The sequence below is a fragment of the Frigidibacter sp. MR17.24 genome, assembly GCF_037095655.1.
In the GTDB taxonomy this organism is placed as follows: domain Bacteria; phylum Pseudomonadota; class Alphaproteobacteria; order Rhodobacterales; family Rhodobacteraceae; genus Frigidibacter.
Genome location: NZ_JBAWKE010000007.1, coordinates 56,672 through 112,123, shown reverse-complemented (window position 1 = coordinate 112,123; position 55,452 = coordinate 56,672). Strand labels below are relative to the sequence as shown.

55 protein-coding genes and 1 tRNA gene (1 of these 56 running past the window's edge) are annotated in these 55,452 nt (G+C 69.9%); 27 read left to right on the top strand and 29 right to left on the bottom strand.

Going from position 1 to position 55,452, the window contains the following annotated elements; translation table 11 throughout:
- Positions 1–10 precede the first annotated feature (10 nt).
- Complete coding sequence (locus V8J39_RS18775) at positions 11–238, bottom strand: helix-turn-helix domain-containing protein (protein WP_336462492.1); 228 nt, start codon at positions 236–238, stop codon at positions 11–13.
- 100 nt (positions 239–338) lie between these two features.
- On the opposite strand from V8J39_RS18775, the gene V8J39_RS18770 reads away from it, so the two are divergent.
- The 8 genes from V8J39_RS18770 to V8J39_RS18735 all read left to right on the top strand — a co-directional run bounded on the left by V8J39_RS18770 (position 339) and on the right by V8J39_RS18735 (position 8,674).
- On the top strand, positions 339–656 hold the full coding sequence (locus V8J39_RS18770) for a hypothetical protein (RefSeq protein ID WP_336462491.1): 318 nt from the start codon (positions 339–341) through the stop codon (positions 654–656).
- Between the two features lie 36 nt (positions 657–692).
- Positions 693–914: a hypothetical protein gene (locus tag V8J39_RS18765; protein ID WP_336462490.1), complete on the top strand. Its 222-nt coding sequence runs from the start codon at positions 693–695 to the stop codon at positions 912–914.
- Complete coding sequence (locus tag V8J39_RS18760) at positions 911–1,318, top strand: hypothetical protein (RefSeq protein ID WP_336462489.1); 408 nt, start codon at positions 911–913, stop codon at positions 1,316–1,318. The genes V8J39_RS18765 and V8J39_RS18760 overlap by 4 nt, the downstream gene beginning before the upstream one ends.
- A gap of 74 nt (positions 1,319–1,392) precedes the next feature.
- Complete coding sequence (locus tag V8J39_RS18755; RefSeq protein WP_336462488.1) at positions 1,393–1,656, top strand: hypothetical protein; 264 nt, start codon at positions 1,393–1,395, stop codon at positions 1,654–1,656.
- 250 nt (positions 1,657–1,906) lie between these two features.
- Positions 1,907–2,812: a DUF7946 domain-containing protein gene (locus V8J39_RS18750; protein ID WP_336462487.1), complete on the top strand. Its 906-nt coding sequence runs from the start codon at positions 1,907–1,909 to the stop codon at positions 2,810–2,812.
- 899 nt (positions 2,813–3,711) lie between these two features.
- Positions 3,712–5,898 (top strand): AAA family ATPase, encoded by a 2,187-nt coding sequence (locus V8J39_RS18745; RefSeq protein ID WP_336462486.1) that lies wholly within the window; start codon positions 3,712–3,714, stop codon positions 5,896–5,898.
- 426 nt (positions 5,899–6,324) lie between these two features.
- A complete protein-coding gene (locus V8J39_RS18740) occupies positions 6,325–6,927 on the top strand; it encodes a terminase small subunit (protein ID WP_336462485.1) in 603 nt (200 codons plus the stop codon).
- A complete protein-coding gene (locus V8J39_RS18735; RefSeq protein ID WP_336462484.1) occupies positions 6,914–8,674 on the top strand; it encodes a phage terminase large subunit family protein in 1,761 nt (586 codons plus the stop codon). Before V8J39_RS18740 ends, V8J39_RS18735 begins: the two co-directional genes overlap by 14 nt.
- 191 nt (positions 8,675–8,865) lie before the next feature.
- On the opposite strand, the gene V8J39_RS18730 is transcribed toward V8J39_RS18735, so the two are convergent.
- On the bottom strand, positions 8,866–9,114 hold the full coding sequence (locus V8J39_RS18730) for a hypothetical protein (protein ID WP_336462483.1): 249 nt from the start codon (positions 9,112–9,114) through the stop codon (positions 8,866–8,868).
- A gap of 122 nt (positions 9,115–9,236) precedes the next feature.
- The gene (locus V8J39_RS18725; RefSeq protein ID WP_336462482.1) at positions 9,237–9,557 is read right to left on the bottom strand and encodes a hypothetical protein; all 321 of its coding nucleotides are present in this window, start codon (positions 9,555–9,557) and stop codon (positions 9,237–9,239) included.
- A gap of 208 nt (positions 9,558–9,765) precedes the next feature.
- Between V8J39_RS18725 and V8J39_RS18720 the strand changes: the two genes are divergently transcribed.
- Genes V8J39_RS18720 through V8J39_RS18690 form a run of 7 tightly spaced genes read left to right on the top strand, consistent with a single transcriptional unit; the run spans position 9,766 to position 15,386 of the window.
- Positions 9,766–10,338, top strand: a complete 573-nt coding sequence (locus V8J39_RS18720; protein ID WP_336462481.1) for a hypothetical protein — start codon at positions 9,766–9,768, stop codon at positions 10,336–10,338.
- 3 nt (positions 10,339–10,341) lie between these two features.
- Positions 10,342–11,703, top strand: coding sequence for a phage portal protein (locus tag V8J39_RS18715; protein WP_336462480.1), 1,362 nt, complete (start codon positions 10,342–10,344; stop codon positions 11,701–11,703).
- Complete coding sequence (locus V8J39_RS18710; RefSeq protein ID WP_336462479.1) at positions 11,700–13,490, top strand: phage major capsid protein; 1,791 nt, start codon at positions 11,700–11,702, stop codon at positions 13,488–13,490. The genes V8J39_RS18715 and V8J39_RS18710 overlap by 4 nt, the downstream gene beginning before the upstream one ends.
- 1 nt (position 13,491) lies before the next feature.
- Entirely contained in the window at positions 13,492–13,707 is a 216-nt protein-coding gene (locus V8J39_RS18705) for a phage head-tail joining protein (RefSeq protein ID WP_336462478.1), read from the top strand.
- Positions 13,708–13,709: 2 nt separating this feature from the next.
- Positions 13,710–14,036 (top strand): DUF2190 family protein, encoded by a 327-nt coding sequence (locus V8J39_RS18700; RefSeq protein ID WP_336462477.1) that lies wholly within the window; start codon positions 13,710–13,712, stop codon positions 14,034–14,036.
- Between the two features lie 13 nt (positions 14,037–14,049).
- Positions 14,050–14,301, top strand: a complete 252-nt coding sequence (locus tag V8J39_RS18695; RefSeq protein WP_336462476.1) for a helix-turn-helix transcriptional regulator — start codon at positions 14,050–14,052, stop codon at positions 14,299–14,301.
- Positions 14,301–15,386, top strand: a complete 1,086-nt coding sequence (locus V8J39_RS18690) for a tyrosine-type recombinase/integrase (RefSeq protein ID WP_336462475.1) — start codon at positions 14,301–14,303, stop codon at positions 15,384–15,386. The genes V8J39_RS18695 and V8J39_RS18690 overlap by 1 nt, the downstream gene beginning before the upstream one ends.
- Before the next feature lie 69 nt (positions 15,387–15,455).
- Here V8J39_RS18690 and V8J39_RS18685 read toward each other — a convergent pair.
- The 10 genes from V8J39_RS18685 to V8J39_RS18640 form a co-directional block, all read right to left on the bottom strand.
- A tRNA-Phe gene (locus tag V8J39_RS18685) sits at positions 15,456–15,531 on the bottom strand.
- Positions 15,532–15,660: 129 nt separating this feature from the next.
- Positions 15,661–15,834, bottom strand: coding sequence for a DNA gyrase inhibitor YacG (locus tag V8J39_RS18680; RefSeq protein WP_336462474.1), 174 nt, complete (start codon positions 15,832–15,834; stop codon positions 15,661–15,663).
- 4 nt (positions 15,835–15,838) lie between these two features.
- Positions 15,839–16,882: a ribonuclease E/G gene (locus tag V8J39_RS18675; protein ID WP_336462473.1), complete on the bottom strand. Its 1,044-nt coding sequence runs from the start codon at positions 16,880–16,882 to the stop codon at positions 15,839–15,841.
- Entirely contained in the window at positions 16,879–17,451 is a 573-nt protein-coding gene (locus V8J39_RS18670) for a Maf family protein (protein ID WP_336462546.1), read from the bottom strand. Before V8J39_RS18670 ends, V8J39_RS18675 begins: the two co-directional genes overlap by 4 nt.
- A 40-nt stretch (positions 17,452–17,491) precedes the next feature.
- Positions 17,492–17,710: a translation initiation factor IF-1 gene (gene infA / locus V8J39_RS18665; protein WP_336462472.1), complete on the bottom strand. Its 219-nt coding sequence runs from the start codon at positions 17,708–17,710 to the stop codon at positions 17,492–17,494.
- A 75-nt stretch (positions 17,711–17,785) separates the two neighbouring features.
- The gene (locus V8J39_RS18660) at positions 17,786–18,685 is read right to left on the bottom strand and encodes a carbon-nitrogen hydrolase family protein (RefSeq protein WP_336462471.1); all 900 of its coding nucleotides are present in this window, start codon (positions 18,683–18,685) and stop codon (positions 17,786–17,788) included.
- On the bottom strand, positions 18,682–19,275 hold the full coding sequence (locus V8J39_RS18655) for a GNAT family N-acetyltransferase (protein ID WP_336462470.1): 594 nt from the start codon (positions 19,273–19,275) through the stop codon (positions 18,682–18,684). Before V8J39_RS18655 ends, V8J39_RS18660 begins: the two co-directional genes overlap by 4 nt.
- The gene (locus tag V8J39_RS18650) at positions 19,272–19,688 is read right to left on the bottom strand and encodes a ketosteroid isomerase-related protein (RefSeq protein ID WP_442902614.1); all 417 of its coding nucleotides are present in this window, start codon (positions 19,686–19,688) and stop codon (positions 19,272–19,274) included. The genes V8J39_RS18655 and V8J39_RS18650 overlap by 4 nt, the downstream gene beginning before the upstream one ends.
- Complete coding sequence (locus V8J39_RS18645; RefSeq protein WP_336462469.1) at positions 19,685–20,206, bottom strand: arsenate-mycothiol transferase ArsC; 522 nt, start codon at positions 20,204–20,206, stop codon at positions 19,685–19,687. Before V8J39_RS18645 ends, V8J39_RS18650 begins: the two co-directional genes overlap by 4 nt.
- A 2-nt stretch (positions 20,207–20,208) precedes the next feature.
- A complete protein-coding gene (locus tag V8J39_RS18640) occupies positions 20,209–20,688 on the bottom strand; it encodes a UPF0262 family protein (protein ID WP_336462468.1) in 480 nt (159 codons plus the stop codon).
- 231 nt (positions 20,689–20,919) lie between these two features.
- Between V8J39_RS18640 and V8J39_RS18635 the strand changes: the two genes are divergently transcribed.
- The 5 genes from V8J39_RS18635 (at position 20,920) to V8J39_RS18615 (ending at position 26,849) form a co-directional block, all read left to right on the top strand.
- Complete coding sequence (locus tag V8J39_RS18635; RefSeq protein ID WP_336462467.1) at positions 20,920–21,903, top strand: D-2-hydroxyacid dehydrogenase; 984 nt, start codon at positions 20,920–20,922, stop codon at positions 21,901–21,903.
- 210 nt (positions 21,904–22,113) lie between these two features.
- Complete coding sequence (locus tag V8J39_RS18630; RefSeq protein ID WP_336462466.1) at positions 22,114–23,553, top strand: hypothetical protein; 1,440 nt, start codon at positions 22,114–22,116, stop codon at positions 23,551–23,553.
- 37 nt (positions 23,554–23,590) lie between these two features.
- Positions 23,591–25,249 carry a flavin monoamine oxidase family protein gene (locus V8J39_RS18625; protein ID WP_336462465.1) on the top strand — a complete coding sequence of 553 codons (1,659 nt, stop codon included), beginning with the start codon at positions 23,591–23,593 and terminating at the stop codon, positions 25,247–25,249.
- Entirely contained in the window at positions 25,246–26,196 is a 951-nt protein-coding gene (locus tag V8J39_RS18620) for a hypothetical protein (RefSeq protein ID WP_336462464.1), read from the top strand. Before V8J39_RS18625 ends, V8J39_RS18620 begins: the two co-directional genes overlap by 4 nt.
- Complete coding sequence (locus V8J39_RS18615) at positions 26,172–26,849, top strand: aspartate/glutamate racemase family protein (RefSeq protein ID WP_336462462.1); 678 nt, start codon at positions 26,172–26,174, stop codon at positions 26,847–26,849. The genes V8J39_RS18620 and V8J39_RS18615 overlap by 25 nt, the downstream gene beginning before the upstream one ends.
- Here V8J39_RS18615 and V8J39_RS18610 read toward each other — a convergent pair.
- Both V8J39_RS18610 and V8J39_RS18605 read right to left on the bottom strand, forming a co-directional pair.
- Positions 26,842–27,624 carry a nitrilase-related carbon-nitrogen hydrolase gene (locus V8J39_RS18610; protein WP_336462461.1) on the bottom strand — a complete coding sequence of 261 codons (783 nt, stop codon included), beginning with the start codon at positions 27,622–27,624 and terminating at the stop codon, positions 26,842–26,844. The genes V8J39_RS18615 and V8J39_RS18610 overlap by 8 nt on opposite strands.
- Positions 27,625–27,691: 67 nt before the next feature.
- Positions 27,692–28,399, bottom strand: a complete 708-nt coding sequence (locus tag V8J39_RS18605; RefSeq protein ID WP_336462460.1) for an SIMPL domain-containing protein — start codon at positions 28,397–28,399, stop codon at positions 27,692–27,694.
- A gap of 160 nt (positions 28,400–28,559) precedes the next feature.
- On the opposite strand from V8J39_RS18605, the gene V8J39_RS18600 reads away from it, so the two are divergent.
- Positions 28,560–32,600: a hypothetical protein gene (locus V8J39_RS18600; protein WP_336462459.1), complete on the top strand. Its 4,041-nt coding sequence runs from the start codon at positions 28,560–28,562 to the stop codon at positions 32,598–32,600.
- 179 nt (positions 32,601–32,779) lie between these two features.
- Positions 32,780–34,627 (top strand): monovalent cation:proton antiporter-2 (CPA2) family protein, encoded by a 1,848-nt coding sequence (locus V8J39_RS18595; RefSeq protein ID WP_336462458.1) that lies wholly within the window; start codon positions 32,780–32,782, stop codon positions 34,625–34,627.
- A 139-nt stretch (positions 34,628–34,766) separates the two neighbouring features.
- Here the strand turns inward: V8J39_RS18595 and V8J39_RS18590 are convergent, their stop codons facing one another.
- From V8J39_RS18590 to V8J39_RS18570, 5 genes are all read right to left on the bottom strand, one after another.
- A complete protein-coding gene (locus V8J39_RS18590) occupies positions 34,767–35,276 on the bottom strand; it encodes a CarD family transcriptional regulator (protein WP_336462457.1) in 510 nt (169 codons plus the stop codon).
- A 368-nt stretch (positions 35,277–35,644) separates the two neighbouring features.
- Positions 35,645–35,983, bottom strand: a complete 339-nt coding sequence (gene fdxA, locus V8J39_RS18585) for a ferredoxin FdxA (RefSeq protein ID WP_336462456.1) — start codon at positions 35,981–35,983, stop codon at positions 35,645–35,647.
- A 204-nt stretch (positions 35,984–36,187) separates the two neighbouring features.
- The gene (locus V8J39_RS18580) at positions 36,188–36,475 is read right to left on the bottom strand and encodes an RNA-binding S4 domain-containing protein (RefSeq protein ID WP_336462455.1); all 288 of its coding nucleotides are present in this window, start codon (positions 36,473–36,475) and stop codon (positions 36,188–36,190) included.
- 3 nt (positions 36,476–36,478) lie between these two features.
- Positions 36,479–39,406 (bottom strand): helicase-related protein, encoded by a 2,928-nt coding sequence (locus V8J39_RS18575; protein ID WP_336462454.1) that lies wholly within the window; start codon positions 39,404–39,406, stop codon positions 36,479–36,481.
- Positions 39,407–39,419: 13 nt separating this feature from the next.
- Positions 39,420–40,124, bottom strand: a complete 705-nt coding sequence (locus V8J39_RS18570; protein WP_336462453.1) for a tetratricopeptide repeat protein — start codon at positions 40,122–40,124, stop codon at positions 39,420–39,422.
- An 88-nt stretch (positions 40,125–40,212) separates the two neighbouring features.
- Here V8J39_RS18570 and V8J39_RS18565 point away from each other — a divergent pair, with 88 nt between their 5' ends.
- Positions 40,213–40,512: an SCP2 sterol-binding domain-containing protein gene (locus tag V8J39_RS18565; RefSeq protein ID WP_336462452.1), complete on the top strand. Its 300-nt coding sequence runs from the start codon at positions 40,213–40,215 to the stop codon at positions 40,510–40,512.
- Between the two features lie 5 nt (positions 40,513–40,517).
- Positions 40,518–41,465, top strand: a complete 948-nt coding sequence (locus tag V8J39_RS18560) for an alpha/beta hydrolase (protein WP_336462451.1) — start codon at positions 40,518–40,520, stop codon at positions 41,463–41,465.
- Between the two features lie 120 nt (positions 41,466–41,585).
- On the opposite strand, the gene V8J39_RS18555 is transcribed toward V8J39_RS18560, so the two are convergent.
- Genes V8J39_RS18555 through V8J39_RS18535 form a run of 5 tightly spaced genes read right to left on the bottom strand, consistent with a single transcriptional unit; the run spans position 41,586 to position 46,520 of the window.
- Positions 41,586–42,512, bottom strand: a complete 927-nt coding sequence (locus tag V8J39_RS18555) for an NAD(P)-dependent oxidoreductase (RefSeq protein WP_336462450.1) — start codon at positions 42,510–42,512, stop codon at positions 41,586–41,588.
- Positions 42,513–42,558: 46 nt separating this feature from the next.
- Positions 42,559–43,284 carry a peptidase gene (locus V8J39_RS18550; protein WP_336462449.1) on the bottom strand — a complete coding sequence of 242 codons (726 nt, stop codon included), beginning with the start codon at positions 43,282–43,284 and terminating at the stop codon, positions 42,559–42,561.
- Between the two features lie 51 nt (positions 43,285–43,335).
- The gene (locus V8J39_RS18545; protein WP_336462448.1) at positions 43,336–44,148 is read right to left on the bottom strand and encodes a transglutaminase family protein; all 813 of its coding nucleotides are present in this window, start codon (positions 44,146–44,148) and stop codon (positions 43,336–43,338) included.
- Positions 44,145–45,098 carry an alpha-E domain-containing protein gene (locus V8J39_RS18540; protein ID WP_336462447.1) on the bottom strand — a complete coding sequence of 318 codons (954 nt, stop codon included), beginning with the start codon at positions 45,096–45,098 and terminating at the stop codon, positions 44,145–44,147. Before V8J39_RS18540 ends, V8J39_RS18545 begins: the two co-directional genes overlap by 4 nt.
- Before the next feature lie 6 nt (positions 45,099–45,104).
- Positions 45,105–46,520, bottom strand: a complete 1,416-nt coding sequence (locus tag V8J39_RS18535; protein WP_336462544.1) for a circularly permuted type 2 ATP-grasp protein — start codon at positions 46,518–46,520, stop codon at positions 45,105–45,107.
- Positions 46,521–46,862: 342 nt separating this feature from the next.
- On the opposite strand from V8J39_RS18535, the gene V8J39_RS18530 reads away from it, so the two are divergent.
- The 3 genes from V8J39_RS18530 (at position 46,863) to V8J39_RS18520 (ending at position 51,603) form a co-directional block, all read left to right on the top strand.
- Positions 46,863–47,888: a ligase-associated DNA damage response exonuclease gene (locus V8J39_RS18530; protein ID WP_336462446.1), complete on the top strand. Its 1,026-nt coding sequence runs from the start codon at positions 46,863–46,865 to the stop codon at positions 47,886–47,888.
- Between the two features lie 166 nt (positions 47,889–48,054).
- Complete coding sequence (locus V8J39_RS18525; protein ID WP_336462445.1) at positions 48,055–49,650, top strand: ATP-dependent DNA ligase; 1,596 nt, start codon at positions 48,055–48,057, stop codon at positions 49,648–49,650.
- A 126-nt stretch (positions 49,651–49,776) separates the two neighbouring features.
- Positions 49,777–51,603, top strand: a complete 1,827-nt coding sequence (locus V8J39_RS18520) for a M3 family oligoendopeptidase (protein WP_336462444.1) — start codon at positions 49,777–49,779, stop codon at positions 51,601–51,603.
- Between the two features lie 67 nt (positions 51,604–51,670).
- Here the strand turns inward: V8J39_RS18520 and V8J39_RS18515 are convergent, their stop codons facing one another.
- The 4 genes from V8J39_RS18515 to V8J39_RS18500 all read right to left on the bottom strand — a co-directional run.
- On the bottom strand, positions 51,671–52,129 hold the full coding sequence (locus V8J39_RS18515; protein WP_336462443.1) for a DUF4174 domain-containing protein: 459 nt from the start codon (positions 52,127–52,129) through the stop codon (positions 51,671–51,673).
- 110 nt (positions 52,130–52,239) lie between these two features.
- The gene (locus V8J39_RS18510; protein ID WP_336462442.1) at positions 52,240–53,187 is read right to left on the bottom strand and encodes an endonuclease/exonuclease/phosphatase family protein; all 948 of its coding nucleotides are present in this window, start codon (positions 53,185–53,187) and stop codon (positions 52,240–52,242) included.
- A 228-nt stretch (positions 53,188–53,415) separates the two neighbouring features.
- Entirely contained in the window at positions 53,416–54,558 is a 1,143-nt protein-coding gene (locus V8J39_RS18505) for a lytic murein transglycosylase (protein WP_336462441.1), read from the bottom strand.
- A 196-nt stretch (positions 54,559–54,754) separates the two neighbouring features.
- Positions 54,755–55,452 carry the 3' portion of an MFS transporter gene (locus tag V8J39_RS18500; protein ID WP_336462440.1) on the bottom strand. It continues 592 nt past the right edge of the window, so the window shows 698 of its 1,290 coding nt (coding positions 593–1,290); its start codon lies off the right edge, out of view; the stop codon is at positions 54,755–54,757.

Below are 55,452 nucleotides of genomic sequence, written 5' to 3'. Positions count from 1 at the left end.
GCGTTGCTTCTTACCTCAGCGCCACGCCCGCTCCGCCTGCGACCTGCCCCCTATCGAGGAACTGAATCCCCTTGTCTTCGAGGGCCTTCCGGATGGCTTCGGCGGTTGAGAGGTGAAGTCCGCTTTTGCCGGTCTCAAAACGGCTGATTGTCGTGAATGACACGCCTGCCTGCTCGCCCAGCTCACGCACTCCGAGGCCCAGCGCCGCGCGTGCCATTCTCACCTGTTCGGGGGTCATTTGCTAACCTTGTTGCATAAATCGCCTACAGGGTTATTGACTTATCGCTAACCCTGTAACATATCTATAACAGAGTTAGCGAATTTACGAGGGTATTGCCATGACCTACGACCGCGTCGCCATCATGAAAGCCGCCTGGGTCATCGCTCGCCGCTTCCATGGGCGCAACAGCGAGACGCTGCCCCAGCTATTGAGCCGCGCGCTCAAGATGGTGTGGTGGGACGCGAAGCAAGCTGCCCGCATCGCCGCGCAGGTGGCTGCGCATTTGGCCCATCGCGCCATGGCTGCCCCTCGCGCGGTCGAGACCATCCGCCGTGATCTGCTGGCCTTCGAGTGCAAGGACAGCCTTCGCGGATCTGACTGGCAGCACCTCGACGCCCTTCGCGCCGAGCTTCGGAGCGCTCAGCTCACCGCCTGACGCCCACCAACCCCGACCACCTGAGAGGAAGACCCGATGCCGAACACCGTTCCGGCAGCCGCCCCTGGCTTGCCCCGCAAACCCCGCCCGGTCCTGTCGCTGGCCGAGTGGCATGAGGTCCGCGATGCCATGCTGCTGGCGCTGGACGCCCTCGGCGACGGGCCGGAGGACGTGGACCGCATAGCACTGACCGAGTGCGCCACCTACATGCAGGCGGCGAGCCAGATCGTTCAACGCAAGGCGGAGACCATCCAATGAAGCGCCGGCAGATCCTCACCACCGCCCCGCTCGCCGCGTTGACCGCCGCTCTGACCGCGGGCGATGCCTGGGCCGCCCTGCGCGCCCTCGGCTGCCACGACACGCCCGCCGTTGCCCTGTTCCGCAAGTGGCAAGCCCTCAAGGTGCAGGAGATGGCGGCATTCCGCGACCCGAGCGACGAAGGCGGGAAGCGCTGCGATGAACTGTATGAAGAGCGGATCAAGCTTGAGGATCGGATGATGGCGCTGCCGTCGCAGTCCGCGGCCTGCGTCTTCGCGAAGGTCATGGCCTACACCTCCGGCGGGGCGTTCGCGCTGACCGATGGGGTGGTGCCCGAGTTCTGGGACGAAGCCTGTGCCGCTCTCGGCCTTACGCAGGAAACGCTTGCGGAGGTGCGGGCATGAAGCGGCGTCACTTCCTCTCGGCAGCTGTGCTGACCGCGGCCCCGCTCTCTCTGAGCGGCAGGGGCCTCCATAGCATGGATACCCCCATCCAGACCGAGTTCCGCGCTTGGCACGCCCTCTGGGTCGGTGCTGACGACGCGAGCCGCACCGACGAAGAGAACGCGGCATATGCGGATCGCCTTCTCGAGATCGAGGACCGGATCCGGGATCTGCCCGCCGAGACGCCGCAGGACTTCATCGCGAAGACCGTTGCTCTGACTGGCTTCGGGATGAGCGGGCTGCCGGATGAGCGGCAGTGCCCCGCGCTCTGGGCCGAGGCGATGGCAGCAATCGCATGAGCCTGGCAGAGAAAGTCCGGCTGCTGTCGGATGAGGACCGGGCGCTGGTCATGCGCGTCATCGACGAGATGTTGAGGCGTCAGACCGAGAGGCGAAATGGGGAGCCCCCATCGAGACCGTCCTGAGCGGCGGGCCAGCCCCGCGCCAATTGTCCGGCTAACGCCCCGGCCTCACCCGGCGGGGCTTTTGCTTTGCAGAATCGTTCGGCACCCGCGAGGGTCACACGCACAATTTCGAAGGGCAAGAATACGTGAGTGACGGCGCAGTGGTAAGCAGCTTCTCCATCAAATACGGTGGAGGCGAAGCGGATGAGCATCGTCTTCCGGCAAGGCACTTGGCAGAGTCGCTTATCGGCTTGAACCGGATTGTCTCGGTTACGCTCTTTGCAATTGAGAAAAGGCAGAAGACGGTCAAGACCCCGCCCGAAGCGGCCTTCTATCTTGCAGTGGAGGCTCCGAAGGCGGGTTCTGTAGAGCTGCTAATGGGGGTGCCTCATGTAGCAGCGGCCATGGCTCCTTTTATCGCCGATTTGACCGAGGCAGCGCGGGCGAAGCTTGCCGGACATATCGTGGGTTACTTGATGCTGTTTTGGGGCGGCCGGAAGGCAGAGGCGAGCGTGGAATTGGACAAGCTACTGGATCTTCTGGATAAAGAAGCTCGCGACAAAACGAAGATGTTTGACGCGATCCTCGCGGACCGGCAGCGGGAGCGAGAACACTTCGAGCGCATCCTGCAAATGCAGGCCGAAGTGCATCGTGGTGACGTCCGCAAGCTGGTTGCTCCAGTTGGTCGTTCATGCAGTGTGTTGAAGGTAGTGAGTGATGGGGCATCTCTGATCGAGATTGACGCGCCCACAGCCGACGCAATCCGAGAGAAGGAGGACGTTACAGTGAGCGGGATCGTAGAAATGATCTTCGAAGTCGACGGGCTGACACTCAGCTCCAAGACCATGCAACTCGTAGACCCGGAAAACCCAGGGCGGAGGATCAAAGCGCACATCGGCGACCCAGCACTCGATCCGTTGTCCCAAAGCGACAATCCCTACGAGGAGGCGCTGAAGACGCGAGCGAAAATCAAACTCACCGGGAAGTCGACCCGACATGCTGACGGACGCCTGAAGACATTTCACGCGATGCACGGGGAGGTGGTCGCTTAAGCGGCCTCTTCGCTCTTAGAAAGATCCAGCGTAGCCCCGCCACTGTGCGGGGCTTTTGCTTTTCCGCCTCCATGCGCGACCCTTCTCGGCATGACGAGCGCCCGACCACCCGAAGACGAGGACGAGATTGACGAGGAGGCCCCGCGCCCGCCTCGGCCGGCGATTGCTGCCAGGGTGGTGATGCTTGCGGTTGCGTTGCTCTGTTTGGCCTTCGGCTTCGGCCACTGGCTGATCGAGTAGCAGAGCGGTCGGCCTTAGCCCGCCCCCTTCTGTCTACTTACGTCAGTGTGTCGAGTAGAGACTTTCCGATCAGGAGAGCGAGCACCCGCGCTGGCTTTTGTCTACTCCTGTCTGTGTGTCGAATAGAGAGATTAGGATCGCGGGAGGGGATGATCTGTCCATCTCGGACAGGGGCCTCGTCGCTCAGGATCGACGCCTTACGACCGCCAAAAGGTGGGCACAGGGGTGGATTGAGAAAACCAAACGACACACAAGTGCATGATAATAATGATTTATTAGATAGAAAGTGGTGCCCAGAGCCGGAGTGCATAAATATATTTATTTCAAAAACTTAAACGCCGGTGGGACAGTAAATCTTCCCGCATTTTCATTATGTTTTTTGCCCCTTTTGTCCCACCGCCAGAGAGCCGGGCGGGCCGCGAAATCACGGATATAGACCCGGCTGCGAACAGTCGAACGGAGCGACCGCTGCGCACTTAGGTTTGACGCTCTCAGAGGGGGATTCGTTGGACAGACGGATGCTGTCCGTGCAACATAATGTAGTACTGCCAAGCCTGCGTGCAACTAAATGTTGAATGCGGTTTGAGATGCCGAAGCGAAAAGGGCCGCCCAATGCGCAGCAACGCGGGCGACCCTTAACCGAAAGAAGGTGGTCCCCAATGAATAGCACTGAACGCCCGTCCCAGCAATACAATCTCGACGCCGAGGCCTTGGCCATGCTGGGCATCGACGCCGAGCCGCAGGCCGCAGCAACGGACTTCGCCGACCTGTTGGGCGAAAGCGTATCGGCCTCTGTCATTCCCTTCCCGACCGGCAATCTCGGAGTGGCGCTGAAGCTGGCCGCAGCCGGTAAGCCGGTCTTCCCGTGTCGCGAGGCGGCCGAGACGATCGACGGCAAGCTCTACGACGAGAAGAGCCCGGCCATCCCGAAGGGCTTCAAGGGTGCGACCACCGATGCAGCGCAGATCCGCGCCTGGTGGAAGAGTCGGCCCAACGCACTCGTGGGCCTGCCGACAGGCCGCGCCTCAGGCCTCGCCGTGCTCGACTGCGATCGCCACAAGCCAGGCGAAGACGGTATCGAGGCGCTGAGCGGGCTCAGCCACGAACCCAATGACCTCACGCCCGCACAGGTGCAAACGGCGGGCAACGGCTTGCACCTCTATTTCGCGTGGTCTGAGGGCCTGACAAACAGCGCGAGCCACCTACCGCGCGGCCTCGATATTCGCGGCGAAGGCGGCTACGTCATCGCGCCGGGCAGCCGGTTCCCTGACGGTCGCGGCTATGGTGCCGCCGACCTGGCTGGGCCTCTCCCCTCGTTCCCGGCTGCCCTTCGCCCGATCGGCGGCCCCTCGAGCGAAGGTGCGGGCGTGAAGCCACGCGAAGGCGCGACCGTCCAGCGAATTCGGGACTGCATGTCGCGCCTGGTGAACGACATGGACCGCGAAGAATGGTTCAAGATTATCGCAGCCTTGAGCCACGAAGCCCGCGCACCGGACGCCGAAGGCAAGGCTCGCCCCCATGCGGAAGTCCTCGAAATATGCGAGATCGCCGCGGACTGGACCGCAAGCCACCCGGACTATGCGGGCGACGCGCATCGGCGCGACACTGAGAAGACCTTCTGGACCTGTCGCCACGAACGCCGGGAAACGCAAACTACCTTCGCAACAATCCGGCATTCCGTCGGAGAGCCACACTTCGAAGTTGAGTTGGAATTCGAGGACATGGGCGACGAGGAAGACGAATTCGAGGACTTGCTTGGCTCAATCAGCGCTGCCCACCTCTTCGCTCCTGCATCCCGCTGGGCTGGAAAACCTGTTCCCAAGCGCGAATGGCTTGTCCCTGGCCTGATCCCCAACGGCGTCGTCACCATGCTTTCGGGCGACGGCGGCACCGGCAAATCGCTCCTGTCGCTCCAACTTGCTGCCGCGGTAGCAAGCGGAGGAAAGTGGATCGGACAGACAGTAGAACGGCCCGGCAAGGCGCTCTTCCTGTCGGCCGAAGACGATGAGGGCGAGTTACATCGGCGCCTATCGGACATTTGTGGCGGCGACCTCAGCGGCCTTGAGAATCTTCTCGTCAAGTCGACCGTTGAGGAAGACCCACTCTTGGCCACGTTCGATCGTACCAACAAGATTGCGATGACCGCCCTATTCGAGCGCGTGAGCAAGGCCGTCGCGCAGGAACGCCCCTCGCTCTTGGTCCTCGACACGCTGGCGAACCTGCATAGCGGTGACGAGAACAACAAGGCGCACGCCTTGCAATTCGTGAACAAGCTTAAGGGCATTGCATCGAAGCACAGGTGCGCAGTGCTGCTCCTGGCCCATCCATCCATGAGCGGCATGGCCAACGGCTCGGGCGCGGCTGGAAGCGTCGGCTGGGGCAACACTGTTCGTTCGCGGCTCTACCTGTCGCACGTCATCGAAAAAGATCGCGAGGGGGAAACCCGGCGGCCAGATCCTGACGCCAGGCAGCTCACCACGACCAAGAGCAACTACGGCGCGACTGGATCGACGATTGATCTGCGCTGGCAGGCAGGGAAGTTCGTCGCCCCGGCCGAGGAAGTCGACGATTTCGGCGAGGTCGAAACTCGCGAGGAGAAGGCCGAGCGCGTCTTCCTGAAGATCCTGGATCGCAAGGCAGGCGATTTCGTCTCGCCGAACCGTTCAAACAAGTTCGCACCAAAGTTGTTCGCCTTGGAGCCTGACGCCGAGAGATGCGGCAAGCACGACCTGGAGGCAGCGATGCGCCGGCTTCTCTATCGCAAGGCAATCGAGGTTAAGACCCGAAACAACAAGGGCACCGAAAGCCAATATCTGCGGATCACCGATGCGGGAGACGCGCCATGACAGGCCGGGAGAGCGTGCGGGACGGTCTGCGGGACGCTTCCGGGACGGTCTGCGGGACGGTCGCCGGGACGGTGCGGAACCCTGTGCGGGACGGTGCGGGGGAGACTCTATATACTACGTATATAAGCGCCGCCTTTTGGCGCGGCAGCGCTTCAAGATCGGCAGGGCGATTTCGCCAAAGCTGTCGCGCATCGAACGCAAGCGCCTCGCTCTCTTTCGCGCTCTCCCCTCACCTCGCTTCGCGCGCTTCTCGCCTGCGTTCGCGCCTGATTACTCGTGATCGTCGCCGCGCTCTCAGCGCACAACAGCGGGCGATTTGCCCGCCTCTTCACTCGTGTCGGGTCCTCTGCACGCCCCCGCCCGCCGCGCGGTCACGGAACTCCCCAGCCCCCTCTCCCCACTTAATTTTCGACGAAAGCGTGAGCGATGGATTTTGACGACCTCATCGGCAAAAATCCCTTCGATGACCCCATCCTGGGTGAAATGCCGCCGACCTCCGAAGACGTAACTTCGCAGCAGGCGCCCGAAGGCCTGCGAGCAGCGGCAAGCGCTCTCCCCATTGCGGAAATGCCCGAAACCGTGTCGGAGAGCGCCCTTGCGCGCCTTCTGGGCGTCTCAGCCAGTCGGGTGCAGCGCCTGGCCCGTGACGGCGTCCTGGTGCGCTCAGGGCGCGGAAAATACGCCCTCGAGGAAAGTGTTCGGCGCTACGCGGAAAAGCTGCGCGAGGGTGCGGCGCGCGCTGGGCGTCCATCCGCGGGCGGCGACGATTTGAAGGCCGAGCGCCTGAGGTTGACTCGCGCCCAGGCTGATCGCGAAGAGGCACGCGTTGCCCGCGAACGTGGCGAGCTGGTGCCGGCGGCTGAGGTGACGCGTCAATGGGCTTCGATCCTTCGCGACGTTCGCGCCGGACTTCTCGCCGTGCCCAGCCGCTTCGGCGCTGCGCATCCTCACATGAGCCCGCACGACATTGCGGGACTCACTGACGAAATCAAACGCGCATTGGAAGGTCTCGCCGATGGCAATGCCTGAGCAAATCCGTCACGACGCAATGCAGGCTCTTCGGCCTCCGCCGGCTACTCCCCTTGCTGCCTGGATCGAAGAAAACGTCCATCTACCGCAAGCACAATCAGCCACCCCAGGCCGGATGCGACTTTACACCTATCAACGCGGCATCTGCGAGGCGCTGGACGATCCCGGCGTGCGCGAAATCGTCGTCCGCAAATCGGCGCGGATCGGATTCACAGCCATTCTCGCCGGCTATCTCGGGCACAGCGTCGCGGTAAACCCCGCGCCGATCTTGGTCGCGCAGCCGACGACCGACGACGCGCGCGCCTTCAGCGTCGACGTTGAGCAGATCTTCGAGGCGAGCCCGAACCTGCGCGGCCTGATTAGTGACGGCGCCGATGAAAGCGGCCGATCGACCATGATGCGCCGGCTCTTCTCTGGCGGCTCGCTCGAATTTCTGTCGGCCTCGAGCCCGCGCGCGTTCCGGCGCAAACTCGGCAAGATCGCCGTCGCGGACGAAATCGACGCATACGAGGTTTCGGACGAGGGGCACGTACTCGACCTGCTGAAGATGCGGACGCAGACATTCCGCGATCGGAAGTTGATCTACGGCGGCACGCCGATCTTTGCGGGCGGCACGGTATCGCGCCTCTTCGATGACAGCGACCAACGGATTTTCGAGGTGCGCTGCGTTGAGTGCAGCGGTTTTGCGGAGATCACGTGGGCCGACCTGAAATTCGATCCCAGCGACCTGTCGGCCGGCGTGCAATGGGGCTGCCCGAACTGCGGCTGCCTGGTCCCCGAGGCGCGAAAAATCGAGATGATCGAGAATGGCCGCTGGCGGGCGACTGCACCCGAAAATACGGCCCGCGCCGGCTTCCGCATCAACACCCTGATTTCCCCGCACGCGAACGCCGCCTGGCCGAAGCTCGTGGAAGAGTTTTTGCGCGCGCGAAAGGATCCGGCCCAGCTTCAAGCCTTCACGAACCTTGTCCTGGGCGAGCCGTGGCAGGAGACGGGCGAAGGCGTTGTAGAAAGCGAGCTTTCGCGCGTCAGCGCCAACCTCGAGAACATCCCTTCTGAAATCCTCTATCTGACAGGCGGGTGCGATGTGCAGCATGATCGCCTCGAACTGTCGTCAATCGGATGGGACGCAGAAGGCCGCGGCATCGTTCTCGAGCACGTCATTCTGTGGGGCAGCCCACTGGAAAATGGCACCTGGATCGGCATGGCGGAATTGATCGCCCGCCGCTTCAAGCATCCGCTCGGCGGGCAGCTTGCTTACGATCGCGTGTTGATCGACTCTGGCGACGGGCGGACCGTGCGAGAGGTTTACGCCTTCGCGCGAGGGCGCGCGCCGTTGGTGTTCGCGTCCAAGGGCGTCAGTGGATGGCGGCAACCGCCCGTCAGCCTGGGCCGTGCTTCCGACAAGACGGTGCGCCTTCAGCTTGTAGGGGCCGATGCTCAGAAGGAAGCCGTGCACCGCAATGCCTCCTCGGGATCCCTGAAATTCTCCGATGAGCTGCCGCCCGTCTACTTTGAGCAAATCGGCGGCGAGGAGATTCGCACCCGCTTTAAGCGCGGCTTTCAAGTTCGCGAGTGGTTCCAGATCTCCGGGCGGCGCTCCGAAGCGCTTGACTGCGCCGCGCTGGCTTTCGCTGCCAAGCATCTGATCCACTGGCAGCCTGATCGGCGGGCCGAAGAACTAAGTTCGGCCGCCGCCCCGAGAAAGGCGCCGGCCGTGATCAGATCGAAATTTCTCGGTGGTTGATCAGAGGAAGCGGTGTGACCGCGCCACCATCTCGGAGGTTGGGGTCAGGTCCAGATGGAAAAAGTGGTCCGTGGCAGCTTCGACACCATCACTCCCGAGTTTCCGGCAGCGATAGAACTTCCCGTCGCAGAGCGTCTCAACAACGACATATCGCTGCCGTTCGTGCTCAAACTCGATACTCACACCTCTCATCATGCTACCTCCGCACGGTAAATCGCCCGCTCGGCGACGCGCTGGCAAAAGCCAACCTCGACCCCGTCATAAATCCCGCCATCGATTATCGCTTTGACGGTCCAGCCAAGCAAGGACGGGTTGTTGGTTTCGGTCATGCGCTTTTCGAGTGCATCCGCCAACTCGCGCCCCTGCGCATTATCGCGCCTCCAAACGCCGGTGCGCGAAGGCGACCAGAGCGAGGCGTCGGACATGCATTGGTCAGTCATTTTCAGGGTCTCCGGTTTCAGTATGGACTTGACCATTCCAACAGCCCGATGATTCGTCAAGTACTTGATTTAACTCAATAATTTGTTGAACAACCTCAGCCTCTGCAGGCGCCATTCAACAATCACGTGTTTGCAGCTCGCACTTCCGTCACGCTGCATTCGAGGATGTCGCCTTCGAAATAGCCAATCAGCGCGTGGACATAGATTTGCCCGGCGACTTCCTCCGGAAGGTCTTGGACATCCCCGGAGCGACAAAAGAACGGCTGCGGCTGGTGGCTCGGCAGGTGTCGGCAGATCGCGACGCAGCGCGCGTAGCCTTCCTTCGGCCCAGGGAAGAGGCGAACGCGCTCCGCAGGAGTTGCGCGCCTCAGCCAGACCGCGCGGTCTGGAAAACGCTGCGCATATCGCACGTCGATCTGCTCACCCGAATCTTTGATCTTCATCTGCCGCCCCTTTGGTTGGATGTGACGAGGCCCTGCGCGCCATGAATCGCACAGGGCCTCAACCGCCCGGGCGATGCGCGGGTGGGGTTCTTGGTGGCGAGGCCGACCCGTAGGCCGCCCCCGCCGGTTTCAGGAACCTTGGTGAAAATGTTCTGCCAAAAACTTCTGGACTCTACAATTCAAATGTAAGATGAAGAGCTGAAAGAGCTTGGAGCGCATGATGGGAAATCACCTAACCTTGGCTGAAATCGCCGCGAAGTTCGCCCGTATGGACGGAGTCGAGGACGATCGCCACGCCCCCTATGAAAAGGCGCTCCGCAATCTGGTCTCGCGCCATTTCCTGCCGCCGACGACACAGCAAGGTCGCGTTTTCCTCTACGACTCTGCGGCGTCGCTGGCGATTCGGCTCGGCCAGATCGCCAGTGACTTCGGGCTGCCCCGAACGTCCGTCGACACGCTCACCCGGTGGTTATCGGCTTCTGGGGACCGCAAGTTGGAGCTGCCCGAGGGCGGGCTCATGGGCCTGTCGCACGCCGAGGAAGCGATCCAACGCGCGAAGAGCGGCGAAGCCTTCAACGTCCATCTGATCATGCGCGCAGATCGCAGCGTCATCGTGCAACAGGATTGGGTTTCCGATCGCGCCGTTGATGACCAACGCAACGCGCGAATGCGCGCTGCCCTCAAGTCACTCGGCCACGATGCCGGCCCGGAGATCGCCCGCTTTTCGCTCCCCGCCTCGCGCATCATCACCGAAATGCTTCCGGTGCTCGGCGAGGACTGACAGATGCGCTGGCCCCGCCTTTTCAATCGCACGCAGCCCGAGCCGCGCCCGAACGCGGTGCGGATGCTGGAAGGCGCTTCGGGCCGGCGGTGGAGCAACACCCCAGCTTTCGGCGCGACCGGCAGTGAGGTTTTGGCCGGTGCGGCTCAGGTGCGTGGCCGGGCCCGCCACCTGCGCTTCAACGATCCTACCGCTGTAAACGCCGCCGAGATCCTGAAGACTGCGCTGGTCGGCTACGGCGTGACGGCAGCGAGCCTTGCTGAAGACGGGGCGAGGCGCGAAACCCATGACGGCGAATTTAGCGCATGGTCCGAGCGCACCGGCTTCGGCGCCCTTTTGGGCGAAATTTGCGATGCACTTGTCACGGACGGCGAAGCGCTGCTGATCCTCAGGACCGACGAGGAAGGGGCATTGCGCCTCCAGCATGTTCCGGCCGAGCAACTTGACGAGTCCTATAGCGTCGAGCTTAGCGCGGGCCGTTACATCGCTGCCGGCATTGAATACGGCGCTGATGACGAGGTGATCGCGTATCACTTCCGCCCTGCGCGACCGGCTGACCAGTATCAAAGCTTCCGCGCTCCGCTGCGCGTCGATGCCGCAGAAGTAATCCACATCTATCGCCGGCTCGGAGCTGGCCAGACGCGCGGCCTGTCGTGGTATGCGCCCGTGATCCTGCCGCTGAACGAGTTGTCGCAACTGCAGGACGCGCTGGCGGTGAATGCCAAAGTTCAGGCGATGCTCACCGGCTTCATCCTGGACCTTAACGGCAACGGCCCCAACCCATTCGGGGAAGCAAGCGGCGCACTTGATGTCTCCCTCGAGCCAGGCGTCATGCGCGTTCTTCCCCAAGGTTTCGATGTGAAGTTCACCTCGCCGCAGCAAATGGGCCAGGCGGTTGACCTAGTGGCTGTCGGGCTGCGTCAGATCGCGGCCGGCTTGCAAATCCCCGAATTTCTGCTCAGCGGCGACATGCGAGGTGTGAACTACTCGTCTGCCCGCACGGCCTTGGTGCAGTTTCGTGCCCATATCGAGGCGATCCAACACGCGACTCTCGTCCCTGCGCTAAATCGCATTTGGGCACGCTGGCAGCTCCTCGAGACGCTGCGCGGCAACAACTCAACCGCCACAGCCACACCGGCCGAGTGGCATTTCCCCAAACCGCAGTGGGTCGATCCCGAGTCCGACGCCTCCGCAACGCGCGAGATGCTGGCCATGGGCCTGGTCAGTCGGCGGATGGCGGTGGCCCAGCTTGGCTATGACGTGGCCCAAGTGGACGCCGAGATCGCAGCCGACCGCCAACGGGAAACCGCCCTCGGCCTTACCTTCGGGCAACATCATGTTGAACATAAGGGTGCTAAACCGTGAACGTTCGCCTCACTGCTGACCCGCGGCGCGCAGCGCACGTCGCCAAGCCGCCCGCGCCGACTGACACGACTGAGGGTGAACGCTTCTATCGGGCGATGCCTCGTGTCGGCGACGTGGATCCCGACAGCCGGAAATTTCTCGCGGTCGTCGCGACCGCCACGCCGGTATCGCGCCGGGACTCCCGCGGGCCGTTCCTCGAAATCCTCGACCCCGCCGGACTTGAGTTCGCTTCCGATGACGACTGGCCATTGCTCACCGATCATCGCCAGTCGGCGCGCGAGACCGTGGGCCGAGCCTCGGCGCTCAAGATCGACGGCCAGAGCGTCACCGCCACGCTGCGGCTCGGCCAGGCTGATGACATCGAACCCCTTTTCCAACGCGTCCGCGAAGGCACGATCCGGCATGTGAGCGCCGGCTATCAGGTGCTGGCGTGGCGCGAGACCGTGGATCCCCAAACCCGGCAGAGGACGAAGACCGCCACACGCTGGCGACTTCTGGAAGTGTCCCTCGTGCCGGTGCCCGCCGACCCCAAAGCAGTCATCAAAAGGAGTGCCGCCGTGCCCCTCGACATCGAAAACCGCACTGCGCTGATCGACACGCTGCGCTCCGCCTGCAACCTGCCCGAGACTTGGGGCGAGGGGCTGGACGATGAGAGCGTCACCGACGAGGCCGTGCGTGAAGCCGCTCGCGCAGAGATGCTGCGGCGCGGCGCACCGCGGATTACTATCCGCCGCGATAATAGCGACCCGGCGCAGATCCGCACCCGTGCGGCCGATGCACTGGCCTTCCGCATGGTCGGCGGCGAGTTGCCTGAAGCCTCGCGCGAATTCGTGGGCATGAGCCTTCGCGAGCTTGCGGCGGATGCCCTGCAACGAACCGGCGTGTCGACGCGCGGCATGTCCGCGGATGACGTGTTCGCACGCAGCCTCGGCACCAGCGACTTCCCGCTCCTCGTCTCCAATGCGATGGGCAAGGTGGCCGCGCAGGCCTATCAGGCCGCGGAGTCGCCCCTGAAAGCGCTTGCTCGCCAGCGCACCCTTCCCAATTTCAAGGAGTCGACCAGCGTCCGCATCGGCGAAATGGGCCGGCTGGAAGAGATGACCGAGCATGGGGAGTTCACGCACACCAGCCGCGCCGAGGCCGGTGAAACCATGTCGCTGCGGACCTTCGGTCGCGCCATCAACGTCAGCCGCAAGCTGCTGATCGACGATGACCTCGGCCTCCTCGGCGACATGACCTCGGCAATGGGACAGGCTGCCGCCCAGACGGAAGCCGAGGCGATGGTCGCGCTGCTGGCAGGCAATCCCGACATGGCGGACGGCGTGCCGGTGTTCCACGCCTCGCGCGGCAACCTGGGCACGACGCTCGACCACGCCATGAACACGGAAGGCCTGTCGCGAGCCCGCAAGGCGATGCGCACGGTCAAGGGGCTCGACGGCAAGACGATCATCGATGTGCGCCCGCGCCACCTTGTCGTCGGTCCCGACTTGGAAACCGAGGCCGAGCGGCTGCTGGCAGCGATCAACCCGACGACGACGCAAGACGTGAACCCGTTCGTCGGCAAGCTGTCGCTCGTTGTCGAGTCCCGGCTGGACGGCGATGCGTGGTATCTGCTGGCAGATCCCGCGTCCGTGCCCTGCCTCCAATACGGCTATCTCTCGTCGGCCCAAGGCGTCCAGATCCAGCGACAGGAGGCGTGGGACACTCTCGGCATGAAGTTCCGGGCGTGGCTCGACTTTGGCTGCGGCTGGCTCGACTGGCGCGGCGCGTTCAAGGCCGAGCGCTGACATGGCGACCATCACCGAACTTCAGCGTCGGCGAGAGGAGCTGCAACAGCTTCGCTTTGACGGTGTGCGCAGCGTCCGCGACCAGAACGGCGAGCAGATCGAATACCGCTCGGACGCCGAGATCGCCAGGGCACTCGCCGCCATCGACTCCGAGATCGCAACCCTGCAACGCGGTCGGCTCGCGCTGATCCGCTTGCAAACCTCGAAAGGCGTTTGATCGTGAAAAACTACGTGCAACCCGGTCGCACCGTGACCATTCCCGCCCCTGCGGCGGTCCTCTCTGGCGACATCGTCGTCGCCGGCAATCTCGTCGGCATCGCCTCGGGCAATGCGGCTCAGGGCGAAGCGCTCGACCTCAGCCTACAAGGCGTCTTCGATGTTCCGAAGATCGCGGCCGATGACTTCGCGGTCGGCGCCCGCGTCTTCTGGAACGCCGGCCAAGGGCTTGCGACGACGACCGCGGGCACCAATGCCCGCGTCGGCACCTGTGTGCAGGCCGCGCCGGCCGACAGCGCCACTGTCCGCGTCAAGCTCGTCCAGATCTGAGGCCCGTTCCGTCATGAAACTCACTGCCGCCTCGCCAGATCGGAGAGCCCTGCCCTTGCCCAGCGCACGGCTTCTTTCCCGTCTCGAGGCGGCAGCTTATGCCGGCGTCGGCGCAACGACCTTCGACAAGATGGTCGAAGATGGCAGTATGCCGAGGCCGAAGCGGGTTTACAGCCGAGTCCTTTGGGACGTTCGCAAGCTGGACTCGGCGATCGAGGCGCTGCCAGGCGACGAAGACAACGCGCCGAACCCTTGGGATGATTGATGAAGCTGCGTCTGAAACATCTGTCCGAAGACACTGATCGGCATGGAAACGTGCGCGTCTATCTGCGCCTCCCGGGTCAACCGAAAGTGCGGCTGCGCAACAAGTTCGGCACACCCGAATTCCTCAAAGAATATCAGGACGCATGCGCAGCGGCGAAGGCCGTCGCCCCCACCGCTGCCGAGAAAGCGTCAGGCGTGCGGCCGATCGTGCCCGGCTCAGTGCGCGCGCTGTGTGTCCTATACTACCGCAGCGCCATGTATCACGAGTTGGACGAACGGACGCGCAAGGTGCGCCGGTCGATCCTCGAGCGCTTCTGTGAGCGCAAGAATGACGGCGACAAGCCTTTCGCCCTGATCCTGCCAAAGCATATCCGCCAGCGCCGTGACGAGATGATGGACCGGCCCGAGGCCGCGAACGGCATGATCAAGGCTTTGCGCCAGCTCTTCAAGTTCGCCGTCCGCTACGATCACCACCACCTCAACCCCGCTGCCGAAGTGGAATACCTCAAGGGCAACCCGGACGGCTTCCATTCGTGGTCCCTCGAGGAGATCGAGAAGTTCGAGGACCGGCACCCGATCGGCACCAGCGCACGCCTCGCTCTGGCGCTCGCGCTTTACACAGGGCAGCGCCGCGCCGACATCGTGCAATTCGGCCGGCAGCACGTCCGCGACGGGTGGCTGGTCTTCACGCAGCACAAGAACCGCAACCGCAAGCCGGTGCGGCTCGAGATCCCCGTCATCGCCGAACTGCAAGCGATCATCGACGCCACCAAGTGCGGCGACCTGACTTTCCTTGTGACCGAGTTCGGCAGGCCCTTCACCGCGGCGGGATTCGGCAACCGATTCCGCAAATGGTGTGATGAGGCCGAGTTGCCGGAATGCAGCGTCCACGGCCTGCGCAAAGCCGCCGCCGCGCGCCTCGCCGAGCTGGGGTGCACCGAACAGGAGATCATGGCGATCACTGGCCATGCCACCTCGAAAGAGGTCACACGCTACACCAAGGCAGCGCGCCAGAGGACGCGGGCAGAAAGCGCGTTGAAGCGCCTAGAGGCGGGACAAAAGCAGGACAAAATTGTCCCACTTTGAGCCAACGCGACAGCTGGTGGGACAAAAGTCGCTTACAACCGACTGATTTCATTGAGGAAGAAAAGTAAATGGTGCCCAGAGCCGGAATCGAACCAGCGACACGCGGATTTTCAATCCGCTGCTCTACCAACTGAGCTATCTGGGCACCGTCCCCGGAGGGGCGTCGCGGGCGCTGCCCGCGGTTGGTGGCGCGGTCTTATAGGGACCGGCCGGGGCTGTCCAGAGGGTGCGTGCAGAAAATCCGCCCGCATCCTCCCTGCCCCGGCGGCAGGCGTCAGTGCGGCCGCCGCGGCGGCAGCTCGGGCGGGTTGTCCTCTTCCTCGACGGCGTCGCCGGGGATGACGTAGCTGCCCGTCAGCCAGCGGCCGAGGTCGATGTCGGCGCAGCGCTTCGAGCAGAACGGGCGGTACTTCGGATCGGTGTCCTTGGCACAGATCGGGCAGCTCATCGGATCACTCCTTCAGCAGGTCCGCCAGCGGCAGCCGGTCGCGCTTGCGGCTGAGTTCGTAGTTGCCCAAGGGCGTCCAGCCCGCGAGGCTGGTCTCGGCCGCCTCGCCGCGGAAGGCCGCGCGCAGCTGCTGGTCGAGCGCGGCGCGGTCCTTCTTCGGCATCGGCGCGAAGTCGACCACCACCTGGCCGCCAAGGCCGCGCAGCCGCAGCTGGCGCGGCAGTTCGCGCGCGGCGGCGATGTTGGCCTTGAGGCCCGCGGCAAGGCTGGTGTCGGCGCCGGTGTTGACGTCGACCGCGATCAGCGCCCGCGTCGGCTCGATCACCAGCGACCCGCCGCCCGGCAGCGCCACCTCGGGCGCCAGCAGCGCGTCGATCGCGTCAAGCACGCCCTCGGTCTCGAAGGCGCCGGGGCGGTCGACGACCTCGTCGGGCGCGGGCTCGGACCAGTCGCGCCAGGCGGTCTCCTGCGGGCCGGCCGCATCGACCAGAAGCTCGGGCTCGCCGTCGAGATCGGCCATCACCGCCTCGGCCAGCGCGCGCAGCTCGGCGATCTCGGCGGCGATCTCGTCGTCAGGTGCCTCGGCGGCGGCCGAGCGGACGATCAGCCCGAAATCGGACCCCGCCATGCCCTCGGCGGCCAGCGCCGACAGACCCTCGCGGATCGCTTCCTCGCGGATGCGGCGCGAGATGTTGAGCCCCGGCGCCAGCGGCGTGACGATGGCGAACCGGCCCTTGAACAGCGCGCGCAGCGTCACCGGCGGCGCCTTGTGCGGCTCGGCCTGGCCGGACACCTGCACGATCAGCCGCTGGCCCGGCGCGATGCCGCCGGCTTCGCGCAGGAAGCCCTTGGACCCGTCGCCCAGACGCACGAAGACGCCGCCCTGACCCTTCATCGGCCGGTCGGCGACACCGCGGTAGATCGCGCCCGGCAGCGGGCCCGTCGCCTCGCCCGGATCGAGGATCAGGTCCTCGAGCCGTCCGTCGAGCATCAGCGCCGCGGCCTCGCGGCCAAGGACCTCGCCCAGGATGACGACGCGGCCGATCATGGGCGCTCTCCGAATACGGGCCAGCCGGCGGCGGCCAGCAGGGTCGCGGTCTCGGCCACGGGCAGGCCCATGACGGCGGAATGGCTGCCCTGGATCCAGGGCAGGAAGGCGCCGGCCAGGCCCTGGATGCCATAGCCCCCGGCCTTGCCCTGCCAGTCGCCGGTGGCGAGATAGGCGTTCACTTCCTGATCCGACAGCGTCTTCATCTTCACCTGCGTCTCGACCAGACGCTCCCACAGCCGCGCGCCCCGGCGCACCGCCACCGCGGTCAGCACCCGGTGCCGGCGGCCCGACATCAGATAGAGGAATTGCGCGGCCTCGCCCGCATCCGCGGGCTTGCCGAGGATCCGGCGCCCGACCGCGACGGTGGTGTCGGCGCACAGCACGATGTCCTCGGGCCCGGCCGCGACCGCCAGCGCCTTCTCGCGCGCGACGCGCGCGCAGTAGTCGCGCGGAAGCTCGGCCCGCAGCGGCGTCTCGTCAGTATCGGGGGGGGCGATGAGATCGGGCACGATGCCAAGCTGCGCCAGAAGGTCCTTCCGGCGGGGGCTGGCCGATCCGAGGATCAGGCGTCCCCCGCAAGGGGCGCCCGATGTGTCGACAAGCGACTCAGCGGAAGCGGTAATTGATCCGCCCCTTGCTGAGGTCGTAGGGGGTCATCTCGACCTGAACCCGGTCGCCTGCCAGAACGCGGATGCGGTTCTTCCGCATCTTGCCTGCCGTATGCGCGATGATCTCATGGCCGTTTTCCAGCTCGACCCTGAACGTCGCATTGGGCAGGAGTTCCTTCACGACGCCGGGGAATTCGAGCAGTTCTTCCTTGGCCATGGTCACTCCGTTGCAGTCACCCCCCTGTCCGGGGGGCGCCGCCTAAATGCGCTCACAAGGGCAACATTTCAAGAGCTATTGAGTTCCCCGCCCGGCAATTGTGACATGCGCCACGGCCATGGCCTGTTCGGGCCAGTGCGCGAAGGGCATCACGCCGCCGTCGGCGCGGCTGTCGCGCACGAGGTCGAGAGAGATCTCGGCCAGGCACCAGCCGGGGACGTTCATCCCGGTCTCGGCGAGGATGCCGGTGTCGGGCCAGCCGCGGTCCGCGGGCCCGTAAACCGCGGCCCGGCCCCAGTTCTCGTCGACCGCCGGGCACCAGGCGGCCAGGCCCACGGTCGGCGACTGGATCGCCACGCACTGGTTCTCGAGCGCGCGCGCCATCGCGCCGACGCGCACCCGGGTGAAGCCCGCGTGGCTGTCGGTGCACGACGGCACCAGCAGGATCTCGGCGCCGGCCTCGCACAGGGCGCGCGCGATCAGCGGGAACTCGCTGTCATAGCAGATGCAGATCCCGACCCGGCCGACGGCGGTGTCGAAGACCGACAGCCCCTGCCCGGCCGCGATGTGCCACTGCTCGCGCTCGAACCGGGTCATCATCACCTTGTCCTGATGGCCGATGCGCCCGCCCGGGCCGAACAGCGCGGCGCGGTTCACCGGCACCGCGCCCGGCGCCGTGACCACCGGCACCGAGGCCGCGAGAATCGTCACGCCATGCGCCCGCGCCAGCCGCTCGTTCAGCGCCCAGTGCGCCTCGGCATGGCCCGCGACCTCGGCCAGCGCCCGGTCGAGATCGGCCGCGACCTCGGCGCCGCCAAGGCTCGCAAGTTCCATCGCGCCATATTCGGGGAAGACCAGAAGCGCCGCGCCCTGACCGGCGGCCTCGGCAACCCAGCGTGTCAGCTTCGCCTCGTAAGCCTGCCAGTCGGCGAGGAAATCCAGCGGATAGGCCGCGGCGGCCACCAGTGTCGTCATGGCCGAAGCTCCCGGATCCAGAATTGCAGCCGCTTCTCCGTCTCGCCCGGCGCGCCGATGTCCTTCCACGAGAAGGCGGCGACGACACCGTCGAGCGGCGCATAGCCGCGCCCGCGCCAGAAGGCGTCGAGCGGCCGGTAGCCGGCGGGCCGGGCCGGGTGGTCGGCCGGCCGGATCACCGAGCAGAAGGCCGACCAGCGCCGGCCGAGCGCGCGGGCATGGCCTTCGCGCGCGTCGAAGAAGGCATGGCCCAGCCCCTGCCCGCGCCAGTCGGGCAGCAGCACCGATTCGGCGCAGTAGAAGATGTCGGACAGCGCCAGCCCGGTCGCGGCGAAGGGCGCGGCGAATTCGGCGGCATGATCCTCCATCGGCGCGCCGGTCGCGGCGCCGACCAGCCGGTCGCCGTCGAAGGCGCCGACGACGACCGCCCCGGCCGAGGTGCGGTAGCTGTCGAGATAGCGCCGCTCGTAGCCGAGATCGCCGTCGTAGAGATAGGGCCAGTCGCGGAACACCGCGATGCGCAGCCCCGCCACGTCGTCGAGCGCCGCGTCGAGCGTGGCGCCCGTGAGGACCCGGGTGGTGACGCTCACGCCGCCTCCGAGACCTGCCGCACCCAGTCCGACAGGTTGTAGTAGGTGGTCACGCGGGTGATCCGCCCGTCGTCCAGCGCGAAGAAGGTGCCGGCGGGCAGGATGTAGCGCTGGCCCTTCGCCTCGGGCAGGCCGGGGTCGGTCATGAGGTATTCGCCGTTCACGATGAACTCGGCCGCGGCGCGGGTGCCCTCGGCATTCGAGAAGATCACGATGTCGGTCAGCGTCTCGCGGTAGCTCACGCCCATGTGGCTGCAGAACTCGGCGAAAAGCTCCTTGCCCTTGCGCACGCCGCCCTCGTTCACGTGATGCTCGATCCCGTCGTCGAGCAGCGCCATCATGCCCGCGGCATCGCCCGCGTTGAAGGCCGCGTAATAGGCGGCGATCACGGCCTTGGCGTCGGTCTGCATCATCCTGTCTCCTTCTCCGCCGGGCTGTCCTTGCCCGTGGCGGGGTCCTGGTCACTGGTCACCTGCCCCGCCGAGGGGGCACCGAAGCGGTCGATCAGCCGCTCGCGGATCTGGTCGCGGGTCTGGCGATAGGCGGCAAGCTTGGCCTCGCGCCCCTCGCCAAGGCCGGTGGGATCGAGCACCGGCCAGTATTCGACGTCTAGGTGATAGTACCGCGTCAGGTCCAGCGCCCGGCGCTGGCTGGCCGGCGAGAGCGCGACGATCAGATCGAAGCTCGACAGGTCGTCGCCCCATTCCTCCATCTGGTCGAAGCTGCGCGCGCGGTGGCGGTCCAGTTCGACCCCGATCTCGGCGCAGACGGCGACGGCGAAGCCGTCGACCTCCAGCTCGTTGCGCACGCCCGCGGACTGCACATAGATCTCGCGCCCATAGAGCGCCTTCATCATGCCCTCGGCCATCGGCGACCGCACCGCGTTGTAATCGCAGCAGAACAGCACCGAATGGGGGCGCGGATCGGGCAAGATCAGCCTCCGGCGTTCAGCACGCAGATCAGGGTGAACAGGCGCCGGGCGGTGTCGATGTCAAGCTCCGCCTTGCCCTCGAGCCGCTCGATCAGGATCCGCGCGCCCTCGTTGTGGATGCCGCGCCGCGCCATGTCGATCGCCTCGATCTGCGCCGGCTGCAGCGTCCGGACCGCGTCGAAATAGCTGGCGCAGATCTGGTGGTAGTCCTTCACCGCCTGCCGGAACGGGCCCATCGACAGCTGGAACTCGGCCAGCTTCTCGCCCTCCTCGGACGCGGTGTCGAACACCAGCCGACCGGCGCGCATCGCCAGCAAGAGCGCGAAGGGGCCCGGCGGCGGCGGCAGGCCGGGCCGGCCCGGCAGGGCGAAGGAATTGTCCTCGAGCAGGTCGAAGATCGCGACGCGGCGCTCCTGCTCGATCTCGGGGCTGGGCACGGCGAGGCCGGCGTCGTCGATCTCGATCCTTGCGATCCGGGTCATCGGGGCCCTCCGCTGCCTGCTCCCCAAGGGCTTGATGCCCGAGCCTGCGGCGCAGCGCAAGGCGCGGGCGCGCCGCCGCCACCCCGCCGCCGCCCCGCCGCCGCACACCGGCGATCCGGCCCGGCCGCGATCAGGCGCCTTGCGCGGGCGGGCGGATCGTGCAGGGCTGCGGCGCAGGGACCGGCGCCCGCAGGCCGCGGGACCGGCCCCATCCCCGACACGGAGACCGCCATGCCCCTCACCCCGCCGCTGCCCGGCAAGGACCGGCTGCACATCCTGTTCGCCCACGCGGCCTATGACATGAAGCCGCGCTTCGACGCCGCGCATGGCGACATCGCCACGACCCAGGTCAGGACCTACGACGACCTCGCCGCGGCGCTGCCCGGGGCGGATGTGCTGGTGACCTCGATGATGTGGCGCAACGAGCTTCTGCCGCGGGCGGGGCGGCTGCGCTTCCTGCAGTCGGTCAGCGCGGGCACCAACCAGTACGACGTCGCGGCCTTCCGCGCGGCCGGCATCCTGCTGGTCTCGGGCCAGGGGGTGAACACCAACGCGGTCTCGGAACAGGCGATCGGGCTGATGCTGTCGCTGACCCGCCGGCTGGCCGAGGCGCGCGACAACCAGTCCCGGCGGTTCTGGCGCCCGAACCAGTCCGACCCCGCCCGGCGCGAGGACGAGGTCGCGGGCAAGACGATGCTGGTGGTGGGGCTTGGCGGCATCGGCGCGCGGATCGCGCGGCTGGCGCAGGCCTTCGGGATGCGGGTGATCGGCATCCGCCGCGACCCGGGCCGGGGCGCGGCCGGGGCCGACGCGGTGCACGGCTTCGACGATCTGCCCGCGGTGCTGCCCGCGGCCGATGTCGTCGTGCTGGCCTGCCCGCTGACCGAGACCACGGCAGACCTGATGGATGCCGCGGCCTTCGCCCGGATGCAGCCGGGCGCGATCCTCGTCAACGTCGCCCGCGGCGGCTGCGTCGACGAGGAGGCGCTGGCCGCCGCGCTGATCGAGGGGCGGATCGCGGGCGCCGCGCTCGACGTCACCCGGACCGAGCCGCTGCCGGCCGAAAGCCCGCTGTGGGACCTGCCGAACCTGCTGATCACCCCCCATGCCGCCGGCGAGACCCGCGCCTACGAGGGCAACGTGCTCGCGCTGCTCGACACCAACCTCGCGCGGCTGGCGGCGGGGCGCGACGATCTGGTCAACCGCATCGCCTGAGGCCGGGCGCCGCGGCGGATGCCTGCGCGGCGGGCAGTTTCGCGCACCGCGGGCGGAATGCAGGCGCACTGCGGGCGATGGAGGGCGGAATGCGCGCCGCGGGGCTTCCGCCCGCGGCGGCTCTGTCCTATGCGGACGGACGGGAGGACGAACGGCGGCGGCGCATCCGGCAGGGGCGCGGCCGCACCTGATCGCCCCGAGGCCCGGACCATGCCCCAGCCCGCCGTCCCACCGCTTCCGCTTCGACATCCCGCCGCGTCGGTGCGCCCCGGCCTGCCGGCGGCGGTCTGGCTGCAGGTCGCGATGCTGGCCTGCCTGATCGGCGGCACGCTTGGCCACGTGCTCTTGCCGGTGCAGCTGGCGGCGGCGCTGGCGGTGATGTGGATGATCACGCAGCTGCGGCTGATGATCCCGCTCGCGCGGGTGTTCATGGCGCTGGCCACGACGCTGGCGGTGATCGCCGTCGCCCTCGACCCGGCGTCCTTCGCGCGGATCGAGACGGCGCTGCTGCAGGGCACGGGCTTTGCCGCGCTGATGATGGTGCTGGGGCTGCTGCGCGACCCGGTGCGGCGCTCGAGCGTCGCGCGCGGCGCGACCGAGTACCTGCTGTCCTTCCCGCCCGCGCGCCGCTTCGCCTCGCTGTTCGCGGGGGCGCATTTCATGTCGCTGATGTTCAACGTCGGCATCATCGCGATGATCGGCGACCTGACCGCGGCGCGCGACGGGCGCGACACGCGCGCCGACCCGGACCGGCGGGCGATGGTGATGGCGGCGATGCGCGGCGCGGCGCTGGTGTCGATCTGGTCGCCGATCAGCCTTGGCTTCGCGATCGTCACCGCGGGGCTGCCGGCGCTGGACCCGGTGACGCTGGCGCTGGCGGCCTTCGGCTTCGGCGCGCTGGCCGTCACGCTGGGCTGCCTCTGGCCGATGCTGCCGGCCGAGGCCCGGGTCGCCCCGCCCCCCGCCACGACTGCCACCACGGCCCCCGCCACGGGTCAGGGCCCGTGGCCGATGCTGGGGATCCTCGCGATCTCGGCGCTGCTGCTGGCGGCGACCTACGCGGTGCACCGCACCGCCGAGCTGAGCTTCACCGTCGCCTCGGTCACCGTGCTGCCGGTCTTCGCGCTCGGCTGGCTCGCGCTCGAGAGCCCGCGCGCGACCGAGGGCTTCGGCCCGCGGCTCACCCGCGCGCTCGGGGCGCTGGCCGATCTGCGGTCGGAGGGGGCGGTGTTCCTGTCGGCCAATGTCATCGGCGCGGTGCTGTCGATGGCGCTGCAGGCGACGCCGCTGTGGCAGGGGCTGATGGCCAGCGACGCCGCCGGGCTGCCGCTGGCGCTGGCCTGCCTGCTTGCCGTGCCGCTGGCGGCGACGGTCTATCTGCCCAACACGATCGTCGTGGTGATGGGCGCCCAGCTTCTGGGTCACACGCCGCTCGGGCTGGCGCATCCGGTCAGCCTCGGGCTTGCGCTCTGCATCGGCTGGGGCCTGGCGATCTGCGTCTCGCCGATCTCGGCGATGAACCTGATCTCGGCGCGGTTCTGCGCCACCAGCGCGCGGCGCATCGCGCTGGGCTGGAACCGCCGTTACGTCGTGGTGCTGGCGGCGCTTGGCTGCGCTGCCGTCGCCCTTGCCTATGGCGCCGGGCTCTGACACCCAGCCATCAGGACCCGCCGCAACCGAGTTCCCGATGACCCAGCTGTCCGCCTTCGGCCCCGACTTCCCCTTCGCCTACGACGACTGGATCGCGCATCCGGCCGGCCTCGGGCAGCTGCCGCGGGACATGCTGGGGACCGAGGTCGCGGTGATCGGCGCCGGCGCCTCGGGCATCATCGCGGCCTTCGAGCTGATGCGCCTCGGCCTGCGCCCGGTGATCTACGAATCGTCGCGCTTCGGCGGCCGGCTGCGCTCGGTCCCGTTCGAGGGGACGGAAGGGATCGTGGCCGAACTCGGCGGCATGCGCTTCCCCGCCTCGTCGCGCGGCTTCTTCCACTATCTCGACAAGGTGGGCGCGAAGACCCGGCCGTTCCCGAACCCGCTCACCCCCGCCGCCGGCTCGACGGTCATCGACCTCGAGGGGCGCACGCTCTTCGCCCGCAGCCTCGCCGACCTGCCGCCGCCCTATGCCGAGATCGCCGCCGCCTATGACGCGGCCCTCGCCGACCAGGCCGCCTTCCCCGAGCTTCAGGCCGCGATCCGCGCCCGCGACGTGGCCCGGATCAAGGCGCTGTGGGACCCGCTCGTCGCCGCCTGGGACGAACGCACCTTCTACGACTTCGTCGCCGGCGCCCCCTCGTTCCGGGCGCTCGACTTCCAGCACCGCGAGATCTTCGGCCAGGTCGGGTTCGGCACCGGCGGCTGGGACAGCGACTTCCCGAACTCGATGCTCGAGATCCTGCGCGTGAACCTGCTCGGGCTCGACGACGACCAGCGGCTGGTCGAGGGCGGGGTCGAGCAGGTGCTGTGGCGGCTGTGGCGCGCGGCGCCGCCCTGCGCGCACTGGCCCGAGGGCACCTCGCTCGCCACGCTGAACGGGGGCGCGACACGCTCGCGCGCGGTGGCGATCGGGCGCGACGGCGCGGGGGCGCTGACGGTGACCGACCAGTGGGGCACGACGACGGGCTATGCCGCGGTGCTGGCCACCTGCCAGAGCCACCTGCTGACCACGGCGATCGACACCGACGAAAGCCTCTTCAGCCAGAAGATGTGGATGGCGCTCGACCGCACCCGCTACATGCAGGCGGCCAAGACCTTCGTGCTGACCGACCGGCCGTTCTGGAAGGACATCGACCCCGCCACCGGCCGCCCGGTGATGTCGATGACCCTGACCGACCGGCTGACGCGCGGCACCTACCTGTTCGACAACGGCGACGACCGGCCGGGGGTGATCTGCCTGAGCTACGCCTGGATGACCGACGCGCTGAAGGTGCTGCCGCATTCGGCCGAGAAGCGGGTCGCGCTGGCGCTGAAGGCGCTGGCGCAGATCTATCCCGGCGTCGACATCGCCAGCCACATCCGCTCGGCCCCGATCTGCGTCAGCTGGGAGAGCGACGAGAACTTCCTGGGCGCCTTCAAGGGCGCGCTGCCAGGGCACTACCGCTACAACCGGCGCGTCTACGGCCATTTCATGCAAGGCGCCCTGCCCGCGCGCGAACGCGGCCTGTTCCTGGCCGGCGACGGCGTCAGCTGGACCCCGGCCTGGGTCGAGGGCGCGGTGCAGACCGGGCTCAATGCCGTCTGGGGCATCCTCGCCCATCTCGGCGGCGCCACGCCGCCCGGCAACCCCGGCCCCGGCGATCTCTACCCCGAGATCGGCCCGGTGGCGCTGCACGACCCGTTGCCGGCGTGACCGCGCTCGTGGCCCTGCTCGAGGCGACAGGGCGCCACGCCCGCGCGATCCTGCCGGCGGGGCTGGTGGCGATCGCGCTCCTGCCTTCAAGCGGCGGGCGGCTCGCGCCGCTGGTGCCCTGGCTCGTGGGGATGCTGCTGGCGATGACCTTCGCGCGCATCGACCTTGGGCCGGTGCTGCGGGCACTGGTGCGGCCGCGCGACGCGCTGCCGGTGCTGGCGGTGCTGGTGGCGATCCAGCCGCTGCTGGCGGGCGCGCTGGCGCAGGGCGGGGCCGCGCTGGGGCTGGGGCCGGCGGCGCTGCTGCCGCTTGTCGTCTTCGCCGCCGCGCCGCCGCTGAGTTCGGGGCCCAGCATCGCGCTGATGCTGGGCTATGACGCGACGCTCGCGCTGCGGCTGATGCTGACGGGCACGCTGCTGTCGCCGCTGCTGATCCCGGCAAGCTTCTGGCTGGCGGGCCTGCCGGGCACGCTGCCGTCCGAGCTGGCGCTGCGCACCGGGGCGATGCTGGCGGGCGGGCTTGCCGGGGGCCTGGCGCTGCGCGCCCTGATCGGGCCCGCGCGGCTGCGCGCGCGGACGCGGGCGATGGACGGGCTTGCCGCGCTGGTGATGCTGGCGTTCCTGCTGCCGCTGGTCGACGGCCTTGGCGCGCGGCTCTGGCACGAGCCGGGGCGGATGGCGCGGATCGCCGCCCTCGCGCTGGCGCTGAACCTCGGCGGCAATCTCGCGATGCGCGCGCTGGCGCGACGGCGGCTGCCCGAGGGCACGGCGGCGACGCTGGGCATCGCCTTCGGCAACCGCAACGTCTCGGTGATCCTTGCCGTGCAGCCCGACCCGGCGATCGCGCTGTTCGTGGCGCTGGCGCAGATCCCGATCTACCTCACCCCCTTCCTTCTCGGCCTTCACGACAGGCGGTTCCGCAGATGCAGCGCTTCATCGGCGTCCTGAGCCTCGACACCCGGTTTCCGCGGATCCCGGGCGATGCCGGCCACCCCGGCAGCTACCACCTGCCGGCGCGGGTCCGGGTCGTCGCGGGCGCGGGCAGCCCCGACATCGTCCGCGACGGCCGCCCCGCGCCCGCGCTCGTGGCCCGCTTCACCGCCGCCGCGCAGGCGCTCGAGGCCGAGGGCGCGGTGCTGATCACCTCGACCTGCGGCTTCCTGATCTCGGTCCAGGACGAGATCGCGCGGGCGGTGCGGGTGCCGGTGCTGATGTCGGGACTGGCGCTGGTGCCGGTGGTGGCGCGGATGACGGGGGGGCGGCCGCTGGGCGTGCTGACGGCCTCGGCCCCCGCGCTCGGCCCGGGCGCGCTGGCGGCGGCGGGCTGCGACGGGATCGCGGTGCATGTCGCGGGGCTGCAGGACGATCCGGTCTTCGCCGCGACCTTCCTTGCGCCGAAATCGGCGCAGGCGCTGGCGCTGGACCCCGCCCGGATCGAGGCCACGGTCTGCGCCGCCGGCCGGGCGCTGGTCGCGGCGCATCCCGACATCGCGGCGCTCGTGCTCGAATGCGGCAACCTGCCGCCCTATGCCGCGGCGCTGCGGCAGGCGACGGGGCGGCCGGTGGTGTCGATCCTCGACGGGGCGCGGCTGGTCAGCTGATCCCGCGCACGAGATCGGCGGCCTGCGTCGACAGCCCGCCCCCGGGCGCCGGCGCGGGCAGCGTCACCGTCAGCAGCGCCGGCCCCCGCCCGGCCCGCGCCAGCACCTGCCCGTCGGGTCCACAGATCACAGAGCCGCCGTCGAACGCCAGCCCCCGGTCGGTCCCGGCATAATTGGCATAGGCGACCGAGACCGCGTTCTCGCAGGCGCGCGCCGGCACCAGCAGGTCGGGCACATGCGGGAAGCCGGCCGGGTTGGCCGTCGGCACCAGCAGCAGCTCGCACCCCCGCGCGGCCAGCGCCCGGGCATGTTCGGGAAATTCGATGTCATAGCAGATCAGCAGGCCGCAGCGCAGGCCGCCAAGCCCGAAAGGTTCGGAAAGGACAAGCCCGGGCTGGAAACTGGCCCGTTCCATCGGCCCGAAAAGCTGGATCTTGCGATAGTGGCCCAGCCGCGCGCCATCGGCGCCGACGACCGAGGCCGCGTTCCAGAGCCGGCCCTCCGCGTCGCGCTCGGCCCAGCCCCAGCAGATCGCCACCCCCGCCGCGCGGGCGATCGCGGCGATGCGCCCGGGGCCGGCACCGTCGCCGTCCCCGAGCGTGGTCGCGGCATGCAGGTCGGGGCGGTTGTAGCCGGGCAGCACCAGCTCGGGCAGCAGCAGCAGCGCGCTGCCGGCGGCCGCGGCCGCCCGGGCCAGCGCCTCGATCCGCGCAAGCGTCGCCGCGGGGTCCTCGGGCGGGGGGGCGATCTGGGCAAGCGTCAGGGTCAGCGGCATGGCGGCGGTCCGTGCATCGGGATCATGCCCCGTTCTAGCCCGGACGCGCCGCCCTGCCCACCACGGCTCAGCGCGGCGCGAAGTCGAAGACGACGGTCACCCGCGCGGACAGGTCGATCTCGCCCTCGGCCACGGCCATGTCCTTGGCGAAGCTCGCCTGGCGCATCTCCATCGGCCGGGCGGCATAGCCGCCGTCCTCGGAGATCGACTCGACCCCGGTCACCACCAGCCCCGCCGCCTCGGCATAGAGATCGGCCTTGCGCCGCGCATCCGCCACCGCCGCGCGGCGGGCCTCGTCCAGCCGCGGTTCGCGGTCGGCAAGGTCGAAGCCCAGCCCGTAGATCTGGTTCGACCCGGCCGCGACCGCGCCGTCGAGCACCGCCCCGAGGCTGTCGAGCGCGCGCACCCGCACCGTCAGCATCGTCTGCGCCTGAAAGCGGGTGAGCGTCGCGGCGTCGGTCGGCACGTCCGGCGTCGTGTCCTCGTAGACCGGGTTCACCGACAGCGAGCTGGTCTGCATGTCCGCGCCCGCGATCCCCGCCTGGTCGAGCGCCGCGATCACCTTCGCGGCCGCCGCGGCGTTGGCCGCCACCGCCTCGGCCGCCGTGGGCGCGTCGCCGACCACGCCCAGCGTGATCGTGGCCATGTCCGGCACCGCGGCGACGCGGCCCTCGCCGGTCACGGTGATGTGTTCCTCGGCCAGCGCCGGGCCGGCGGCCGCGGCCAGCGCCAGAACCGCCGCCAGCATCGTGGAATATCCCTTGTACGACTGCATCGCATCCTCCCTTTCGTCCTGTCCTGACTGGCGTGAAACGCGGCGGGGGGAAAGCTCCGTCGGGGGCGTTTTCCTTCCCTTGCGCGAAAAGCTGCTGTAGAGCATTGCGACCGGCCACGCCCGCCTTCGCGCGGGCTTTTTCCCATGGTAGAGCCACGGAATGAAACCTGCCTTCGCCCTCAGTCTCGCCCCGGAAGGGATCGTGCTTCTCGAACGCGACGGCGCGGGGTGGCTCGCCATCGGAGAGGTCGCCTTCGACCAGGAGGACGCCGAGGGCGCGATCGCCGATCTGGCCGCCATCGCCCATCGCCGCCAGCCGGGCCGCGTCGCGTCCAAGCTGATCCTGCCGCAGAGCCAGATCCTGTACATGACCGTCGAGGCCCCCGGCCCCGACGCCGCCACGCGCCGCCGCCAGATCGCCCGCGCGCTCGAGGGGCGCACGCCCTACCCGGTCGACGGGCTGGTCTACGACTGGTCGGGCACCGGCGGCGAGGTCCGCCTTGCCGTGGTCGCCCGCGAGACGCTCGACGAGGCCGAGGCCTTCGCCGAGGCGCAGGGCTTCAACCCGGTCTCGTTCGTGGCGCTGCCCGACAACGGCCAGTTCGCCGGCGAGCCGTGGTTCGGCCAGGCCGCCTCGGCCCGGCGCTGGATCCCCGAGGGCGAGCGGCTGGTGCGCGACCAGGACCCGATCCGGGTGACCGGGATCCTCGATCTCGACGCGCCGCTGGCCGCCGCGGTGGCCGAGCAGGACGCGGGTCCCGACCTGACCGCTGCCGAGGATCCTCGCGACGAGCACGTGGAGGACGTGGCGGGGCTGGAGGCGCCCGAGGCGCCGCAGCCGGCATGGACCGACGCCCCGGACGACCAGCCCCTCGCCGACGAGCCGGAGCCTGTCGCGGCAGAGGCGGACGTGGCGGAGCTGCCGCAGGACGACGCGGCGGTCGCGCCGGCGCCTGAGGAGGCCGCAGAGGAGGCCCCTCTGGCCGAGCCCGAGGCCGCGCAAGGCGCCGACCTCACCGAAATCGGTTCCGATGCCGAGGCCGCGCCGCGGCACGACGACCTGCCGTCGGATGCCCCCGAGGGCGAGGCGCCCCCGGCGCATGAACCTGAGCCCGCACCAGATCCTGTCGTCGGGACGGACGAGGTCGTGGCGGCCCCGGATCACGAGGATCCGCCGACCGCCGAAGACGCCCGCCCGGCTCTTGCGGAGGCACAGGATGCCATCCCCGCGCCGGCCGAGCAGGAGCTTGAGGCGCCGGAGGCTGCCGAGCCCGAGCCCGTCTTGGCCGAACCCGTCGAGCCTGAGCCTGAGCCTGTCGTGGCCGCGCCAGAGCCTGCCGAACCGGACACCGCCGAGCAGGACACGGCGGTGACAGCTCCCGAACCCGAGCCCGCGGCGCGGCGCGAGCCGCTTTCGGCGCTGCGCACCGCGATCGCCGGTGCCCGGGCCGCCTCGGGCCGCGACCGGACGCTCGACACGACCGAGGCCGAGGCGCCGCGGATGCCCGCCGCCGAAGTCCCCGCCGTCGAAATCTCCGACGCGCCCGTCGACCCCTCGGCGCTGGCCGCGACGCTCGACGCGGCCGAGCCGGTGCTGCTGCCGGGTGAGAACGAGGGCGACGGCCCCGCCCCGCGCGAACTGGCCGCGGCCCTGCCCCATCCGGTGTCCCCCGGCCCCGCGACCGATGCGCCGGACGATGCGCCGCGCGCGGGCCTGCGGGTCGTGACCGGCGAGCGGCGCGAGACCGCGCCCGCCTCGCTGCGCGGTGCGATGAAGCGCGCGCTTGGCTTCGGTGCCAGCGCCCGGCAGGCGCCCGCCGCCCCCGCGAAAGCGGCGTCCCGGCGCGCCGAACCGCCGGCGCAGCCGCGCATCGGCGGCCGGCCCGAGACCAGGCCCGAGACCCGGCCGATCGCGGCCGAGCGCGGCGGCGCCCTGCGCGCCCGCCGCGCCGAGGCGGAGCCGGAGGCGCAGGCCGAGCTTCCCGAGATCGCACCCGCCGCAGGGATCCTGCCGGCCGAGGATCCGGCCGCCTTCGGCGCCCGGGACGTCGCGGTTCAGGATCTGTCGGTTCAGGACCTGCCGGCCGAGGACGGCCCGCTCCGGGCCGCCGAGATCCCGGCGGACGACAGCCCGGCAGACGCGCCCCCGATCGACGATGTCCCGCCCGCCTTCGCGGCGCCGCGCCCCGCCGAGGACGCGCGCTGGATCGATGACGTGCCGCCGATGCCGGCGATCCGGATGCCCGCGCATGGCGCGGCCGGGGTCTCGGTCACCGCGACCGATCTGCCCGAGCCGCGGCCGATGCCCTCGGTCACCGCGCCGAAGCTTGGCATCGCGCCCGAGCCGCGCGAATCCCATGCCGCCCCGCGCCCGCCGAAGGGCGGCAAGCGGGTCGAGACCGCCGAGGGCCGCCGCCAGCAGCGCCGCGGCCGGGCCGAGCCGCCGGCCCTGGCGCCCGGCGCGCCCGAGCCGGGCTCGGAGGTCGACGAGCGCGCCAACCGCGCCGCCGAGGCGATCGCGCGCAGCCTGCAGGACAAGCAGGCCCCGGCGCGGCCGCGTCACCTGGGGCTCGTGCTGACGGCGGGGCTGATCGTGCTGATGCTGGCGGTCGCGCTGGGCTCGGTGCTGTTCGACGACGCCACTCCGGTGAGCGGTGAGGCTGGGACCGGCACCGCGACGACCGCCGCGACCGGGGACGCGACTGGAGATGCGCTGGCGACGGCCAGTGACATCCCGTCGGATGCCGAGCTGGATGCCGGGGCCGCACCCGAAACGGCACCCGAAACGGCGCCCGTGACGGGGACCGGTACGGCAGCGGCGACGCCGCCGGAGACGGCGACCGAAGCGGAGGCCCCGCCGGCCGGTCCGCCGCCCGCGACCGACAGCCAGGCGCCGCGCGCCCAGACCGCGCAGCAGGCCGGCCCCGACGCAACCCAGGCGCTGCCACCGTCGGATGCCGAGCCGCGCACCGCGCTGCAGGCGCCCGGCACGCTGAGCCGCGATGCCGGTCTGGCCGCGGACGCCCCGCCGGCGGCGCCGCAACCCTCGCTGCCCTACGGGACCCAGTTCACCTTCGGCCCCGACGGGCTGGTCGTGGCGACGCCCGAGGGCGCGCTGACCCCCGACGGCGCCGTGGTGCGCAGCGGCCGCCCGCCGGTCGTGCCGCCGGCCCGCCCGGGCAGCACCGCGGCGGCGGCACCCGCCGCGACCGCCCCGCAGGTCTCGCCACCGGGTGAGGGCCAGGCTGCCACCCCGGCGAGCGCGGCGTTGGCCGCGACGCCGACGGCCACGCAGCCGCCGCCGCCCAATCCTGCCCCGCCCGCTCCTGCCGCGGCGGCCGCCGCCCCGCCCGCCCCGCAGACCGGTCTGGTGTTCGGACCCGACCTTGGCCAGGCCGCCGACCCGCCGCCGGTGCGACCGGCCGGGCTCGCGCCCGCCACGCCCCAGGATGACGCCGCCCTGACGCCGGCGCCCGCGGCCCCCGCCGCGGCGCCGGCGCCGCCCTATCAGGACCCCGCCCTAGCGGGGTTCCGCCCCCGCGCCACCGCGCCCGCCGCCCGCACGGCCGCCGCCGCCGCGCAGGCCGAGGCCGACCGCCTTGCCGAGGCCGAGGCCGCGCAGGCCGCCGAACTTGCCGCGGCCAGCCGGATGGCGGTGCAAAGCTCGCGCAAGCCCGCGGCGCGGCCCACGGATTTCTCGCAAGGCATCGCCGAGGCGCTGGCGCTGGCCGTCGCGACCCCGGTGCCGGATCCGGTGCCCGTGCCTGTGCCTGTGCCGGTGCCGCCGCCGGCCCCGGTGGCGCCCGCGGCCCAGCCCGCCCCGGTGGCCCCCGCCGCGGCCCCGCCGCCGGTGCAGCAGGCCGCCCCCACCCGCACCGCCGCCGCCGCCCCGGTCCAGCACGAGGACGAGATCGACGAGCCCGAGCCGGTCGGCACCGCCCCCGCCGCCGCAAGCTCGGGCACGGTGGCCAGCCGCGCGACGATCGCCAAGGCCATCTCGCTGCGCGAGATGAACCTGATCGGGATCTACGGCAGCTCGAGCAGCCGGCGCGCGCTGGTGCGGCTGTCGAACGGGCGCTACCTGCGCGTCTCGGTCGGCGACCGGCTTGACGGCGGACGGGTGCAGCAGATCGGCGACGGCCAGCTGGTCTATGTCAAGAACGGCCGCACCCAGGTGCTGCGGATGATCCGCGACAGCTGACCCCCCGTCCCGCGCCGCCGCGCCTCGCCCCCCGGAGGGCCGAGGGCCGGCGGCCGCGCACAGGCCCTGCGCACTGGTCTCGGGCGGCGGCGCGTGGCAGGCTGCCCCCGCCCCCCGAAGATCCGGGCCGCGACCGGCACTGGCCCGGCCCGCCGCCCGCCGAAGCGCAGGACCCCCGGATGGACGCATTTCTGTTCCAGGCGACGCTCTACCTGCTGGCGATGATCGTCGCCGTGCCGATCGCGTCGCGGCTCGGGCTCGGCTCGGTGCTGGGCTACCTGCTTGCGGGGATCGTGATCGGGCCGGTGACCGGGCTCGTCGGCTCCGAGGTCACCGACCTGCAGCACTTCGCCGAGTTCGGCGTGGTGATGATGATGTTCCTGATCGGGCTGGAGCTGGAGCCCCGCGCGCTTTGGGCGATGCGCCACAAGCTGGTGGGCCTGGGCGGGCTGCAGGTGCTGGGAACGCTGGGGCTGATCGCGGTGCTGCTGCTGGCCTTCGGCGCAGCCTGGGAGGTGGCGCTGGCGGCCGGCACGATCCTGTCGCTGAGTTCGACCGCGATCGTGCTGCAGACGCTTGACGAAAAGCACCTGATGCAGACCGCGGGCGGGCGATCCGCCTTCGCGGTGCTGCTGACGCAGGACATCGCGGTGATCCCGATGCTGGCGTTGCTGCCGCTGCTGGCGGTCGCGGGCCTGCAGGCCCCGGCCGAGGGCGACCACGCGGCCTTCCTGCAGTCGCTGCCGGGCTGGGGCGTCACGCTGGTCACGCTGGCCGCGGTCGGGGCGGTGATCCTGGCCGGGCACTACCTGATCCGGCCCGCCTTCCACTTCGTGCAGGGCGCGAAGCTGCGCGAGATCAACACCGCGCTCGCGCTTGCCATCGTGGTCACCATCGCCTCGCTGATGCTGCTGGTGGGGCTGTCGCCGGCGCTGGGGACCTTCCTGGCCGGCGTGGTGCTGGCCAATTCCGAGTTCCGCCACGAGCTGGAATCGGACATCGCGCCGTTCAAGGGCCTGCTGCTGGGGCTGTTCTTCATCACCGTCGGCGCCGGGATCGACATGGACCTGCTGCTGGCGCAGCCGGTGCGGCTGCTGGCGCTGACGCTGGGGCTGATGGCGGTGAAGGGGGCGGTGCTCTTCCTTCTCGGGACGGTGTTCGGGGTGCGCGGACGCGACCGCTGGCTGTTCACGCTGGCGCTCGCGCAGGCGGGGGAGTTCGGCTTCGTGCTGATCTCGTTCACCGCGCAGCAGCGGATCCTGCCCGAGGCGACGGCGCAGCTGCTGATGATGGTGGTGGCGCTGTCGATGCTGCTGACGCCGCTGGTGTTCATCCTCTACGACCAGCTGTCGCGGCGGATGACCGAGGAGGAGCCCGAGGCCGACGAGATCGACGAGGCGCAGCCGATCATCATCGCCGGGATCGGCCGCTTCGGGCAGGTCGTGAACCGGATGGTGACCACGACCGGGCTGAAGACCACGGTGATCGACCACGACCTGAACACGATCCGGCTGATGCGCCGCTTCGGCTTCCACGGCTATTTCGGCGATCCGACCCGGCCCGAGCTGCTGAAGGCCGCCGGGATCGACAGCGCCAAGATCCTCGTGGTCTGCCTCGACGAGCCCGCCGCCACGACCGAGCTTGTCGCCTATGCCCGCCGGATCCGGCCCGACCTGCACATCATCGCCCGCGCCCGCGACCGGGTGCATGTCTACGCGCTCTACAAGGCCGGGGCGGACGACATCGTGCGCGAGGTCTTCGACAGCTCGCTCAGGGCGGCGCGCTATGTGCTGGAGAATTCGGGCCTGAGCGAATACGAGGCCGCCGAGGCCGAGCGGATCTTCTTCAAGCTCGACCGCGCGGCGGTGCGGCGGCTGGCCGAGGTCTGGGACCCGGCGCTGCCGCTGGAGCAGAACCCGGCCTACATCCAGCGTGCGCAGGAGCTGAACCGCGACCTGGAAGCGGCGCTGACCGAGCATTTCGAGGCGCCGAAGGCCGCGGCGGCGCGGGAGATGGCGGGAGAGTAGAGAGGGCGCTGCCCCCGCCCCTGCGGGGCGCGCCCCCGGGATATTTCGGCCAAGGCGAAAGCGGCGGGCCGCGGACAGGCGAAGGGGCCGCCCCCTGCGGGAAGCGGCCCCTTTATCCGGCGGTTCCTTGCGACGGCGCTCAGGCGGCGCGCGAGACCAGGACGTCGTCGACGGTCTTGGCGGCGCCGGCCTCGTCCACGCCCGAGACGGCGGCGACTTCGCGGGTCAGACGCTCGAGCGCGGCCTCATAGAGCTGGCGTTCGGAATAGGACTGCTCGCGCTGGTCGTCGTTGCGGTGCAGGTCGCGCACCACCTCGGCGATGGCCATCAGGTCACCCGAGTTGATCTTCTGTTCGTATTCCTGCGCCCGGCGCGACCACATCGCGCGCTTGACGCGGGCCTTGCCCTTCAGCGTTTCGAGCGCCTTGGTGACGATGTCGGGGGTCGAGAGCTGGCGCATGCCGATCTCGGTGGCCTTGTGGGTCGGCACGCGAAGCGTCATCTTGTCCTTCTCGAAGGAGATGACGAAAAGCTCGAGTTTCAGCCCCGCGATCTCCTGCTCTTCGATCGACAGGATCTTGCCCACGCCATGCGCGGGATAGACCACGTGGTCGTTCGGCCGGAAATCGGTTTTCTTGGTCTTGGTCATTCGGTCGCTTCCTCGCACAGGGTTCCGACCCCAGAGAGACGAAAACACCCGCCGGAATGCGCGGGCATCCGGAAATGGGTGTCTTGTGGCGCTGGAAATCCACCGTGCGGGCGAGCAGCTCCGACGGCGGCGGTCAGGTCTCCAAGTTCATTGCAACAGAAATATAGCAGATTCTCGCGACATTTCAAAGCGGGGCGGTCTGACGCAAGCTTTGCCCGGTCAAGGCGGAAATCCGCGAATATTCATCGCCTTGCGGCACGATCCTGACGGACGTGCGCAAGATCATGCCAACGTCGTTACCGAATCGCGACCGGTCCGGTCGTGTCGGCCGCGCCCGGCGCGCCCGACGATTGCCCTGCGGCTGCCCGTCAGTCGCCCTGGCCCGGGGCCTCGGAGAAGTATTTCTCGAGCTTGCCGCTCTCGCCGTCGCGGGCCTCGGCCTCCGGAAGCGGGTCACGCTTCTGGGTGATCACCGGCCAGAGTTCGGAGTACTTGCGGTTGAACTCGACCCATTTCTCCATGTCCGGCTCGGTATCGGGGCGGATCGCGTCGGCCGGGCACTCCGGTTCGCAGACGCCGCAGTCGATGCATTCGTCGGGGTGGATGACCAGGGTGTTCTCGCCCTCGTAGAAACAGTCCACCGGGCAGACCTCGACGCAGTCGGTGTACTTGCAGGCGATGCAGTTGTCGGTAACGACGTAGGTCATGGGAAGGGCCTTCCGGCAGGACGTCACGGATTGTCTGGTTGACTACAATCCGAACGGCGGCTGTGCAAGCGCAAGGCTGCAGGAAAGTCGGGGGTTTCTTTGCAGGCCCGCAGCTTGGGCAGCTCTTCCCCGCCCCGCGCCGGAACCGGAACAGCGTTCGTCCGACCCGGTCCGCCCCGCCACGGCCCCCGCCGCCCCGGTCAGTCAGCCCGCGTCCGGCGCCGTCTCGAGATCGAGATACAGGCCCTGGGCCTCGGATGCCGGGCCGCGGCGGTCGCCGCAGGCCGCGACGCGCACCAGCCGCACCTGGCCCGGCAGCGACAGCGTCAGCGTGTCGCCGGGGCGCAGGACGTGGCCGGGCTTGGTGACGCGGGTGCCGTTCAGGCGGACCCTGCCCCGCTCGACCAGCTCCTGCGCCACCGAGCGGGTCTTGCAGAAGCGGGCGAAGAACAGCCACTTGTCCAGACGGACGCTGTCAGCCTCGCCCGCCAAGGCTCACTTCCGGTCGCGCAGCGCCGCGAGCACGGCGAACGGGTTGTCGGGGTCGACCTTCTGTTCGCGCGGGGGCCGGGCCTCGAACTGGCGGGGCTTGTTGTGGTCGCCCTTGGCGCCGGGCTTGCCGCCCTTGCCGGGCTTGCCGCCGCCCTTCGGACGATCGCCGCGCTCGGGCCGGTCGCCACGCTCGCCGCGCTCGGGGCGGTTGCCGCCGCCGGCGCGGCGCTCGCCGCTCTCGCCGCGGCCTTCGCCACCCCGGCCCTGCCCCTGCGGCTGGCCGTCACGGTTGCCGCGGAAGCCACCCTCGCGGCGCGGGCCGCGCGGGCGCGGCGCCCAGGTGAAGGTGTAGTAGACTTCCATCTCGGGCGCGGCAGCCCCGGCGCCATCCGTGGTGGCCTCGGTCGCGCCGGCATCGGCGCCGGCATCGGCCACGCTCTCGGCGATGGGCGAGGCCTCCTCGGGGATCGGGTTCGGCGCGGGGGCGTCGGTGGCCGCCGGCGCCTCGGGCGCAGGGGTTTCCGAGGGCGCGGAGGCGGCCAGCGGATCGGGCCGCGCCTTCTCGCGCTCGGCCTTCTCGCCCTTGTAGCCCAGGCCCGCCATCAGGTCGGCGAACTGCTCGAGCGTCATGCCGGTGATCGACAGCATGTCCGGCGTCGCCTCGAAGCCCGCGCGGCTGTCCTTGGCACGCAGCAGGTCGGCGAGGCGTTCCAGCATGTCGATGCGGATCGCGCGCGTCCCGGCCGGGTGATAGCCCGAGAGCGTGTAATAGCCCTTGGGCACGTCCGGCACGTTCGGGATCGTCACCAGGCCCGGCGGCGGGCTTTCGGGGAATTCCTGCAGGTCGTTCGCGAGCGACCACAGCACCAGCCGCAGCCGCGTCGGCGCGGGCTTCAGCAGCGCCTGCTGGAAGATCGTGTACTGGCCGAAGCGCACGCCGTGCTTGCGCAGCAGGCCGCGGGCGTCCTGGTCCAGTTCCTTGACCTCGGCCGCGACGCTCTCGCGCGGGATCACGCCCAGGTTCTCGACCAGGCGGAAGCCGAAGCCGCGGGCGAGGCCGGTCAGGGTCTCGTCCGACGACAGCGCGACCAGCGGCTCGAACAGCGTGGCGACGCGGCGGTCGATGAAGTGCTGCAGGCGGCGGCGGACCTTCTCGGCCACGTCGGCGCCGGCCTCGTCGTCGACGAAGGGCTCGACCCCGGGCTTGAGGGGATCGGCCCCCTTCACCAGCTTGCCGACCGCCGAGTTGCCCCACATCAGCCCGCCCTGCTCGGTGAAGTCGAGCTCGGTGTCGGGAGCGTTGTAGAAGCGGTCCGCGCGCAGCGAGAACTCGGGCTTCAGCGCCTCGTAGGCGGCCTGACGCAGGGTCTTGGCCTCATCGGGGGAGGCGGTCCCGTCCTGCCGGAAGCGGAACCCTTCCAGACGGCCGACGAACTCGCCCTCGACCGCCACTTCGCCCTTGTCGTTCACCTCGGCCACGAGATGCTCCTTCTGCTTGAGCCGGCGCAGCAGCACAGAGGTGCGCCGGTCCACAAATCTCTGGGTCAGGGCGCCGTGAAGCGCATCCGACAGCCGGTCTTCTACAGCGCGAGTCGCCTCGCGCCAATGGCTTTCGTCCGCGACCCAACCCTTGCGCTGCGCGATGTAGGTCCAGGTGCGGATGAACGACAGCCGTTTCGACAGCGCGTCGATGTCGCCCTCGGTGCGGTCGATGCGCTTGATCTGGGTGGCGAGCCAGTCGTCGGGCACATGGCCCGTGTCATGCAGGAAGCCGAAGATCCGGGTCAGCAGCGTCGCGTGCTCGGCATGGCTGATGCCGCGGAAGTCGGGAATGCGGCAGACGTCCCACAAGAGCTTCACGTCCGGCGGCCCCTGGATGCGGCCGCGCACCTCGCCCGCCTCGTTCAGCGATTTCAGCGCCAGCACGTCGTCGTTTTCCCGCGCGCGGATCAGCCAGGGATCGTCGGTCCCCGCCTCGAGCGAGGCGATCAGCCGCTCGGGCGTGCCGAAATCGAGCGTCGGGTTGCGCCACATCAGCTTCTTGATCGGCGCGAAGCGGTGGTTTTCCAGCGCCTCGACCAGGTCGGGGCGGAAGGGGCTGGCCTCGCCGGTCACGCCGAAGGTACCCGCCTGGGTGTGGCGGCCGGCGCGGCCCGCGATCTGGCCCAGTTCGTGCGGGAACAGGTCGCGCATCCGGCGGCCGTCGAACTTGGCCGTGGCCGAGAAGGCGACGTGGTCGATGTCGAGGTTCAGCCCCATGCCGATCGCGTCGGTGGCGACCAGGTAATCGACGTCGCCGTTCTGGTAGAGCGCGACCTGCGCATTGCGCGTGCGGGGCGAAAGCGCCCCCATCACCACGGCGCAGCCGCCCTTCTGGCGCCGGATCAGTTCGGCGATGGCATAGACATTGTCGACCGAAAACCCGACGACGGCCGAGCGCGCGGGCATCCGGCTTATCTTTTTCGAACCTGTGTAGCTCAGCGTCGAAAACCGCTCGCGGCTGGAGAACTGCGCCTTGGGCACAAGGTCGGCGATCGCCGGGCGCATCGTGTGCGACCCGAGGAACATGGTCTCGACCAGGCCCCGCGCCCGCATCAGGCGGTCGGTGAAGATGTGGCCACGCTCGGGATCGGCGCACAGCTGGATCTCGTCGAGCGCGAGGAAATCGGCCGTCAGCCCCTCGGGCATCGCCTCGGTGGTGCAGACCCAGTACTGGGTCCGCTCGGGCACGATCCGCTCCTCGCCGGTGACCAGCGCCACGACCGAGGGGCCGCGCTTGGCGACGATGCGGTCATAGACCTCGCGCGCCAGCAGGCGCAGCGGCAGGCCGATGATTCCGGTGCGGTGGCCGAGCATGCGCTCGATCGCCAAGTGGGTCTTGCCCGTGTTGGTCGGGCCGAGGACCGCGCTGATCCTCGATTCGAGTGGCATCGTGAGCCGCTCCCTAGAGTTCGGTGCCCTCGGAGGAGCGTTCGATCCGGTCGAGCTGCTCACGCACGTCGGCCTGATGGGGATTGGCCTTGAGCGAGGCGCGGAACGCCTCTGCCGCGGCCTCGGCATAGTCGAGCTGCGCCAGGATCAGCCCCAGCCCGGCGAGTGCACCGTAGTGCTGCGGGTTGAGGCGGAGCACATGCTCGATATCCGCCAGCGAGGGGCCGAAGGCACCGGCGGTGAAATAGGCGGTGGCGCGCGCGTTCCAGCCCTCGGCGAAGTCGGGGGCGTGATCGGTGAGCGCGGTCAGATGCTCGATCGCGGCCTCGGTGTCGCCGGCCTCGAGCGCGGCGCGGCCGCGCTGCAGCAGCAGGTCCATCGCCGGCGATCCCGACCGCGACCATTCGCGCTGCAGGTCGGACTGGGCGCGCTGCCACTCGGGCGATTCGGGGTTCTGAAGCTCGTCCAGAAGCTCCCTCAGCCGCGACTGGGCGTCCGGGATCGGGGTCGGGGCCGCCTCGGGGGCCGCGACGGAACCGGAGCCCGAACCTGCATCCGAACCGGCGCCCGGGCCAAGATCCGCCCCGGGTGCCGAATCGCCGCTTCCCTGTGCCCGGACGGCCGCAGGATGACCAAGTGCCGCGACCGCGATCACGGCTGCGGCAAGTGCCGGGCGAAGCGTCACGAGGCGTTTGTGAATGGCGTTGAAGCTGTCCATAACGAAACCAAGTGTAGTCGATGCTGCGCGGATTGCGAGGGGCTGGCGCCCCGTGACAGATCAAAATTGCAGGAACGGAGACCCGGTGATGAGCGACGTGGTGATCAAGGCCGTCGAGAAACTGAACGAGCGGCTGGCGGACGGGTTCGCGGGACTCGCGCGGGTGGTGATCACCGACGAGGGCTCGATCATGATCGATGCGCAGGGCGCGCGCCCCGAACCCGCGGGCAGCGAGGGCGAGGCCGACGTGACGCTGATCGCCAGCGCCGAGACCTTCGTCGGCATGCTCAAGGGCGAGGTGAACCCGATGTCGGCCTACATGACCGGCAAGCTGAAGGTCGAGGGCGACATGAGCCAGGCGATGAGCCTGGGGACGGCGCTGGCCTGACGCCGATGCAGGGCGCGGCGCCGCAGGGCCCGGCGGAGGCCCCCTATTTCTCGGACATCGCCGAGGGGCCGGCGGACGGCCATGCCGTCTGGGCCCGGGGCGCGGACGGGGTGCGGATCCGGGTCGGGCTGTGGCCCTGCGCCGGGGCCCGCGGCACGGCGCTGCTGTTTCCCGGCCGCACCGAATACATCGAGAAATACGGCCATGTCGCGCGCGACCTCGCGGCGCGGGGGCTGGCGTCGGCGGCGGTCGACTGGCGCGGCCAGGGCCTGGCGGACCGGGCGCTGTCGGACCGCCAGACCGGCCACGTGCAGCGGTTCAGCGACTACCAGATCGACGTGGCGGCGATGATGGCGGCGGTGCGCGCCGCGGGCCTGCCGGCGCCCTTCGTGCTGGTGGCGCATTCGATGGGCGGCGCGATCGGCCTGCGCGCGGCCATGGCGGGGCTCGGGGCCGCGGCGCTGGTGTTCTCGGCGCCGATGTGGGGGATCGGGCTGAAGCCCGCGCTCCTGCCCGTCGCCTGGGGGCTGAGCGCCGCCGCGGCCGCGCTGGGCCTTGGCCACCGCTATGCGCCGGGCACCGGGCCCAACGCCTATGTCGGCGCGGTCGAGATGGCGGGCAACGTGCTGACCTCGGACCCGGCCGCCTTCTCGCTGCTCGCGCGGCAGCTGGCGGCGCATCCCGAGCTGGGCCTCGGGGGGCCGAGCCTGCGCTGGCTGAACCAGGCGCTGCGCGAGACGCGGGCGCTGCGGCGGATGCCGCTGCCCGCCCTGCCCGCCTATGTCGCCGTCGGCAGCCACGAGCGGGTCGTCGATCCGAAGGCGATCGCGGCGCAGGTCGCGCGCTGGCCGGGCGCCGAGATCGAGATCATGCCGGGCGCCGAGCACGAGATCCTGATGGAGCGGCCCGAGCTGCGCGACCGCTTCCTCGACCGGATCGCCGGGGCGATCTGACGGGGCCTTGCGGGCGGGGCCTTGCGGGCGGGACCGTGCGGGCGGGCGCTGCGCGAGAGGCCGGGGAGAGCCGGGGCGCCGCCCCGGACCCCGGGATATTTGGACAAAGTCGAGGACGGGTCAGGCCGGCGGGGCCACCACCGTCATCTTCGGATCGAGGCGGCCGGCGGCGAAATCGGCGATCGCCTGCGCCGCCATCAGGCCGGTGGCGCGGAAGCCGCGGTCGCCCATGCCGGCCAGGTGCGGGGTGAGCATCACGTTGGGCACGTTGCGCAGCGGCTCGTCGGCGCGGATCGGCTCGACCGCCAGCACGTCGAGGCCGGCGCCGCCCAGATGGCCCGCGCGCAGCGCCTCGGCCAGCGCCGCCTCGTCGATCAGGCCGCCGCGGGCGGTGTTGATCACGATCGCGCCCGCCGGCAGCGCCGCCAGCTCGGCCGCGCCGATCAGGTCGCGGGTCTCGGGCCGCAGCGGCAGGTGCAGCGACAGCACGTCGGTGACCGGCAGCACCTCGGCCAGCGAGGCCGCGACCGGATAGCCCTCGTCGGTGGCGCCGCCGGCGCGGCGCGGCCAGACCACGGTGATCGCCATGCCGAAGGCCACGGCGAGCGCCGCCACCCGCTGCGCCGAGGCGCCCCAGCCGACCAGCGTCAGGCGCCGGCCCTGCAGGTCGCGGATCGGGATCGACGGGTCGGGGCGCGCGGCGATGCGCTGGGCCGAGAGCGACCGCGCCAGCCCCAGCATCAGCATCATCGCCTGTTCCGCGACCGAGCCCGAATTGGCGCCGGGCGTGTTGGTGACGGCGATCCCGGCCGCGCGGGCGGCGGCGAGGTCGATGTTGTCGACCCCCGCGCCGTGCTTGGCGATGATCTTCAGCCGCGGCGCCGCCGCCAGCCGGTCGGCGCCCAGCTTCACGGTCCGCACCAGCACCGCCTCGGCACCGGCGAGGGCCGCGGCCAGGTCGGCGGGGCGGTCGATGACCTCGTGCCCGGCCGCGGCCAGGTCGACGAGCGTGTCGGGATGGACCGGCTCGGTGACGAGAACGCGCATCGCGGTCTCCTTCTGTGTGTGGGGGAGAGGCGGGAGGGGAAAGGCGTCAGATCGTGATGCGCACGAAGCTTTCGCGCAGCGCGTTCGACCAGGCCTCGGACATGGTCTTGAACTGGGGATCGCCGGCCTCGATCCGGCGGCGCATCGAGATCCGGCAGTCGCCCTCGCGGATCACGGTCATGTCGAGCGGCATGCCCACCGAGAGGTTCGAGCGCAGGGTCGAATCCATCGACAGCAGCACCGCCTTCTGCGCGTCGGCCAGCGAGGTCGTGGGCTTGACCACCCGGTCGAGGATCGGCTTGCCGTACTTGTGTTCGCCGATCTGCAGGAAGGGCGTGTCGTCGGTCGCCTCGATGAAGTTGCCTTCGGGGTAGATCAGGAACATCCGCATCGCCCCGCCCGCCCGCTGGCCCGCGACGATCATCGAGGCCGAGGTCGAGACCTTCGAGGCCTGCATCTTCTCGTCGATCTCGGAGCGGACCGAGGCGAGGGTGTCGCCGATGATCTCGGCCACCTTCAGCATCGTCGGCGCGAGCATGATCGAGGTCTGGGCGGTGGCGTCGTCATCCTCGATCGCCTCGCGCAGCTTGGCGATGGTGGTCTGCGTGACCGAGAGCGAGCCCGCGGTCAGGATCGCGATCACCCGCTCGCCCGGTTCCTCGAAGACGAAGGTCTTCTTGTAGATGGCGATATTGTCCAGCCCGGCGTTCGTCCGGGTATCGGACAGAAGCACCATGCCCTCGTCGAGCAGAAGGCCCACGCAGTAAGTCATAGAAGGTCCCCGTAGCGTGCGCCGCCCGCCCCCGGACGGCGCCGGGCGACACTATTGCTGGACCGCGGCGACCGCAACAGCGACGTCGAGCGTCTCGGCCGTCTGGCCCAGCGCCACGCCGCGGATCGGGGCCGCGTCCTGGGCATCGAAGCCCGAGCCGAGGCGGATGTAGCGCTCGTCCGGGCAGCAGGCGTTGGCGGCGTCGAAGCCGACCCAGCCGAGGCCGTCGATCCAGATCTCTGCCCAGGCATGGGCCGCGTCATGCGATTTCCCCTCGGCATCGGCCAGCAGGTAGCCCGAGACATACCGCGCGGGGATGAACAAAGCCCGAGCGGCGGCGATCATCGCATGGGCATGGTCCTGGCAGACCCCCTCGCCCAGCGCCAGCGCCTCGGCGGCGGTGGTGTGGGCCTCGGTCGCGCCGGGGGTGTAGGCGATCGCCTCGCTCACCGCCTCGGACAGGCGGTGCGCGAAATCGAGCGTGTCGCGCGCGCCCGCGCGCGCCTTCTCGGCCATCGCGGTCAGCGCGGCGTCGGCGCGGGTCGGGTGGGTCTCGCGCAGCCAGGCTTCGGGCGGCACGCTTTCGCGGAAGCCGCGCAGCACGCCGGCCATGTCGGTCGTGGCGACCTCGCCCGAGACGCGCACGGTGATCTCCTCGACCGGGCCCTTCACCGACCAGCTTTCGATCACGTCGCCGGAGCCGTCGCGGAAGCTGGTGCCGCGCGCGCCGCCGTCGACCTCGATCTTCCAGTTGATCGCGCGCTGGCCGTCGTAGACCGACGGCGTCAGCCGCAGGCTTTGCACCGCCGCGCGGATCGGCGCGTCATAGCGATAGGTCGTCACATGCGAGACGGTCAGGATCATTGCGCCTCTCCGGTCAGATAGCAGCCGCTCACCGACATCGACAGCCCGCCGACCTTGCCGACGAAGCGGGTGAGGAATTCGTGCAGGCCCTCTTCGAACACGTCGTCGACGGTCATCTCGGACAGCTCGCCCAGCAGGCTGCGCGCCTCGGACTGCACCGGCGTCGAGGCGCGGTAGTTGCGCGCCAGCCGGTCGAGATGGTTCACCACCCCGTCGACCGAGGTGATCAGCGAGCGCGGCGACATCGGGTTCAGGATCAGGAAATGCGCGATCTTGGCCGCGGTGATCTCGCCGCCATAGGCCCAGTGGAACGCCCGGTGCGACGACATCGCGCGCAAGAGCGTCTGCCACTGGTAGGTGTCGAGCCCCGAGCCCACGAATTCCACCCGCGGCAGCAGGACGTAGTATTTCACGTCGAGCATCCGCGCCGTGGCATCGGCCCGTTCCAGCTTGTAGCCGAGGTTGAGGAAATCCCATCCATCCGAGCGCAGCAGCGTCGTGTCGATCGCGCCCCGCACCAGCGCGCAGGTCCGCAGCGTCCATTCCGTCAGCCGCGTCAGCTCGAGTTCCGAGCGCGGCTTGCGCTCGATCTGCTTGAGCTCCTGGAAGGCCGAGTTCAGCGCGTCCCAGACCTGGCTCGTCATCGCCGTGCGCACGATGCGCGCGTTCTCGCGCGCGCGGCCGATGCAGGTGACGACCGAGGACGGGTTGTCGCGGTCGAAGAACAGGTAGCTTTCGATGTTGCGCTGCACCGGGTCGCCGTACTTGTGCTGGAAGCCCTCGGCGGTGCCCGAGGCCTGCAGCAGGCTGTCCCATTCGCTGCGGTAGCCATGCCCGGCCGAGGGCAGGAGCGCGATGCGCGCGCCCACTTCCAGAAGCCGGGCCATGGTCTCGGCCCGCTCCATGTAGCGGCCGATCCAGTAGAGATTTTCGGCGGTTCTGCTCAGCATCTCAGGTCACTCCGCCAGAACCCAGGTGTCCTTGACCCCGCCGCCCTGCGACGAGTTCACGACAAGCGATCCTTCCTTGAGCGCCACCCGCGTGAGGCCGCCCGGCACCAGCTCGATCCGCTCGCCCACAAGGCAGTAAGGCCGCAGGTCGACGTGGCGCGGCGCCACGCCCTCGTCGACGAAGGTGGGCACCGTGGACAGCGCCAGCGTCGGCTGGGCGATGTAGTTCTCGGGATCGGCGATGATGCGGTCGCGGAAGGCCGCGATCTGCTCCTTGGTCGATTTCGGACCCACGAGCATGCCGTAGCCGCCCGAGCCGTGCACCTCCTTGACCACCAGTTCCGGCAGCTGGTCGAGCACGTATTTCAGGTCGTCGGACTTGGCGCATTGCCAGGTCGGCACGTTTTCCAGGATCGGCTCCTCGCCGAGGTAGAAGCGCACCATCTCGGGCACGAAGGTGTAGACCGCCTTGTCGTCGGCCACGCCCGCGCCGGGGGCGGAACAGATCGTCACCCCGCCCGAGCGGTAGACATCCATGATCCCCGGCACGCCCAGCATGCTGTCGGGGCGGAAGCACAGCGGATCGATGAAGGCGTCGTCGATCCGGCGATAGATCACGTCGACCTTCTTCGGGCCCTCGGTGGTGCGCATCCAGACGAAGCCGTCGCGCACGAAGAGATCGGCGCCCTCGACCAGCTCGACCCCCATCAGGTCGGCGAGGAAGCTGTGTTCGTAATAGGCCGAATTGAAATGGCCGGGCGTCAGGATCGCGATCGTCGGCTCGCGGTCGCATTTCGCGGGCGCGACCGAGGCGAGCGTGCGGCGCAGAAGCTCGGCATAGCCGTCGACCGGCTCGATCCGGTTCGCCTGGAACAGGCCGGGGAACATCCGCATCATGATCTCGCGGTTCTCCAGCATGTAGGAGACCCCCGAGGGCGTGCGGCAGTTGTCTTCCAGCACGTAGAACTGGTCGGGCCCGGTGCGCACGAGGTCGATGCCGACGATGTGGCTGTAGACGCCGCGCGGCGGGGTGAAGCCGACGACGGCCTTCTCGTAGGCCTCGTTGCGATAGACGAGGCGCGAGGGGATCTTGCCCGCCTTGATGATCTCGCCCCGCCCGTAGACGTCGGTGAGGAAGGCATTGAGCGCGCGGGCGCGCTGCTTGATGCCGCGCTCGAGCTTGCGCCACTCGTCCTGCGCGAAGACACGCGGGAACATGTCGAAGGGGATCAGCCGGTCGGGGTCGCCGCCCTCGCCGTAGACGGCGAAGGTGATGCCGATGCGCCGGAACAGCTCCTCGGCCTCGGCCTGCTTCATCTGGCGCAGCTCGGCGGGCATCTTGCCCATCCAGTCCTGCAGCTGCCGGTAGGGCACGCGCACGTCGCGGCCCTGGAACATCTCGTTGAAATACTCGGTCGCCATGCGGCCGCCGCCCCCCCTGCCGATCGTCCCGGTCACTGGCCCTGTTCGAGTCGGGCCTCTCCCATCAGGTTTAGGCAGCGCATCGGGCGGAGGAAAGGGCGCGCAGGGTCGGAATTGTCGCGCCGCCCGACAAATCCGCCCAATCATCAGGCAGTTGCGCACTCGCGAGGCGCTTCTTGTCTGGAAATTCGGGTGCGCCGGCAACATCTTGCCATCCGGCGCCCCCGGCAGGGCCCCGGAACCTGCCGGCCGTCCCCGGGTTGCCACCGGGTCGGGCCTAGCAGGCAGGGACCTGCAGACGGGGACGTGCAGACGGAAACTTGCCATCAGGGAGCGGATCGCGTGGCAGCCTCGCCGGTACTCACCTTCACCGACCGCGGCATCTACTGCCCCGCGGGGGATTTCCACATCGACCCCTGGCGCCCGGTCGACCGCGCCATCGTCACCCATGCCCATTCCGACCACGCCCGACCCGGCATGGCCCGCCATGTCGCCACGCCCCGCACCGTCGCGGCCATGCGCCACCGGCTCGGCCCGATCGAGGCCCATGCCCTACCCTACGGCGAGGCGCTCACGATCGGCGGCGCCCGGGTCTCGCTGCACCCGGCGGGCCACGTGCCCGGCTCGGCCCAGGTGCGGGTCGAGGTCGGCGGCGAGGTCTGGGTGGTCTCGGGCGACTACAAGACCACCGATGACGGCCTCTCCGAACCGTTCGAACCGGTGGCCTGCCACGCCTTCATCTCGGAATGCACCTTCGGGCTGCCGGTGTTCCGCTGGCGCCCCGAGGCCGAGATCCGCGCGGAGATCGCCGAGTGGTGGGCGCAGTGCCGCGCCGGAGGCCGCACCGCGGTGATCGGCGCCTATTCGCTGGGCAAGGCGCAGCGGGTGCTGGCCGCGCTCGACCCCGGCGCGGGGCCGATCCTCACCCACGGCGCGGTCGAGGAGATGTGCCGGGTCCTGCGCGAGACCGGCGTGCCGCTGCCCCCCACCACCCGCGTCACCCCCGAGATCACCCGCAAGAGCCACCCGGGCGCGATCGTCGTCGCCCCGCCCTCGGCGCTCGGCTCTCCCTGGGCGCGCCGCTTCGGTCCCGCCTCGCAGGCCTTCGCCTCGGGCTGGATGCGGCTGCGCGGGATCCGGCGCAGGCGCGCCGTCGACCGCGGCTTCGTGATGTCCGACCATGCCGACTGGGACGGGCTCAACGCCGCCATCGGCGCCACCGGCGCCGAGCGGATCTTCGTCACCCATGGCTATACCCAACCCTTCCGCCGCTGGCTCGAGACCCGCGGCTATGACGCCGGCATCGTCACCACCGACTGGCAGGGCGAGGAAACCGGGGCGGAGACGACCACGGAGGACGGGGCATGACACCACTTTCGGACGGGGGCGCTGCCCCCGCGGCCTTCGGCCGTCCCCCGGGATATTTTGGCCAATGCGAAAGGCGCAGGGATCGCCCGCTTTCGCATTGGTCCAAATATCCCGGGGGTGAGCGGGCTTTGCCCGCGAGGGGGCGGCGCCCCCTGGACGGCCGGCCATGAAGCGCTTCGCCGCCCTCTTCGCGCAACTCGACACCACGACGCGGACCTCCGAGAAGGTGGCCGCGCTGGCCGGCTATTTCCGCGAGGCGCCCGAGCCGGACCGGCTCTGGACCATCGCGCTGCTGTCGGGGCGGCGGCCGAAGCGGGCGGTGGTCTCGACCCGGCTGGCCGAATGGGCGGCCGAGGTGGCGGGGCTGCCCGCCTGGCTGTTCGAGGAGAGCTATGCCGTCACCGGCGACCTGGCCGAGACGATCGCGCTGATCCTGCCCGAGCCTGACGCGTGCGGCGAGGACCTGGCGCTGTCGGACTGGATCGCGCGGATCCGGGGGCTGGCCGCGCTGCCCGAGCCCGGGCGGCGCGCGGCGGTGCTGGCGGCCTGGGCGGCGCTTGGCGGCACCGAGCGGTTCCTGTTCAACAAGCTTCTGACCGGCGGCTTCCGCATGGGGGTCGCGCAGGGGCTGATGGTGCGGGCGCTGGCCGAGGCCACGGGCCGCGAGGCCGCGGACCTCGCGCTGCGGCTGATGGGCGACTGGACGCCCGACACCACCACCTACGACCGGCTGGTGCTGGCCGAGAGCCCCGAGGCCGACCTGTCGCGGCCCTATCCCTTCTGCCTGGCCCATGCGCTCGAGGACGGGCCGGACGCGCTGGGGGCGCCGGGCGACTGGGCCGCGGACTGGAAGTGGGACGGGATCCGCGGCCAGGCGGTGCTGCGCGGCGGTGCCTTCGCGCTGTGGTCGCGCGGCGAGGAGCTGGTGACCGACCGCTTCCCGGAACTGCGGGAACTGGCCGACCGGTTGCCGCAGGGCACCGTGGTCGACGGCGAGATCCTCGTGTGGAAGGACGGCCGCCCCCTGCCCTTCGCCGCGTTGCAGCCGCGGATCGGGCGCAAGACCGTCGGCCGCAAGCTGCTGGCCGAGGCGCCGGTGGTGCTGATGGCCTATGACCTGCTCGAGGATCGGGGCGCGGACATCCGCGCGCAGCCCTTCGACGCGCGCCGCGCCCGGCTCGAGCGGATCGCGGCCGCCGTGCCCGAGACCGCGCCGTTCCGGATCTCGCCGCTGATCGGCTTCGACGACTGGCCGGCGCTCGCCGCCGCGCGCGCGACCGCGACCGGGCGCGCGGCCGAGGGGGTGATGCTGAAGGCGCGCGGCTCGCCCTATCACCCGGGCCGGCGGCGCGGCGACTGGTGGAAGTGGAAGGTCGACCCGATGAGCCTCGACGTCGTCATGGTCTATGCCCAGGCCGGCCACGGGCGGCGCGCCAACCTTTACACCGACTTCACCTTCGCGCTGTGGCAGGGCAACGAGCTGGTGCCGATCACCAAGGCCTATTCCGGCCTGACCGACACCGAGTTCGCCCAGGTCACCGCCTGGGTCCAGCGCCATACCGAGGAGCGGTTCGGCCCGGTGCGCCGGGTCACCCCCGAGCTGGTGTTCGAGATCGCGTTCGAGGGCATCCAGCGCTCGCCCCGCCACAAGTCCGGCATCGCCCTGCGCTTTCCGCGCATGGTGCGCTGGCGCCGCGACAAGCCCGCGGCCGAGGCCGACACGCTGGCGGCGGCCGAGGCGCTGCTGGCCGCGCGCGGGTAGGGCGCCGGTCGGGCGGGGACGCGCTTGGGCGGGAGGGCGCGCGGGATGCCGCACGGGCCGGCCCTTGCACCTTCGGGGCGCGGATGCCTAAGTCGGGGCAACCGTGTCACACGAAAGAGGTCCCCGATGATCCGCCCGCCGATGCCGCTCTTCGATGCCAATGCCAGCGCCGCCGGCGCCTTCGGCACGCTGCCGGAATGGGACCTGAGCGACCTTTATGCCGCGCCCGACGCCCCCGAGTTCGCGCGCGACATGACCTGGCTCGAGGCGGAATGCGCCGATTTCGCCGCGTCCTACGAGGGCAAGCTCGCCACGCTCGACGCGGGGGCGATGCTGGGGTGCATCCGGCGCTACGAGAAGATCGACATCACCGCCGGGCGGGTGATGTCCTATGCCGGGCTGCGCTATTACCAGAACACCACCGATGGCGCCCGCGCCAAGTTCATGGCCGATGCGCAGGACCGCATGACCACCTTCACCACGCCGCTGGTGTTCTTCAGCCTTGAGTTCAACCGCATCGAGGACGCGGCCTACGAGGCGCTGATGGCGGCGGATGCCGATCTCGCGCGCTATCGCCCCGTTCTTGACCGGATGCGCGCGATGCGCCCGCACCAGCTGTCGGACGAGCTGGAGAAGTTCCTGCACGACCAGTCGACCGTCGGCTCGGCCGCGTGGAACCGGCTGTTCGACGAGACGATGGCGGGGCTGATGTTCCACCCCGAGGGCGAGCCCGAGGCGCTGAACCTGGAAGCCACGCTGAACCTTCTGTCCGAACAGGACCGGTCGCGGCGCGAGGCGGCCTCGCGCGAGCTGGCGAAGGTCTTCGGCGCCAACATCAAGCTGTTCGCCCGCGTGCACAACACGCTGGCCAAGGAGAAGGAGATCGAGGACCGCTGGCGCAAGATGCCCACGCCGCAATACGGCCGGCACCTGTCGAACCACGTGGAACCCGAGGTGGTCGAGGCGCTGCGCAATGCCGTGGTCGCCGCCTATCCGCGGCTGTCGCACCGCTATTACCGGTTGAAGGCCAAGTGGCTGGGCCTCGAGAAGCTGCAGGTCTGGGACCGCAACGCGCCGCTGCCGCAGGAGGACCCGGCCCCGGTGATGTGGGAGCGCGCCCGCGGCATGGTGATGGAGGCCTATGCCGGCTTCGATCCGAAGATGGCCGAGATCGCCGAGCCGTTCTTCGACCGCGGCTGGATCGACGCGGGCGTGAAGCCCGGCAAGGCGCCGGGCGCCTTCGCGCATCCGACCGTGACCGAGGTGCATCCCTACGTGATGCTGAACTACCTTGGCAAACCGCGCGACGTGATGACGCTGGCGCACGAGCTGGGCCACGGCGTGCACCAGGTGCTGGCGGCGGGCCAGGGCGAGATGCTGTCCTCGACGCCGCTGACGCTGGCCGAGACGGCCTCGGTCTTCGGCGAGATGCTGACCTTCCGCAAGCTGCTGGAGAAGGCCGAGACGCCCGAGCAGCGCAAGACGCTGCTCGCCGGCAAGGTCGAGGACATGATCAACACGGTCGTGCGCCAGATCGCCTTCTACGATTTCGAATGCAAGCTGCACGCCGCGCGGGCCGAGGGCGAGCTGACGCCCGAGGACATCAACGCGCTGTGGATGTCGGTGCAGGGCGAGAGCCTGGGCGACGCTTTCGAGTTCATGGAGGGCTACGAGACCTTCTGGGCCTATATCCCGCACTTCGTGCACTCGCCCTTCTACGTCTACGCCTATGCCTTCGGCGACGGCCTCGTGAACGCGCTCTACGCCGCCTACGAGGACGGGCTGCCGGACTTCCAGGCGAAGTATTTCGAGATGCTGAAGGCGGGCGGCTCCAAGCACCACAAGGCGCTGCTGGCGCCCTTCGGGCTCGACGCGTCGGACCCGGCGTTCTGGGACAAGGGCCTGTCGATGATCGAGGGCATGATCGAGGAGCTGGAGGCGATGGAGGCCTGAGCGCCCCCTGCCCCCCGCCCCAGTGATGCGCGCGGCCGGTCCCCTGATGGAGCCGGCCGCGGCCGTTTCAGCCGCGGTTGCGCCGCATCGGCATCCGGTCGATCGTCTCGAGCAGCCGGTCCACCGGGATCGGCGCCGTCTCGTCCATCTTCACCCCGCCATCGAGCCCGACCAGCATCATCCGGAAGCCGCTGACCCCGAGCCCCTCGCGCAGGCCGCCGCGGGCGGCGGGGTCGGTGTCGGTCAGCACGACGATCTCGCGGTCGTCCAGCGCCGCGTCGCGCCCCTTCAGCGCCTCCAGCGCCGCGCGCAGCCGCGGATCGTCCGGCGAGGCCGCGAAGATCAGAAGCGGCCGCGCGCTCCAGCGGTAGTCGCGCAGGTCGGCGCGCTCGGGCGCCATCGCCCGGACCTCGGCCGCCATCGCCCGGGGCACGAGCGCGGGGGCGGCGGCAGCGGCAGCGACGGCAGCGGCGGCGGCAAGCGGTGCAAGTCCCGGCATCATCCGGGTGACGGTCCTGCGGGGCATCGGCATCTCCTTCTCGCGCAATCCCGGGGGGCGCTCCTCCGCGGGAGCGCTCTCTGCAGGGAAACGCGCGAGAGGCGCCGCCGGATCACTCACATCCGGGCGAGCGCGCCCTAGCCGCCCAGCGCGACCTCGGCCACGAGGCCGAGGTGGTTCGAGCCGAGGCCGCGGCCGAAGCGGTGCAGGCTGACCAGCCGCGCGCCGCCGCGCACGAGGAAGTTGTCGATCGGCACGCCGGCCCAGCCGCTGCCCACCGGCCAGGTCGGAAGGGGCAGCCGCGCGGCGCGCAGGCCGGTATCGTCCAGCAGCGCCCGCATCGGCCGCGCCCAGGGCGCCGCGTTGAAATCGCCCGCGACCAGCACCGGCCCGGCGATGTCGTGCAGCAGCGACTGCAGCGCGGTCGCGCCCCGCTCGGCCGGGGCCAGCGTCCAGGGCTTGGCGGCCTGCAGCGCGACCAGCGTCAGCGCCTCGCCGCCGCCGAGATCGACCTGCACCTGCCGCAGCCGCCCCTCCCACTGCGCCGGCGGCTGGGCCGAGGGTTCGCCGACGAAGGGGCGCTTGGACAGCACCGTCACCGCGCAGCCGCGCTCGCAGCCCAGCACGTGGGGATAGGTCTTACGCAGCCGCGGCAGCGCCGAGCGCACGGCGGCGCTTTCCGCCAGCGCGACGACATCGGCATCGCTGGCCTCGATCGCGGCGGCGATGCGGTCGGCATTCGCGTCGTTGGTGGCGAGCGTGTTGAAGAACAGCACCCGCGCCACCGGCTCGGCCGCGGGCGCCAGCGGCAGGGCGCGCTGCAGGTGCGCGACGCCGAACCAGCCGGCGAAGGCCAGCGTGACCATGGCGGCAAGCATCCCGGCCCGCCAGGCGCCAAGCACCGCGGCGACCACCGCCAGCGCCAGCGCGCCCACCAGAAGCTGCGGCGCCAGGCTGTCGAGCACCCGCGCCAGAACCGCCGCGGGCGAGCCGTCGGCGACATGGGCCGGCACCACCCCCAGCGCCAGCGCCAGGAGGGCCAGGCACAGGATCGCGCCGATCAGACGTTGCCGCAGTGTGTTCATTGTCTCGTCGCCTTCCGCAGGTGGTCAGCCGTCGCGGGCCGCAGGGCGATCGGCGAGGGCGCGCGCCAACCTATCCGCACATCGCCCGCGTGCAACCGCCGCCCGTGTCACAAGGCGGATCATGGCCGATCACGATGCCGCGCGCGCCCTCCATCGGCGTCGTCACCCGCAGCCGCCCCCACGGCCGAACCCGGCCGAAGGCGCTGCCCCGGACCGGCCGGGGCCCGCTCAGAGGCTGTCGAGCAGCGCCCGCGACGGCTCGCCCGTCGCGACCTGGCCGATGCTCTGCTGATAGGCCGAGATCGCCGATTTCGACTTGTTGCCCAGCACGCCGTCGGCGCCGCCGGTGTCGAAGCCGCGCGCGGTCAGCCGGGTCTGCAGCCGGATCCGGTCGTCCTTGGTCAGCCCGTAGCGGTCGGGCGGGAAGCTCGCGCGCAGCGGCCCCGCGCCCCCGATCCGGTCCGACAGGTGCCCGACCCCGATCGCGTAGAGGTCCGAGTTGTTGTAGCGCTTGATCGCGTCGAAATTCCCCGTGACCGCGAATTGCGGCCCGCCCGCCTGCGGCTGGATGACCCGACCCTGCGGCGTGCCGGACGCGCCGACCTCTCCGCCCCATTTCACCCCCGCCTGCCAGCCCGAGCGCTGCAGATAGGCCGCGGTCGAGGCCAGCGCATCCGACGGATCGTCCGACCAGATGTCGCGCCGCCCGTCGCCGGTGTAGTCGACGGCATAGGCCAGGTACGAGGTCGGGATGAACTGGGTGTGGCCCATCGCGCCCGCCCAGCTGCCGGTCATGTGCGCCGGATCGATGTCGCCCGACTGGATGATCTTCAGCGCCGCGACCAGCTGGCTTTCGAAGAAGCTTGCCCGCCGCCCCTCGTAGGCCAGCGTCGACACCGCCGAGAGCACGTTCACCTCGCCCCGCCGCTCGCCGTAGAAGCTTTCCAGCCCCCAGATCGCGCAGATCACCGTCGCGTCGACGCCATAGCGCGACTGCAGCGCCGCGAGCGTGCCGCGATGCGCGGCGAAGGCGGCGCGGCCCTTGGCCACGCGCTCGTCCGAGACCGCGATCGAGAGATAGTCCTCCAGCGTGCGGTTCGATTCCGGCTGGTTGCGGTCGCGGGTGATCGCGCCCGGGACGAAGCCCGCATGGGCGAAGCTGCGGTCGAGCGTGGCGCGGCTGATCCCCTGCCCCTCGGCCCGGGGCCGGAAGGCGGCGATCCAGGCCGACCAGCCGGCATCGGGCACCGGGCGCAGGTCGTCGGCGAGCGGCGTCGCCGCGCGCGAGCCGGTCATCGGCAGCTGTCCCGCGCAGGCCGACAGCGTCAGCGCCCCCGCCCCGAGCCCGAATCCGCGTCTGGTGATGATCATGGCCTGTCCTCCGGTTGTCCGCCCGCTTTGGTCGCGTTGTGCCACGACCCGCGCGACGAGACCAGCCACCGGCGGGCGCCCACCCCCGCCGCGCGCGGTGCCCTCGGCGGCGGTCCGCGCGCGAAACGGGGCCCGGAGCGGATGCTCCGGGCCCCGTCCGGGCCTGTCGGCGCGGGTCTGTCGGCGCGGGCCTCGGTCAGACCCTGGGTTCGCGCACCAGCATCACCAGCGCCCCGCTCAGCACGTAGAGCACGGCGAAGGTCCACATCACGCCTTCAAGCCCCCAGAGCGGCTGCACCGCCGCGACGACGATCGGGCCGACCCAGGTCGCGGCCCCGGCGCCCAGGCTGACGACGGCGAGCGCGCCCGCCTTGTCCTGCGGCAGCACCATCGGCATCAGCGCCGACAGCGGCACGTAGCCCCCCAGCATCACGCCGTAGACCACCGCCACCACCGAGGCGACGAGGAAGCTGCCCGGCGCCATCTGCGGCACGTAGTATAGCGCGAGGATGCCCGCGGCCGTGCCCAGCGCCCCCATCAGCGCGATGGTGTTGCGCAGGCCGATCCGGCCGCCGATCCAGCCCGACAGCAGGTTGCCGGCGAGATTGCCAAGGAACATCACCGTCAGCAGCTGCAGCCACTGCTCCAGCGAAAAGCCGATCACGTCCATGAAGAAGGCCGGCAGCACGATGAAGAAGGCGTATTGCGACGAGGTGTTGACCGTCCGCACGAGCCCGCCCACGGTCGAGATCGGCTCGCGCCACATGATCGAGATCGAGCTTGCCATCGCGGCGAAGGGCGAGGCGCCGGGCCGGGCCAGCGGGCCGCCGCCCCTGACGCCCGCCATCGCCATCAGCGCCAGCCCGCCGCCGACGACGACCAGCACCAGCGACA

What these genes read in the sequence shown, in the direction of transcription:
- V8J39_RS18610 (WP_336462461.1), bottom strand. Translation starts at nt 27,624, where the DNA reads ATGCCGCTGACCCTGACGCTTGCCCAGATCGCCCCCCCGCCCGAGGAC.
- V8J39_RS18775 (WP_336462492.1), bottom strand. Translation starts at nt 238, where the DNA reads ATGACCCCCGAACAGGTGAGAATGGCACGCGCGGCGCTGGGCCTCGGA.
- V8J39_RS18740 (WP_336462485.1), top strand. Translation starts at nt 6,325, where the DNA reads ATGGATTTTGACGACCTCATCGGCAAAAATCCCTTCGATGACCCCATC.
- infA (WP_336462472.1), bottom strand. Translation starts at nt 17,710, where the DNA reads ATGGCCAAGGAAGAACTGCTCGAATTCCCCGGCGTCGTGAAGGAACTC.
- V8J39_RS18625 (WP_336462465.1), top strand. Translation starts at nt 23,591, where the DNA reads ATGACCCAGCTGTCCGCCTTCGGCCCCGACTTCCCCTTCGCCTACGAC.
- V8J39_RS18550 (WP_336462449.1), bottom strand. Translation starts at nt 43,284, where the DNA reads ATGACTTACTGCGTGGGCCTTCTGCTCGACGAGGGCATGGTGCTTCTG.
- V8J39_RS18525 (WP_336462445.1), top strand. Translation starts at nt 48,055, where the DNA reads ATGAAGCGCTTCGCCGCCCTCTTCGCGCAACTCGACACCACGACGCGG.
- V8J39_RS18765 (WP_336462490.1), top strand. Translation starts at nt 693, where the DNA reads ATGCCGAACACCGTTCCGGCAGCCGCCCCTGGCTTGCCCCGCAAACCC.
- V8J39_RS18640 (WP_336462468.1), bottom strand. Translation starts at nt 20,688, where the DNA reads ATGACCCGGATCGCAAGGATCGAGATCGACGACGCCGGCCTCGCCGTG.
- V8J39_RS18630 (WP_336462466.1), top strand. Translation starts at nt 22,114, where the DNA reads ATGCCCCAGCCCGCCGTCCCACCGCTTCCGCTTCGACATCCCGCCGCG.
- V8J39_RS18505 (WP_336462441.1), bottom strand. Translation starts at nt 54,558, where the DNA reads ATGATCATCACCAGACGCGGATTCGGGCTCGGGGCGGGGGCGCTGACG.
- V8J39_RS18515 (WP_336462443.1), bottom strand. Translation starts at nt 52,129, where the DNA reads ATGCCCCGCAGGACCGTCACCCGGATGATGCCGGGACTTGCACCGCTT.
- V8J39_RS18570 (WP_336462453.1), bottom strand. Translation starts at nt 40,124, where the DNA reads ATGGACAGCTTCAACGCCATTCACAAACGCCTCGTGACGCTTCGCCCG.
- V8J39_RS18705 (WP_336462478.1), top strand. Translation starts at nt 13,492, where the DNA reads ATGGCGACCATCACCGAACTTCAGCGTCGGCGAGAGGAGCTGCAACAG.
- V8J39_RS18650 (WP_442902614.1), bottom strand. Translation starts at nt 19,688, where the DNA reads ATGATGCAGACCGACGCCAAGGCCGTGATCGCCGCCTATTACGCGGCC.
- V8J39_RS18690 (WP_336462475.1), top strand. Translation starts at nt 14,301, where the DNA reads ATGAAGCTGCGTCTGAAACATCTGTCCGAAGACACTGATCGGCATGGA.
- V8J39_RS18680 (WP_336462474.1), bottom strand. Translation starts at nt 15,834, where the DNA reads ATGAGCTGCCCGATCTGTGCCAAGGACACCGATCCGAAGTACCGCCCG.
- V8J39_RS18715 (WP_336462480.1), top strand. Translation starts at nt 10,342, where the DNA reads ATGCGCTGGCCCCGCCTTTTCAATCGCACGCAGCCCGAGCCGCGCCCG.
- V8J39_RS18755 (WP_336462488.1), top strand. Translation starts at nt 1,393, where the DNA reads ATGGATACCCCCATCCAGACCGAGTTCCGCGCTTGGCACGCCCTCTGG.
- V8J39_RS18565 (WP_336462452.1), top strand. Translation starts at nt 40,213, where the DNA reads ATGAGCGACGTGGTGATCAAGGCCGTCGAGAAACTGAACGAGCGGCTG.
- V8J39_RS18555 (WP_336462450.1), bottom strand. Translation starts at nt 42,512, where the DNA reads ATGCGCGTTCTCGTCACCGAGCCGGTCCATCCCGACACGCTCGTCGAC.
- V8J39_RS18675 (WP_336462473.1), bottom strand. Translation starts at nt 16,882, where the DNA reads ATGATCGGCCGCGTCGTCATCCTGGGCGAGGTCCTTGGCCGCGAGGCC.
- V8J39_RS18595 (WP_336462458.1), top strand. Translation starts at nt 32,780, where the DNA reads ATGGACGCATTTCTGTTCCAGGCGACGCTCTACCTGCTGGCGATGATC.
- V8J39_RS18540 (WP_336462447.1), bottom strand. Translation starts at nt 45,098, where the DNA reads ATGCTGAGCAGAACCGCCGAAAATCTCTACTGGATCGGCCGCTACATG.
- V8J39_RS18535 (WP_336462544.1), bottom strand. Translation starts at nt 46,520, where the DNA reads ATGGCGACCGAGTATTTCAACGAGATGTTCCAGGGCCGCGACGTGCGC.
- V8J39_RS18760 (WP_336462489.1), top strand. Translation starts at nt 911, where the DNA reads ATGAAGCGCCGGCAGATCCTCACCACCGCCCCGCTCGCCGCGTTGACC.
- V8J39_RS18770 (WP_336462491.1), top strand. Translation starts at nt 339, where the DNA reads ATGACCTACGACCGCGTCGCCATCATGAAAGCCGCCTGGGTCATCGCT.
- V8J39_RS18605 (WP_336462460.1), bottom strand. Translation starts at nt 28,399, where the DNA reads ATGCAGTCGTACAAGGGATATTCCACGATGCTGGCGGCGGTTCTGGCG.
- V8J39_RS18695 (WP_336462476.1), top strand. Translation starts at nt 14,050, where the DNA reads ATGAAACTCACTGCCGCCTCGCCAGATCGGAGAGCCCTGCCCTTGCCC.
- V8J39_RS18745 (WP_336462486.1), top strand. Translation starts at nt 3,712, where the DNA reads ATGAATAGCACTGAACGCCCGTCCCAGCAATACAATCTCGACGCCGAG.
- V8J39_RS18635 (WP_336462467.1), top strand. Translation starts at nt 20,920, where the DNA reads ATGCCCCTCACCCCGCCGCTGCCCGGCAAGGACCGGCTGCACATCCTG.
- V8J39_RS18545 (WP_336462448.1), bottom strand. Translation starts at nt 44,148, where the DNA reads ATGATCCTGACCGTCTCGCATGTGACGACCTATCGCTATGACGCGCCG.
- V8J39_RS18725 (WP_336462482.1), bottom strand. Translation starts at nt 9,557, where the DNA reads ATGAAGATCAAAGATTCGGGTGAGCAGATCGACGTGCGATATGCGCAG.
- V8J39_RS18600 (WP_336462459.1), top strand. Translation starts at nt 28,560, where the DNA reads ATGAAACCTGCCTTCGCCCTCAGTCTCGCCCCGGAAGGGATCGTGCTT.
- fdxA (WP_336462456.1), bottom strand. Translation starts at nt 35,983, where the DNA reads ATGACCTACGTCGTTACCGACAACTGCATCGCCTGCAAGTACACCGAC.
- V8J39_RS18520 (WP_336462444.1), top strand. Translation starts at nt 49,777, where the DNA reads ATGATCCGCCCGCCGATGCCGCTCTTCGATGCCAATGCCAGCGCCGCC.
- V8J39_RS18590 (WP_336462457.1), bottom strand. Translation starts at nt 35,276, where the DNA reads ATGACCAAGACCAAGAAAACCGATTTCCGGCCGAACGACCACGTGGTC.
- V8J39_RS18560 (WP_336462451.1), top strand. Translation starts at nt 40,518, where the DNA reads ATGCAGGGCGCGGCGCCGCAGGGCCCGGCGGAGGCCCCCTATTTCTCG.
- V8J39_RS18615 (WP_336462462.1), top strand. Translation starts at nt 26,172, where the DNA reads ATGCAGCGCTTCATCGGCGTCCTGAGCCTCGACACCCGGTTTCCGCGG.
- V8J39_RS18730 (WP_336462483.1), bottom strand. Translation starts at nt 9,114, where the DNA reads ATGACTGACCAATGCATGTCCGACGCCTCGCTCTGGTCGCCTTCGCGC.
- V8J39_RS18735 (WP_336462484.1), top strand. Translation starts at nt 6,914, where the DNA reads ATGGCAATGCCTGAGCAAATCCGTCACGACGCAATGCAGGCTCTTCGG.
- V8J39_RS18510 (WP_336462442.1), bottom strand. Translation starts at nt 53,187, where the DNA reads ATGAACACACTGCGGCAACGTCTGATCGGCGCGATCCTGTGCCTGGCC.
- V8J39_RS18575 (WP_336462454.1), bottom strand. Translation starts at nt 39,406, where the DNA reads ATGCCACTCGAATCGAGGATCAGCGCGGTCCTCGGCCCGACCAACACG.
- V8J39_RS18660 (WP_336462471.1), bottom strand. Translation starts at nt 18,685, where the DNA reads ATGACGACACTGGTGGCCGCCGCGGCCTATCCGCTGGATTTCCTCGCC.